This is a genomic window from Thermoflexus hugenholtzii, assembly GCF_018771565.1.
GTDB lineage: Bacteria > Chloroflexota > Anaerolineae > Thermoflexales > Thermoflexaceae > Thermoflexus > Thermoflexus hugenholtzii_A.
The window spans coordinates 1754841-1810046 of the sequence record NZ_CP076326.1 but is presented as its reverse complement, the minus strand read 5'-3'; the positions used below and the strand labels follow the sequence as shown (position 1 = coordinate 1810046).

Genomic DNA, 55206 nt, shown 5'->3' with positions numbered 1-55206 from the left:
GGATCCAGCCCTCCAGCCGGGGACACAACATGAGGATCCGATGGCCGCGCTGTGGATCCTCCAGCACCCGAACGCCATGGTTTTCCTCGATGAGCCGGGCGTTCCGGAGGTAGGAAGGCTGAGCGCTGGCCGGATCCTCATCGATGACCGTGCGGAGCTTCCGGATCGATTTGAAGCCTTCAATCTCCACCTCGCGGATCATCCCCGAGCCTCCTGACGGTCTCCAGCTCGATGATAGCCCGGCGGGATCCGGGCGGCAATCCTTCCCCCTCAGCGTCCTTCCCCTGCGCCGAAGATGAGGCTATCCTCTACCCGGAGAGACGTCCGGGAGGCGCCGATGGACAAAGCCGCGCTGATCCGCCGGATTCACGAGGAGCGGGAACGTCTGCTGCAAGCCCTTGAGGGGCTCTCCCCGGAGGAGATGACCGACGTGCCGGTGGTTGGGGAGTGGACGGTCAAGGACATCCTGGCCCATCTGGCCGTCTGGCAGGGCCGCCTGATCACGGCCCTCTTCCAGCTGGAGCAGGGTCGGCGTCCGAAAGACCTGGAACTCTCCCCGGCGGAGGTGGACGCGCTGAACGCGCGCATCTATCGGGAGCAGAAGGACCGCCCGCTGGAGCGGGTGCTGGCCGATTTCCACGGGACGTTCCAGCAGCTGTTGAGGCGCCTGGAGCGTTTCTCGGATGCGGATCTCACACAGCCCGGACGCTTCCCCGGCCTTGCGGGACCCCTGTGGGAGCTCATCGCCTCGGAGACTTACGAGCACGATGCGGAGCACCGCGTCGACATCGAGCGCTGGCGCGCCGCCCGGAGGGGCTCACCGGGCGGATGAAGACCGCCCTCCGAGCAGGAGGGAGAAGGGGCCCAGGCTCATCAGCAGGAAGAGCAAGAGCCACGGGCCCAACCCCTCCAGGACAGCGCGCCCGGGCGGTTGCGGGCGCAGCGCCGCCTCCACCTCCCGCTCCAGGCGATCCAGGGACCGCCCCAGGACGCGGCGGACGCCGCTCTCGCAGGAGAGGCCCTGGGCGTAGGCTTCCAGCAACCCCCGCAGCCCTCCGATCCCCTCGCGATCGTGGAGATAACGAACGGTGGCGCCTGCGAGGGCGTAGGCCTGCCGGGCCCGCAGGGGATCCGTGGGGAAATCCCCACACAGGCCGATCAGGGACACGCCCTCCAGGCGGGGCTCCTGGAGGGCGCGCAGGAGCGCCGGATCCGGCAGCCCCTCGCTCCAGACCGCCCATCCCTCGTCCAGCCAGGCCGGGAGGGGCTGTCCGCCCGCCAGGTCGTGGAGGACAACGTGGGTGAGCTCATGGGGGATGGCGCGGCGCAACGCCTCCAGCCCCGCGCCGTCGGGGGAGGCCATCAGGATCACGGCGCGCCAGCGGGGTCGAACCTCGCCTTCGATCTCCAGGCCGGCCAGCCGGAAAGCCGCCCGCGCCAGCTCCGGATCCGCATACCAGAAGAGATCGATGGGCTCCGGCGCGGAATACCCCAGAGGCCCCCCGATCCGCTCCAGGCTCCGGCGGGCGAGCTCCAGGACAGAGCGGGCCAGCCCGGGGTCCCCGGCGTGCCAGTGCAGCCGCAAGGGGCCGGCGCTCAGGGTCTGCCAGGCCACCCGGTTGTCCAGATACCGGAAGGTCTGGGGCTCCGTGGAGCGCCATCCCCCGGGATCCTCCCGCACCTCCCACCAGAAGGTGATGGGGACGAACGGCGGGAGGGGTTCCCGGCGCAGATCCCGCTCGTAGATCACGCGCAGGCCGTCGGAGGCCTCCAGGGTCCGGCGCACCCGGTAGGGCGTTTCCATCCCCGGCATCGTGTAGTAGAGGATGGCCTCGGAGATGGCCGGAAGGCCCTCGCCCTCCAGGACGAAGCGCATGCGCTGGCCGAAGGTGTATTCCACTGTCGCCCGTCCGGGGAACGTTCCCGCAGGGGTTGAGGTTTGGAGGGGGCGGGCGAAGATCGGGAGCAGCAGGACGAATCCGAGGAGGGCCTGCTTCATGGCCTTACCCTCGCAGCCAGGCGATCCATATGCTGAGGGTGAGCGGGCTGAGCAGGGTGGAGAGGAAGATGATGCCGGCGATGGTCCGCGGGTAGATCCCGAACTCCATGGCCATCACCACGTTGGAGATCGCCGCCGGCATCGCGCTCTCCAGGATCCCGGCCTGCCAGGCTGGGCCCTCCAGCCCCCAGAGGCGAGCCAGGGGGATCGCGATCAGAGGGATCCCGACCAGGCGCACCAGCGCCCCGAGCCCGATGAGCCGACGTCGATCCTCCAGGCGGATGCGGGCCAGCTCCAGCCCCAGCACCAGGAGGAGGACGGGGATCGCGCCGCGGCTGAGCAGGGCGATCCCGGCCTCGATGGGCTCCGGGGGATGCCAGCCGCTCCAGCGCACCAGGGCGGCGGCGAGGGCCGCGTAGAGGGTGGGGATGGAGAGCAGCCGTCTCCAGCTCCAGCCCCCTCCGCCATGCAGGGCCAGGGTGGCCCCCAACGTGTTGAGCAGGACGTTGTTGGTCATGAAATACAGCACCGCCCGGGCCAGGGCGGCATCTCCGAAGGCCCGTTGCACGACCCCCAGCCCGTAGCTGCCGGCGTTCACGAACATCGCCGTGAGCATCAGGGCGGTCCGCTCCGCGGCGGAGAGGCCCAGAGCCAGGCTGAGGAGCAGGCCGAAGCCTCCCGCGACGAAAGGCACGGAGGCGGCGAAGCCCAGGAACCGGAACAGCTCCACGCCGCTGATGTCCGAGCGGACCAGAGACATATAGACCAGGGAGGGGTTCAGGATGTAAAAGGAGAGGCGGGCCGCCGGATGGGAAGGCACATCCAGGTAGCGGCCCAGAAGCCAGCCCGCGGCGATCGCCAGAAGGACCGGGGTCAGATCGTGGAAGAGGATCTGGGGGATCAGGCGCAGGATCACCGGTGGCGCTCCGTCCTCCGCGTCAATCCCGTCGCCCCTCCTCATCGTCTTCCCCGCCTTCCTCCTCTTCCTCCTCCTCCCAGAGGGCCTGCCAGGCCTCCGCCTCGGCCGCGTCGGACTCCAGGTCCATCTCGAGCAGGGGCAGGAACGTCTCGGCCTCTTCCATCAGGTTCAGCTCCTCGAGGGCTTCCTCGGCCAGGGCGGCGAGGTCCTCGTCCTCTCCTTCGGCCAGCTCCTCCAGGATCTCCCGGGCTCGCGGGCCGCCGATCTCCCCCAGGGCCCAGATCGCGGCCTCCTGGATCTCCGCGTCCCCCTCCTCGATCAGGCGGGCCAGGAGGGGGACGGCCTCCCGGATGCCGATCTCGCCGGCGGCTACCACCGCCTCATAGCGCATGGCGGGGCTGGGGCTGCGCAGCGCCTCCATCACATAGGGCACCCAACGCTCCTCGCCGGTGCGGCCCATAGCGAAGACGGCGCTCATCCGCATCCGCTCGTCGGGATCCTCATAAGCCCGGGCGATCATCAGCGGGAGGTCCGGCTCCAGGGTGTTGCCCAGGGCCTCCAGGGCGCGCCGGCGCACCTCCAGGGGCTCCTCCGGATTGTAGAACGCCTGCCGCAACGCCTCGATGGCCGGGCGCACCGCGGAGAGGGGGATCTGTTCCATGATGCAGGCGTTGAAGAGATAGCGCCCCAGCCCGATGGCCGCCCGAGCCCGCACTTCCACGGATGGATCTTTCTCGAACAGCTCGAAGAAGCGCCGCATCAGCTGGAGGTCCTGATCCTCATACCACAACCCGTCGATGGCCAGCGCCCGCACCTCGGGATCCGGGTCGCTCAGGGCCATGCGGAAGATGCGCCCGAAGTCCACCTCCGTGTTCTCTTCGCTGATGTCCACCAGATGGCTCATGATGGCCCGCCGCCGCGCCGTCGACAGCGTCAGCCAGACCCGTGCGACCTGCTCGAGCTCCTCCTCGCTCAGGTCCGAAAGCCAGTAAAGCCGCGGGATGGAAAGCGGCGTGGCTTCATCTTTGAGATGAGCAAGCAAAGCTTCCACAGAAGGCATGAGAAAACCTCCCGAATTTGCTGAAAGCCCTCACCCGGGCGGGGGTCCATGGCCTCCCACCGCCCGGAGGTCGCCGAACGGGACTTTCCTGTGGCCGAAGCATCCGCTTCGGAAGGGATCGAAAACGCCGGATCGGCGCTTAAAATTATAGGGTTTGTCCTCCGGCTTTACGAAAAACTGCTCCGAGCCCGGGGGTGCGTGATCCGCGTTATTCCTCCCCCGGGGGATCCGCTTCCTGGAGGGCCGGGCGCAGCGCTTCGTAACCTTCCCGAGCGTGGCGGATGTGCCGATAGAGGTAATAAGCGAAGCCGGCCAGCAGGGCCAGGGCGATGGGGATGTCGAAGGGGCGCATGAGGCGGCGCAGCTCCTCCCAATGTTGCCCGAAGATGTAGCCTCCCGCAGCCAGGCCGGCGCACCAGAGGAACGATCCGGTGAAGGTGAGGAGGGTGAAGGGGAAGACGGAGACGCGGGCGACGCCGGCCGGGAAGGAGATAAAGGTGCGCACGATGGGCAGCAGACGGGAGATGAAGGTCGCCCACATCCCCCAGCGGGCGAACCAGCGATCCGCGGCCTCCAGATCCCGCGGGTGGATCAGCAGGTAGCGCCCATATCGGAACAGGAAGGGCCGCCCGCCGTAATACCCCAGGGCATAGGAGAGCAGGGAGCCCAGGGTGCATCCCAACCCACCGTAGAACCCGCCTTCCAGGACGGCCCGGAGCAACGTCCCGCCGCGGGCCTGAACCAGCATCCAGCCCGCCAGCGGCATGGTCACCTCGCTGGGGATCGGGATGTTGGCGCTCTCCAGGGCCATGATCGCCACGACGCCGCCCCAACCCATTCCCTGGAACAATCTCTCCAGGAACAGCACCAGCTGATGCTCCAGCGCTTCCATCGAGCCTCCTGTTTGCTTCCGAATCCATACAGAGGCATCCCTCTTTCGCTCCGAACTATAACCGATTTCCCGGGTCAGGCCAAGCGCTTCTCCGGATCGGGTCGGAACCGCTTCCGTTGCCATCGGTCGCTTTGCAGGCCGAAATTCATTTCGGCCATCCGCTGCGGGAATCCGTGGCCTCGGGTCATCGAAGGCAGGGGTTCGGGGCTGAAGCCCCTCCTGCAAAGGCCGATTTTTGTAGGAGCGGCTTTCGCCGCGACCTTCTCGTCTCGAAGGCGGATGGTTCGGGGCTGCGGGAGCGCTTTCCCCCGCGAACCTTCCCGTCTGGAAGACAAAGGGTGGGGGGCGAAAGCCCCTCCTGTGGAGGGAGATGCTTGGGGATGCCCTGGAGGTGTGGAGGGCCTGGCCGCCTGCACGTTGAGGATCCGAGTCCGTTCCGGATCTGCCGGCCCCTCGGGCCGGACGGCCTGGCCGTCGCCGTGAAGGCCGGAACTCCCCGATCCCGGCTTGAGCGGTTGGAGGTTTCGGTAAAATGAACAGGGAGGAACGCGCATGCCGGTTCGCTCGCTGCGACAGAGCCTGAACGATCTCGATGGGGCCCATCTCCGGGTGATCGCCCGCTTCTGGGAGGTGGATCCGGATCAGCTCTCCCGGGAGGCGCTGATCGCCCGCCTGCTGCCCGTGATGATGGACCCGGAGCGCCAGGCGGCGCACTGGGCCCGCCTGGGGGAGGAGGAACGAGCGGCATTACAGGCCTTGCTCGCGGCGGGCGGGATGATGCCCGCCGCCTCTTTCCAGCGGCGCTTCGGGGAGATCCGACGGGTCGGGGCTGCCCGCCTGGAGGGCGAGCGGCTCTGGGAACGACCGACCGGCCCGGCGGAGGCCCTCTGGTTCCGCGGGTGGATCTTTTTCGGGTTCGCCGAGCTGCCTGCCGGCTTCGAGGAGGTGGTGTTCCTCCCCGATGAGCTGCGGCTCGGACTGCCCGCCATGGAGGAGTCCCCCCCGCCCGAGCCTTCCGAGCGGATCCCCACCGCGCCGGCCCCGACGCGCATCCGGCGGACCGGCACGACGCCGGCGGATGACTTCTGCACGCTGCTGATCTTCCTCCACAACGAGGCCCCCGCGGCGTCCATGAGCGCGGAGGAAGCCTGGTCCCGTTTCCCGGCGGTGCGCCGGCAGCTGCGCTGGCCCCATCGGGAGCGCTGGTCCCTGCTCTGGCATCTGGCCCGGGTCCTGCGGATGACCCAGGTGCGCCGGGAGGCTCTGCGTCTGGACCCCGAGGTGACCACCCGCTGGCTGCAGGCCCCGCTGATGGAGCAGCTGCGGGCCCTGCTGGAGGCATGGCGGGACGATACGACGTGGAACGATCTCTTCCATGTGCCCACCCTGCGGCCGGAGCCCACCGGATCCTGGCAGAACGACCCCCGGCTGGCCCGCCGGACGCTCCTGGAGCTGCTCCGCCAGCTGGATCCGGGAAGCTGGTATGCGGTCCCGGATCTGATCCACGAGATCCGGAACCGGAACCCCACGTTCCAGCGCACCGAGGCGGAGTTCACAACCTGGTATATCCGGGACGCGGAGACCGGGGAGTATCTGCGAGGTTTCGAGCACTGGGATCGGGTGGAAGGGGCGCTCCTTCGCTATCTGCTCCTCGGCCCGCTGCACTGGCTGGGGGTCCTGGAAGTGGGGGAGCCGGATCGGATCCGCCTCTCGCCCTTCGGGGCCGCCTACCTGGGTCGGGGCGATCCGCCTCCGGAGGGGGACACCCGGTTCGTCTTGCTGGCGGATGGGACCATTGAGGTGGGGGCGGGCCGGCGGTATGAGCGCTTCCAGGTGGCCCGCATCGCCGACTGGATCTCCTCGGGGGAGGTGTATCGTTACCGGATCACCGCCCGTTCCCTGGCTCGCGCCCGATCCCAGCACATCGGCCCGGAGCGCATCCTGGATTTCTTCCGACGTTACGAGCTGACGCCTCCCGATGCCCTCCGACAGGCGCTGGCCCGCTGGGCTGCGCGGGGGACGGAAGCGCGCGTGGAGTGGGCCCTGGTGCTTCAGGTCAGCGATCCGGAGCTGCTCCGTCAGCTGCTGGCCACCGAGGCCCGCCGCTATGTGCAGGACGTGCTCTCCCCGACAGCGGTCATCCTGCAGCGGGCCGGCTGGCCTCACGTGCGAACGGCCCTGCTCCAGCTGGGGGTGGTGCCGGAGGAGCGCCTCGAAACCTCCCCGGAGCCGGAGACGGAATGAGCGGGGCCCCACGGCGCTTCCACGCTCAGGGTATAATTCGAGCCATGATCCCAGATGTTGGGAGGGTCCAATTCCAATGATGCCTCGTGGGAGAGGGTGGATCCTCGGGGGCGCCGCGTTTGTGTTCCTCTTGTGGACCGGTTGCGGCCGGGTGGTCTCGGAGCGGCCGACGCCGACCCGGGCGTCCCCGGACGTTCAAACCGGGATCCCCACGGCCACGCCGGTGGTGGTGCGGGTGCCCACCGCCACGCCGATCCCGACGCCCACCCCCAGTCCGACGCCGATCATCTACGTGGTGCAGCCCGGGGACACGCTGTATGGGATCGCCCTGAAGTATGGGGTGTCGGTGTCGGCCCTTCAGGAAGCCAACGGGATCACGGATCCGACGCTGCTGCAGGTGGGGCAGCAGCTGGTGATCCCAGCGCCCGGTGGGGGAGGAGAGGAGAGCCCCCGCCTGCCCACTCCTACGCCGATGCCGCTGCTGGTGCAAGGGTTCCGCTGCACGGCCAGCGCCCTGGGCAGCCTGAGCTGCGTGGGGGAGGTGATCAACCCCCAGCCCCATCCGATGCAGAACGTTCAGGTGCAAATCGTGCTCCGGGACGGGGAAGGTCGGGAGCTGGAAGCTGGGATCGCCGGGACGGCCCTGGAGATCCTGGCCTCAGGCGGGCGCTCCCCCTTCGCCCTGGTCTTCGCCACCGTCCCGGCTGGCTACGCCCGGGCCGAGGCTCGGGTGGTCCGCGCCGAGCCGACCCGGGAGCCCGGCCAGCGCTACGGGCCCGTGGAAGTGCTCCGCGCCCAGGGGGGCGAGGAGGGGACCGATTTCGTGGTCCGCGGCCAGGCGCGCAACGCCGACGCCGCTCCGCTGCGCCGGATCAACGTGGTCGTAGCCTTCTACGATGGCCAGGATCGCCTGCTCGGCTTCCGCCAGGTGGTCTTCTCCCAGGAGCCCACCTCGCCCGGGGCGGCGCGGGACTTTGAGGCGCGGTTCCCCGTCACGGACGTTCGTTCCTTCCGGGTGTTTGCGGAGGGACAGCGATGAGCAAGCGGGGAGTAGGGGTGCTGATGCTGCTGGGGGCTCTGGCGCTGGCCGGGTCGCAGGTGCTGATCCAGGCCATGCGGATGGGACGTTCGCCGGAATGGGGGCCGCTCCAGCAGGCGGCCCTGGCGGTGGCGGTGATCCTGGCGGTCCTCGCCCTCCCTCTGCTCGTGTGGGATGGCCGGCCGGCCTGATCCTCCGGTGTCGTTCATCCTCGGATGAGCGCAGCAACGATGACCGGTCTGCCGTCGCGTCCTCTCCGAGCCATCGCCTATGGGCTGTGGGCCGCGGTCCTGCTCGCCTACCTGGCCTATGCGCTGATCTTCGGGATCTACGCCGCAGCCCTTTTCCGCTTCCCCTTCGATTACGATCAGGGGGAGGGCTTCGAGCTCCTGGACGCCATCTACTTCGCCCGGGGGCAGTGGCCCTACCGCGACATCGAATCTTACCCCTTCTACGCCTCCAACTACCCGCCGCTTTTCCATCTGCTGGCCGTTCCGCTGGTGTGGATTTTCGGGCCGCGGCTGATCGCCGGGCGGCTGCTCTCGACGGCGGCGACCCTGGCCCTGGCGGCGGCGGTAGGCCTGGCGGTCCGGCGGTGGACCGGGCGCTGGGCCCTCGCGGGATGGGCGGGAGGGATGGTCCTGGCCTCGAATTACGTCTATCACATCGGCCCGCTCTCCCGCAGCCATATGATGATGGTGCTGTTCGAGACCCTGGCGGTGCTGGCCCTGGCCCGGGCGGACGGCTTCCCGGACCGCCGGGCGTTGATCTGGGGCTCCCTGGCGCTCATGGCGGCGGGATGGACCAAACAGCATGCGCTGATCACCGTGCTGGCGGTCCTGGCCTATCTCTTCCTGCGGGATCCGCGTCGGGCGATGGGGTGGGCACTGGGATTCGCGGGGGCCAATCTGGTCCTCTTCTTCCTGGTCAATTGGGCGACGCAGGGCTACTGGTGGTTGCACATCATCGAGGCCAACATCAACGAGTATGACTACCGCCAGGCCTTCTTCCTCTATGGCCAGTGGTTCCGGCTCCATGCGGTGGTCCTGATCCTGGCGTTATCGCTGGTCCTTTATGAGCTCTACTTCGACCGGCTCTCGCTGTTCAGCGTCTGGGCGGTCTTCGCGGCGGCCGGCGGGGCCCTGGCGGGCAAATGGGGGGCAGGGGAATCGTATTTCATCACCGCGGTGGTGGCGGGCATCCTGGCCGCAGCCCGTTTCTTGAGCCGTCTGGAGGGATGGACGGGGCGGGCCGTGACCGACCTGGCCGTCCCTCTCGCGCTGCTCCTCCAGGCGACTCTGGTCTTCCATCTGCCGACGGATCACCCGCTGACGCGGCCCGTCGCCCGGCTGCTGGGTCTGGAGGGGGTCCGCTATGTGGATCGCGTGGGCTACACCCAGCTGGGGCATCTGCCCACGGCGGAGGATCTCCGCAACGGCTGGAAGGTGGTGGCCTATGTGCGGGATGCGCCGGGTCCCGCCCTCACCGAGGAGGCCTCGTGGGCGCTGTGGGCGGATAAGGAACCGGTCACGAACCCCACCCAGTTGCTGAACCTTTACAAGAACGGCAAGCTCAACCCGGAGCCGCTGATCCGGATGATCCGGGAGCAGCAGTTCGGGGTGGTGGTGTTGCGGGCCCAGTTCTATCCCCAGCCGGTGTTAGATGCTATCGGCCAGGCCTACCGGCCCATCGACGACGTGCCGGTGAACGGCTTCCTCTACCGGATTTTGGCCCCCCGGGAGCAGAGCGCAGCTCCCTGAGTCCCCTCCGGAGAGGCTTGCCAGGCCCGGAGCTGATTTCGAATCCGGCGCACCAGCTCAGGCAGAGCCTGTCGGACGGCCGGGGTGATCTCCCCCCCGAAGGTGTAGGCGTCCGCGACTTCCACCGCGTAGATTCGAATCTCCTCGGGGAAGGGGATCCGAAGCGCCCGGGCAACAGCCAAAAGCTCGGGGAGGCCTGTGGCGTGGGGGGAGGGAGCCCGGACCGGGAGAGGCTCCCTCACCGTCCATTCCAGGATCGTCCCGGGGGGAACCTGTCCGGTCTGGATCGCGTCGATCACGATGGCCCGCTCGTAGCCGGCCATGAGATCCAGCAGGGCCAGGCCGGAGCCCTCGCTTTCCACAATCTCGATCCCTTCCTGGCCCTGCAGGAGGTCGCGCAGGGCCCGGGCGGCGAGCAACCCAATCCGGTCATCGCCGAGGAGATCGTTCCCGAGCCCCAGGATCAGGATCGCCATGTTGCATCCCCAATCGGACGCCCTCCCGTTTAATCCCGGCGGAGCTCGCGGACGAGCTCTCCGCGCGGGTTATAGATCCGGATGAGGAGAGGCATCTGGCCGGGGAGGGCGTGGGTGGCGCAGCCGTGGCACGGGTCATAGGCCCGGAAGGCCATCTCCACCAGGTTCAGGAGGCCATCGTCGACCACCCCTCCCCGGATTACGGAGCGGGCGGCCTTGTCGACAGACATCGCGATGCGGGCGGCGTTGTTCTGGGTGGCGACGATGAGATTGGCCCGGGTGATGATCCCCCGCTCGTCGGTCTCGTAATGGTGGATCAGCGTGCCGCGGGGCGCTTCCACCACCCCGATCCCTTCGCGGGGGGTAGCCGCAGGCAGGTTCCGCACGTGCGGGTCCAGGATCTCGGGATCGCGCGCCAGCTCCTGCATCCGCTCGGCGGCGTAGAGCAGCTCGATGAGGCGAGCCCAGTGGTTGGCCAGGGTGTGGTGGACCGGCTTGCCGCCCAGGGTGGCGTAGAACTGCTCATACGCCTCCTGAGCCCGCGGGGTGGCCATGCCCTCCGCGGCGTTCAGGCGCGCCAGCGGGGCCACGCTGTAAATCCCGCTTTCCGGCCCGTCGGTGAAGCCTTTCCATCCGACATCCCGGAGGTAACAGAACTTGATGTAGCTCCACGGCTCCACATGCTCGGCGATATGCCGGAGGTAGTCGCGGGCCGGGAACTTCAGGAACTCCCGCCCCTGGGGGTCCACCACCCGGAGCCATCCGTCGTAGAAGTTCACCCGGTTTCGTTCGTCCACCAGGCCCATGTAGTAGGTGCGGTGGGTGTAGGCCTCCGAGCGGATCCATTCCACATACTGCGGGTTCTTGAGGACGATGTCCTCAAACAGCTTCAGGCTGAAGAGGGCGAACTCGACGGCCCGATCGGCTCCGGCCAGGAAGGCCTCGCGGTCCTCCGGGGTAAGGGCTTTGGCGATGCCGCCGGGGAGCCCGAAGACCGGATGGATGACCTTGCCGCCCACCCGGGTGATGAGATCGCGCAGCTGTTTGCGCAGCCCGATCACCTCCCGCCCGATCTCCAGGCCGACGCGGGCCAGGACCCCCAGGATGTTCCGTTCGGCGCGGGGCGCTGTCGGGCCGACGACGAAATCGGGCCCGCCCAGGAAGTAGAAGTGCAGGGCATGGTCTTCGACCATGAAGGTGCAGTAGATCAGCTCGCGGATCTTCTTCGCCGCCGGCGGGGGCTCCACCTGATACAGGTCATCCAGGGCTTTGGTGGCCGCCATGTGATGGGCGGTGGGGCAGACCCCGCAGATCCGGGAGGTGATCTGGGGCATCTCCTCGGCGGGACGGCCGACCACGAACTTCTCGAAGCCCCGCAGCTCCGGGACCTGGAAGTAAGCCCGTTCCACATCCCCTTTTTCGTTCAGGAAGATGTGGATCTTGCCGTGCCCTTCCAGGCGGGTGATCGGGTCGATCACGATCTCACGACGGCTCATCGGGTCCTCCCTTCCTGGACGCGCCGGCCGTTCCCGGCCCGCCGGTGGAGCAGCGAGGCCGGGAGGCTGTAGCGATAAAACAGGCCGACTGGGTCAGGGATGCCTTCCAGGATGCGCTCGATCTCCGCCTCCTCGGTGGCGTCCAGCAGCGAGGCCAGGGCGGAGAGGGCCTTCGCGCCGCCGTCCAGGACGCGGCTGGTGGGCCCCAGACAGCCGGTGCAGGGCATGTTCCCCTGGATGCAGGCGGCCCCGCAGCCGCTGCGGGTCGCCGGGCCCAGGCAGATGATCCCCTGGGCCAGCAGGCAGGTCTGCGGGTCGATGAGGACCTGATGGGGACGCTTCAGGTCCTTCAGCGCCAGCCGCTCCGGCTTGGTGGGCTTGCGGGGGCACTCGGCACACAGGGCCACGTCCGGGGCCAGCACGGAGCCCCTGGGCGGCAGCCGCCCCTCCAGGAGCGCCTGGAGGGCGCTTCGGATCAGCCCCACCGGCGGGGGACAGCCCGGCAGGTAGTAATCGACCTCTACGGTCTGGTCCAGGGTGCGAACGGCTTCGTCGAAGGCGGGCAAGGTGAGCAGGCCCTCGTCCACCTCGATGCGCGTCTCCGGGCGCACCCGCTGGGGGTTGTGGACCGTGGGCGCTTCTTCATAGACGTAACGGAGGATCTCCTCCCGGTCGAAGAGGTTGGCCAGCCCGGGGACGCCGCCCATATGGGAGCAGCTGCCGAAGGCGATGAGGAGGCGGGCCTTGGCGCGCAGGAGATGCGCCATCTCAGCCTGCTCCGATGTCCGAATGGCGCCGTTGATGAAGGCGGCGGCCAGCTCCCCGTCCGCCAGCCGTTCCACGTCCTCCCGCTTGAAGTCCAGGGCCACCGGCCAGAAGGCGATCTCCACCGCCTCCACGACCTGGAGGATCTCCTCGGCCAGGTCGACGATGGCCTCCTCGCAGCCCCCGCAGGAGGCGCACCAGTAGAAAGCCACCTTCGGCTTGCTCATGGCTGCGCTCCTTCCCGGACGGCGGGCTGGGGCTCGGGCTGGGCGGGCGCCGGGAGGTGGATCCGCCCGGGCCGCGGAGCCAGGCGCAGGGGCCCCAGCCGGCGGATGGTCTCCGTGAACTCGTTCGCCACCTTCTGGACGCGGTCTCCTTCGGAGGCGGAGATCCAGACCAGCCGCAGGCGCTCCTCTTCGATGCCCAGGTCCCGCAGCAGGCGTTTCAGCAACAGGTAACGGCGCAGGGCTTTGTAGTTGCCCTCCTGGTAATGGCAATCGCCCGGGTGACATCCGCCGATGAGGACGCCGTCGGCGCCCTGGCGGAAGGCGGCCAGGACGAACTGAGGATCCATCCGCCCGGAGCACATCAGACGGATGATCCGGATGTTGGGCGCATAGGTCATGCGGGCGGTCCCTGCCAGATCGGCCGCCGTGTAGGTGCACCAGTTGCAGAAGAAAGCGACGATGCGCGGCTCGAAGGAATCGCCGTTCCCTGCCGGTCGCTCAGACATAGGCCAGCACTCCTTCGATCTCCTGGAGGATCTGGGCGTCTTCGAACAGATGCTGACGAGCTGCGCCGGACGGGCATGCGGCGACGCAGGTGCCGCACCCCTTGCAGAGGGCCTCGTTGATGACGGCCACCCCTCGGGCCTCATCGAAGGAGATGGCGTTGTAGGGGCAGAGGCCGATGCAGGTCTTGCAGCCGGAGCACAGCTCTTCGACGATGTAAGCGGTGTTGGGCTCCAGCTCCACGTAGCCCTTATCGATCAGGGCCATGGCTTCCGCCGCCGCCGCCCCTGCCTGGGCCACGCTGTCCGGGATGTCCTTGGGGCCCTGACACGCGCCGGCCAGGAAGATGCCGTCCGTGAAGGTGGAGACGGGGGCCAGCTTGGGATGGCGTTCCAGGAAGAAGCCCTCCTTGCTGCAGGAGATGTTGAACATCCGTCGCACGGCATCGGCATCTGGCTGCGGCTCCAGGCCCACGGCGAGGACCACCATGTCCACCGGGATCCGACGCACCACCCCGATCAGGGTGTCCTCCACCCGGATGATCAGCTTGCCCTCTTCCTCGGGGGTGACGGCCCAGTCGGTGACCTCCGCCACGCGCCCCCGGATGAAGTGCACTCCCTCCTGGAGGAGACGATCGTAGAACTCCTCGTAGCCCTTCCCGGGGGTCCGCATGTCGATGTAGAAGTTATAGACCTCGGCGCCGGTCCGCTCCTTGATGAGATGGGCCAGCTTGAGGGAATACATGCAGCAGACCCGGGAGCAGTAACGGTTGAAGCGCTCGTCCCGGGATCCCACACAATGGATGATCCCGACCCGCTGAGGGATGCGCCCGTCCCGCAGCCGCACCTCCCCGCCCGTCGGGCCGGCGGCGTTGACCAGGCGTTCCACCTCCAGGGCGGTGTAGACGTTGGGGTATTTCCCGTAGCCGTATTCGGGGATGCGGCGCGGATCGAAGGTCTTGAAGCCGGTGGCCAGGATGATGGCCCCCACCTCGATCTCCTCGATCCGCTCCTGCTGTTCGAAATCGATGGCCTTCCGCTCGCAGGCCTCCAGGCACGTCCGCTTGCACTTGCCGGTCTTAAACCAGATGCATGTCTCGGGGTCGATCAGGACCACCCGCGGGGTGGCCTGGGGGAAGGGGATGTAGATGGGCTTGCGTTTGCCCAGGCCCAGGTTGAACTCGTCCGGGAAACGGGCGTCTTTATAGACGCAGGCGTCGATACATTGCAGGCAGCCGACGCAGAGCTCCTCGATCACATAGCGGGGTTTCCGCCGCACCCGGACCCGGAAGTTGCCCACGAATCCCTCGACCCCGATGACCTCGGAGTAGGTCCAGAGGGTGATGTTGGGATGGGAGGCCACGGCGGACATCTTGGGGGTCAGGATGCAGGCGGCGCAGTCGAGGGTGGGGAAGGTCTTGTCGAACAGGGCCATGTGGCCGCCGATGGTCGGCTCCCGCTCCACCAGGTAAACGTGCTTCCCGGCATCGGCCAGGGTGAGGGCGGCATGGATCCCGGCGATGCCGCCGCCGACCACCAGGACTCGATCCTTCACCGGCACCCGCCGGCGCTGCAGGGGCTCGTGGAAGATCACCCGCCGGACGGCGGCCGCCACCAGGGCCTTCGCCTTCTCCGTCGCCTCGCGGGGATCCTCGGTGACCCAGCTGACGTGCTCGCGGATGTTGACCATCTGGAAGAAGAAGGGGTTCTGGCCGGCCTGCTCCAGCACACGGCGGAAGGTCGCCTCATGGAGGAGCGGAGAGCAGGAGGCCACCACCACCCGGTTCAGGTTCAGCTCGCGGATGTCCTCCCGGATCAGCTCCTGGCCGGGATCCGAGCACATGAACTTGTATTCACGGGCCACGACCACAAAAGGCAGCGTCCGCGCGAACGCCACCACTTCGTGAACATCCACCTTCCCGGCGATGTTCAGGCCGCAATGGCACACGTAAACGCCGATGCGAGGCGCCCCGTCCGGATAGACCTCATGCCCGCCCATGGACTCCTCCCTTCGCGGCAGCCCCCACGGGCTGGATCAGGGGGACCATCAGGCGCTGCATCCCGAGGGCCTGCGGCGGGAGACCCATCGCCAGCCCGATGAGCTGGGTGAAGTAGAGAACCGGCATGGCGTTCAGATCCGGATAGCGCCGCCGGATCTGATCCTGATAGGCCTCCAGGTTGAACTGGCAGAGCGGACAGACGGTGATGATGCAGTCAGCTCCCCGGCGCTGAGCCTCGCGGAGGAGCAGGTAGTTCAGGCGCAGACCCACCTCCGGCAGGGTCCCGGTCAGGCTTCCCCCGCAACAGTGCGTGCGAAGCGCCCAGTCCACCGGCTCTGCGCCCAGGGCGCGGACCAGATCGTCCAGGGTGGTGGGGCGATGCGGGTCGTCAAAGAGGGCGTAGGGCCGCACGATCTGACAGCCGTAGTAGCACGCCACCCGCATTCCCCGAAGGGGATGCTGCACGCGGCGGGAGAGCTCCTGCAGGCCGATGTCGTGGACCAGCACGTCCAGCGGGTGGCGGATGCGGACGCGGCCGCGGTAGCAGAGCCCTTCTTCCTTCAAAGCGGTGGAGATGCGCTGGCAGAGGGAGGCGTCCGTGGCCAGACACTGCTGCGTTTTCAGGAGGACCAGGTAGCACGCGCTGCACGGGGCGATGAGCTCCACCCCGTCGGCGGGGGAGGGGTTCTGCGCTTCCGCCAGGGCGAGGTTGCGAGCCGCCAGGGCGAAGGCCTGGCGCTCGTCAATGGACATATACGCGGTGGCTCCACAGCAGTTCCAGTCCTCGAGCTCCATGAGGGGAGCTCCCAGGGCTTCGAACACCGCCCGCAGGGATTCCTCGTAAGCCCGGCCGGTCCCTTTCAGCGAACACCCGGGGAAGTAGAGATAGGCCATCGCGAGCCCTCCTTATTCTTCGGCGATCCGAAGCACCTGCTGCAGCCCCGGGCGATCCCGGATGCGCTCCGGGCGGAGCGGGAAACGTCCCCGGCGCAGAAGCTTCCATCCCATCGGCGCCATCGCCGGGATGCGGAGGGGATACGCCTGCAGGTAGAGCTTCAGGACCGTCCAGCTCTCGGTGAGGCGCCCGTTGCGACGGACGGTCTCATAGAACAGGCGGGCCAGGAGGGGGATGGGGAAGCGCCGGGGATGGATTCCCTCCCGGATGGCGTAGCGCTTGAGGGCATACATGACGTCTGTGATGCGGATCCCCTTCGGGCACTCGACCGTGCACGCGTAGCACGAGGCGCATAACCAGATCGTCAGGCTGCGCAGGACCTCCTGTTTGAACCCCTCGCGGACCATGGCGATGATGCGGCGCGGGGTGTAATCCATATACAGGCTGAGGGGACAGGCGCTGCTGCAGGTCCCACACTGGATGCATTCCATCAGGGAAGGGGAGCCGCTCAGCGCGATGATCTCCCGGGCGAACGAGGGGTCCAGTTCCGCTTCGTAGCGAATGCGGCGCTCCAGGGCGGCCATGCGCCGGCTCCTTTCTCTAACGGCGCTGGGGTCCGGTCCGTCCGCATGCGTCACGCTCCTCCCGTCCCCACCTCAATCGGGAGGAGGTCCGAGATACCATCCCCAGCTCCTATTTCAGCAGACCCCCGGGAGGCAAAAAGTGAAGAATTTCACGTTATGTGGTGAAAAAGATCACAAGGAGGGGTGGGATCCGGGGAATCGTGAAAAACGCCCCGGGTAGACCCCCCGGGGCGTTTGGGGTTCCGAGAGTGGCGAGGGTGGGACTCGAACCCACAACCCGCCGATTATGAGCCGGCTGCTCTGCCACTTGAGCTACCTCGCCAGTCCGTAAATTATTTAGGGCCTACGCAGTTGCCTGCGTATTCCGGTCGTAGCCACGGACTTTTCATCCGAGGCCAGAGGACCGGCCACGGGGGTCGCCCACCGACCCCTGCCCCGGAGGCCGAAGCCTCCGAGGAGTTTCTCGGATGAAGGCATGCCTCTTGGCCATCTGCCGCTTACCGGCATGCCCGCTCTCATGATAGCGTCAAGGGGGGCACCCTGTCAACTGCGTAACATTATAACGCCGTCGAGGCGGAGGCGTCAACGCGGCCGGGTGCCTGGGTGTGTCCCAAAATCGCAGGACAACTGTGAGCAGTTGTCCTGCAAGGCGGCCAGGCCCGGCAAAACCGGGACACACCCGGGGATCGAGGCGCGGGATCCCAGGGCGGGGGATCCTGGGCCAGCCGGCTGGGGATCCGGGAGTCGTGGGTAGGTTTCTTCCAGGCCCTCAGCGCCCGAGCCGACCGGGGCCTAAGCCTGCGAATCGGCCTACAATCATGACTGAAACCCCTGCTTACGAGCTTCGATCGCTGGAAGCGGGAAGAAAGCCGGGGATCAAGCTCCACGGATCCCGGGATGGCTTCTGCGGACGCCCGGCGATCCGCAGGGATGAAAGGAGCATCTCTATAACGGAGATGGGGCGATTCCGATGCGTGACGGAAGGGGATGGGGGACAGCGATCGCGCTGGCCCTGGTCGGGCTGGGGCTTCTGAGCCTGTGGAGGGCCGGGCCGGCCCTCATGGATTGGGCTTACACGGTGACCGGGGAGGAGAACCCCCTCGCCCGCCTGCGGGGTGTCCTGCATTATCTCACCAACCCCTTGCGCCCGGCTCCCCTGCTGGCCCCCGACATACCGGTGGCCCGCACGGAGGATCCCCCCTTCGGCATCAACACCTTCCTCGAGCAGGAAGTCGAGCCAGAGAAGCGGGAACGGACCGTGCGCATGATCGCCGAGGCGGGCTTCCGCTGGATCCGGCAGGAGTTCCCCTGGGCTGACATCGAGATCCACGGCAAGGGGGATTTCGAGGACCGCCGGCATCTCCCGCATCGCTCGGCATGGGAGAAATACGACCACATTGTCGCGCTGGCGGAGCGCTACGGCCTGCGTCTGATCGTGCGGCTGACCAGCCCGCCGGCCTGGTCGCGCCATGACGGGGAGGCCCGGGGCGCCTTCGCCCCGCCGGACAATCCGGAGGATTTCGCCGATTTCGCCGAGGCCGTGGCCCGTCGCTATCGGGGACGGGTTTTCCACTATCAGATCTGGAACGAGCCCAACATCGCCCCGGAGTGGGGCTCGTGTCCGACCTGCGCCGTGGACCCGGAGGCGTATACGGACCTGTTGTGTCGGGCTTATCGCCGGCTGAAGGCCGTGGATCCCCGCATCGTGGTCATCGCCGGGGCCCTGGCCCCCACCCTCTCCCTCAACCCCTATCCGCCCAACGGGATCAACGATGTCGTCTTCCTGGAGCGGATGTATCGGGCCGGGGCAGGGTCCTGCTTCGACGCCCTCTCCGTCCAGGGCTACGGCCTGTGGTCCGGGCCCACGGACCGCCGCCTGCGGCCTTATGTCATCAACATCAACCGCGCCCTTTACATCCGGGATGTCATGGTGCGCCATGGGGATGCGCACAAGCCCATCTACATCGCGGAGATGGGCTGGAACGCGGTGCCGGACTGGGTGGGGGACAAGCGCTTCGGCCAGGTGACCGAGGAACAGAAGGCCCGCTATCTGGTGGAGGCTTTCGAGCGCATCCGGCGGGAGTGGCCATGGGTGGCGGTGGCCAGCGTGTGGTTCTTCAAGCGGGCTTCGGATCGGGAGCGGGATCAATCGTTCTATTACTTCGCCATTGTGGAGCCCGACTTCACGCCGCTGCCCGCCTACGAGGCGCTCCAGGCCTATCTGCGCCAGCCTCCCCGGATGGACCCCGGGGTCCACACGGCGGCCCACTGGGCGCTGCGTTGGGAGGGCCCGTGGGCGGAGGCGGGGGAGGGCGCCCGTCGGGGCTCTCCGGGGGCCCGGGTGACGTGGACCTTCTACGGCGGACGGCTGCGCCTGGAAGGGACCAGCGAGGGGGACGCGCGCCTTCGGGTGGAGCTCGATGGCGGGCCGCCTCGGGCGTTCCGTTTGCCGGCAGGAAGCTGGGCGGTGGAGCTTCCGAGCGGGGTGGGCCTGCATGCGGCAGAGGTCACCGTGGAAGCAGGGACCGTGGTTCTGGCCCGCATCCGGGTGGGGCGGGAGGGGGAGGCCATCTCGCCGGCCCTCAGCCTGGGATGGCTGGCCGGGCTGATCGGAGGGCTTCTCTACCGAAGCGTCCGATGGCGTCCTCAGGACCACGGGGACGCGCCTTCCGATGACCGGCCTCCGCTCCCGTGAGAAGCGGTGTGTCTACCGGCGCGGATCCCCCGGGCCGAAAGCTCGCGCTTAAAATCGACGGACCAGTCATGTTTTGGGTCATCCTCGGAGTATGAAGAGGCTCACTGGTCTTGGCGTCCGTCTTGTGTTAGTTATCAAGTTGAAATAACACTTGGGGCTTCGCCGCCCAGGAGGACACCCCTCGGGGAGGATGCGGATGCGGACGACCGTCTACTGGGCGATCGGAGGGGTGATCGGTGTGCTCATCGTCGCCGGGCTGGGCGCGCTGTTCCTCGCCCCTCAGGGCCTCGGCGCCTATCTGTCCGATAACCCGGAAGCCTGCAACAACTGCCACGTGATGAACGCCTCCTATGAAGGCTGGTTCCACGCTGCCCATCGCCGGGTCGCGGTGTGCAACGATTGCCATACCCCCCACGAGTTCCCCCTCAAATGGGCGACGAAGGTCACGAAGGGGATGCAGCACGTTTACTTCTACACTACCTATCAGATCCCGGCCCAGATCCGCGCGGACCCGTTGACCCGACAGATCGTTCAGGCGAACTGCGTGCGCTGCCATTTCAATACGGTCTCCGGTCAGAGCGGGTTGCTTCAGGGTGAGCGCTTCTGCTTCGATTGCCATCGCACGGTGGCCCATGGGGAACGGCGTTCCATCGCCTTCGGCACCCTCTTAGAAAGGAGGTGAGGATGTTCCAGCGGATGCCGCCGCTCTGGTTGCGGATTGCGGGTCTGGTGGTGTTGGTGATCGTGCTGGGCCTGGCCCTGGCGCTGGTGATCGTCCAGCTGCGCGGGCCGCGCCTGGAGGTGGTGCGGCCGGTGGCCATTCCCGAGGGCGAGACGAACCCCGCGGTATGGGGCCTGGCCTTCCCCCGGGAGTATGAGAGCTGGCTCCGCACCAAGGAGGGCCGCAAGACCCTCTACGCGGGCTCGGTCCCCTTCGACAAGCTCGAGGAAGATCCCCGTCTGAAGGTCTTGTGGGAGGGCCACCTCTTCGCCGTCGAATGGGGCGAGGACCGCGGGCATGCTTACTCGGTGGAGGACACGCTCAAGAGCAAGCGGCGCCAGGCCCTGGCCCAGCGGCGCGGCGGGGTGACCCCGGGGACCTGCTGGAGCTGCAAGTCGGCCGATGCCCCCCGCCTAATGGAGGAGATGGGCCCGGCGAACTTCTACGCGGCTTCCTTCGAAAAGCTCTATGAGGAAGGGAAAGTGAAGCATCCGGTCTCCTGCGCCAACTGCCACGACCCCAAGACCATGGCGCCTACGATCAAGCAGGTGGCCCTGAAGGAGGCCCTCCAGAAGCTGGGCAAGGACATCAATCAGCTCACCCGCCAGGAGCTGCGCTCCCTGACCTGCGCCCAGTGTCACGTGGAGTATTACTTCGCCAAGGAGCCCAAGGATTACCTGGTGTTCCCGTGGGAGAAGGGGATCCGCTTCGAGGACATCGAGGCCTACTACAACGAGCGGAAATTCGCTGACTGGACCCATCCTTCCACCGGCGTGCCGCTGGTGAAGTTCCAGCACCCGGAGTATGAGCTATACGCCGCTAACTCCACTCACTACCTGGCCGGGGTCGCCTGTGCCGATTGCCATATGCCCTTCGTGATCGAGGGCGGGATCAAATACACTTCCCATCAGGCGGCCAGCCCCTGGCATCGCATGGAGCAGGCCTGCGGCACGTGCCATCTGGACATCCCCTTCATCCGCAAACGGGTGGAGATCATCCAGACGACCACTAAGGCCCTTCAGGACGCGGCGGAGATGGCCCTGGTGGAGGCCATCGAGGCCCTGAAGGCGATCAAGGACAACCCCAACGCGGATCCCAAGCTGGCGGAGGAAGCCCGGACGCTGTTCCGCAAGGCCCACATGCGTTGGGATTTCGTGGCCGTGGAGAACTCCCTCGGCTTCCACAACCCCCAGGAGGCCATGCGGTTGCTGGCGGAATCCATCAACTACGCCCGCCAGGCCCAGCTGAAAGCCGTGCAGGCCCTCCAGCGGCCGCAGGTCCAGGCCGTCACCCCGTAACCTCGTCGCGGCCGCCCGATCCTTCGCGGGGCTGGGTCCATCAGGGCCCAGCCCCATTCGTTTATGCCTTGCCATCCGCGATCCGCGAGCCTTCCGGCGTGCGATAGAATGGAGAACATCCGAAGACCGGGTAGGATGGCTGCCCGGTGGGGGCACGCATGACGCGGGTTCTGGTGATCGATTACGGGATCGGCAACCTGGGGAACGTGGTGCGGGCGCTCCAGCGCCTGGGCGCCGAGGTGCGGCTGAGCGAGGATCCGGCGGACCTGGAGTGGGCGGACCGCCTGATCCTGCCCGGCGTGGGAGCCTTCGGGGACGGCATGGCCGGCCTGCAGGCCCGAGGCTGGGTGGCGCCCTTGCGGGCCGCCGTCGCCGCCGGCAAGCCTCTCCTGGGCATCTGTCTCGGGATGCAGCTCCTCTTCGAGGAGAGCGAGGAGATGGGTCGCTATGTCGGCCTCGGGTTGCTGCGGGGCCGCGTCCGCCGTTTCCCGCCTGAGGCCGGGAAGATCCCGCAGATCGGATGGAACCAGCTGGAGCGCCGGGGCGACCATCCCCTGCTGCAGGGGGTCCCGGACGGCGCCTATGCCTATTTCGTGCATGGGTATTATTGCGAACCGGAGGATCCGGCGGTGGTCATCGCCACCACAGTTTACGGGATCCGCTACGCCTCGGCCGTGGCCCGCGGGCCGGTGATGGGGGTCCAGTTCCACCCCGAAAAAAGCCACCGCGTGGGCCAGCGGATCCTGGAGAACTTCCTGCGCCTGTGAGGGCTCGGGAATGGCGCTGGAATTGATCCCCTCCCTGGACCTGCTCGAAGGCCAGGTCGTCCGCCTGATCCAGGGGGACCCCCGTCGTCGGATCGTGTATCCGGTGGACCCCCTGGAGCAGGCGGCGCGCTGGGCGGAAGAGGGCGCCCGCTGGCTGCACGTCGTCCACCTGGACGGCGCCTTCGGGGCCTCGGGGGCCAGCGCGGCGGTGATCGCCCGCCTGGTCCGGGAGGCCCCGCTTCAGGTCCAGCTGGGCGGCGGCTTGCGCACCCTGGCGGACCTGGAGCGGGCGTTCTCCTGGGGGGTTGCGCGCGCGGTGGTGGGCACGATGGCCATTCGGGATCCCGCATCGTTGGAGGCGGCCCTGGCCCGCTTCGGCCCGGAACGTCTGGTGCTGGCGGTGGAGGTCCGGGGAGGGCAGCTGACCTGGGCGGGCTGGCAGGAGGCGGCGGGGGACCCTGAGGCCTTCGCCCGGGCGTGGGCCGCGCGGGGGGTGTGTCGGATCCTTTATACGGACACCTTGCGGGATGGGACCCTCGCCGGGCCGGACGTGGAAGGGGCCCTCCGGATCGCCTGGGCCAGCGGCGTGCGGGTGTTGCTCTCCGGGGGGGTGGGGACCCTCGAACACGTGGAGGCGGTGGCCCGGGCAGCGGCCCACGGCCTGGAGGCGCTGATCCTCGGCCGGGCCCTGCACGAGGGGCGGTTCACCCTGCGCGAGGCGATGGCGCGCCTGCGCCCGGCCGAACCCGGAGGCCCTGGATGATGCGGCCGCGGTTCTTTCTCCCGATGGCGGAGCGGGAGCGCCTGCTGGACCGGCTGCGGGCGCAGGTGGAGAGGGAGGCGGAGGTCGAGTTCGCCACCGTCTTCGGCTCCTTCCTGGATCCCGAGCTGCCCTTCGCGGACATCGACGTCGGCCTGGGGCTGGCCCCGGGGGCGGACCCCGAGCGCTACGAGCTCGATCGCGCCGCTAACTGGACTGTCGCCCTGGGTTATCCTGTGGATGTGGTGGTCTTCGCCCGCGCGCCGCTGGGATTGCAGGTTCAGATCCTGAACGGCCATCCCCTGCTCATCCGCGATATGGAGCGCTTCGTGGATCTCCTGGAGCGGACGGGCTGGGAGTGGATGCACTGGGAGCCTTATGTCCGTCAGTTCCTGAGGGAGCTGCTGCCGTGAGGGTCGATCCGGAGCGCGTCGCTCGGCTCAGCGCGGAGATCCTGGAGCGGGTGGAGTGGCTCGCGGTTTACACCACCCTCGACCTCCCGGCCTTCCTGGAGGATGAGCGCAACGTCCTGTCGGCCAAAATGCTCCTCGTGGAGGCGGTGGAGGGAGCCGCCGCCCTCTGCAACCATGTCATGGCGCGCAAGTTCCGCCGAGCCCCGGGAGGATTTGTCCTGTGCCTGGACGAGCTGGCCGCGCGCCTGGGGTGGGAGGATCCCTTCCGACAGCGGTTGCGGCGGATCGCGCGCTTTCAGAACGAAATGAGCCATGAATACCGGGAGGTGACCCCCGAGCCGGTCTACCGGATGGCCCGGGAAGAGGCGGGGGTGCTCTGGGAGCTCGTGGCGCGGGTTCGGGACTGGCTGCGAGCGGAAGGGGATCTTTCGCGGGGGATCCGAAGCGAAGGCGAGGCGAGGTGAAGATGGCGCTGGCCAGGCGCATCATCCCGTGTCTGGATATCCGGGCCGGGCGGGTGGTCAAGGGGGTGCGGTTCGTTGACCTGCGCGACGCCGGGGACCCGGTGGCGCACGCCCGCTTTTATGAGGAGGAAGGGGCCGACGAGCTGGTCTTCCTGGATATCACCGCCTCCGTCGAGGACCGCGGGATCCTGCTGGAGGTGGTGCGTCGCGTGGCGGAGGTCCTCTCCATCCCCTTCACCGTCGGCGGGGGGGTCCGGGATGTGGAGGATTTCCGGGCCCTGCTGCGGGCCGGGGCGGACAAGGTGAGCATCAACACGGCGGCGGTGCAACACCCCGAGCGGATCACGGAGGCAGCGCGGCGCTTCGGCTCCCAGTGCGTGGTGGTGGCCATCGACGCCAAACGGGTCGGCCCGGACCGGTGGGAGGTTTACATCCACGGCGGGCGCACGCCCACCGGGCTCGACGCGGTGGCGTGGGCCCGGGAGGCCGAGCGCCGGGGGGCCGGGGAGATCCTGCTCACCAGCATCGACGCGGACGGCACCCGGGAGGGTTATGATCTGGCCCTCACCCGCGCGGTGGCCGAGGCGGTGGGGATCCCCGTCATCGCCTCCGGGGGGGCGGGGGCGCCGGAGCATTTCTACCGGGTTTTCACCGAGGGGAAAGCCGACGCGGCCCTGGCCGCCTCCCTCTTCCATTTCCGCGAGCTCCGCATCGCCGATCTCAAGCGCTATCTCGCGGAGCGCGGGATCCCTGTCCGCCTGGTCTGACCGGGTGAAGCGGATCGCCATCCCGTTCTCGAGGAGGGAATCCGCATGCCCACTCGCCCGTATCGCTTCTTCGATCTGGTGATGGCCCTTTTCGTCACCGTGCTCATCGTGAGCAACATCGCCTCCTCGGCCAAGATCGTCGATTGGGGGGTGAGCCTCTTCGGCGTGCGCCTGGCCTTCGACGCCGGCACGATCCTCTTCCCGGTGAGCTACATCTTCGGGGACATCCTCACTGAGGTTTACGGCTACCGCCGCTCCCGCCGGGTGATCTGGACCGGTTTCGCGTGTCTCGCGTTGAGCGCCTTTATCCTGTGGCTGGTGCGGATCCTCCCGGGGGATCCCGAGTGGGAGCGATACGCCGGCCAGCGCGCGTATGAGGCGATCCTGGGAGGAATGAGCACCGGCGGCATCGTCCTGGCCAGCCTCCTGGGCTACTGGTCGGGCGAGTTCGCCAACTCCTTCACCCTGGCTCAAATGAAGATCCTCACCCGCGGGCGCTACCTGTGGTCCCGCACCATCGGCAGCACGCTGGTTGGAGAGCTGGTGGACACCGGGGTCTTCGTCACCGTGGCCTCCCTGTTCGGGGTGTTTCCCTGGAGCCTCTTCACGACCCTGGTGCTCACCAACTATCTGTTCAAGGTCGGCGTCGAGGCGGTGATGACCCCGGTGACGTATCTGGTCGTGGGTGCCCTCAAGCAGCTGGAACAGGAGGATTATTACGACTATGACACCGATTTCAACCCCTTCCGGCTGGAGCTCGGGATCTGAGGAGGCGCTGCGCCCGGCGGTGGTGCAGGACGCGGTCACCGGCCGGGTGCTGATGCTGGGCTGGATGAACGAGGAAGCCCTCCGGCGCACCCGGGAGACGGGGGAGGTGCACTTCTGGAGCCGATCCCGGGGCCGCCTCTGGCGGAAAGGCGAGACCTCCGGGAACGTCCTCCGGGTGGTGGAGATCCGGCTGGATTGCGACGCGGACGCGGTCCTGGTGCAGGCCCTCCCGGCCGGCCCGACCTGTCACACCGGCCGGCCCAGCTGCTTCCACCGCGCGCTGGAGGGATCCGAGACCCCGCCGCCGTCCGGCTCCATCCTCCACCGCCTGGAGCAGGTGGTGGGATCCCGGCGGGATCATCCGGAGGCGGGGTCCTACACTGCGCAGCTGTTCGCCGCCGGCCCCGATGAGATCGCCAAGAAGATCGGGGAGGAGGCCGTCGAGGTGCTCCTGGCCCTCCGGCATCAGTCCGACCGCCGGGTCCTGGAGGAGGCGGCGGATCTTCTTTACATGTTGACGGTGGGCCTGAGCCTGCGCGGCTTAAGCTGGGATGCGGTGCTCCAGGTCCTGGCGGAGCGTCGAGGGCTTCGCTGATCCTCAGGGAGGAGAAGGCGATGGAGATCTACCGGTGGGAGGCGCTGGATCCACAGACGCGTCGGCGCCTGTTGCTGCGGGCCCGGGCGGATCTCACGGAAGTGCTCCCCGAAGTGAAGGCCATCCTGGAGGACGTGCGCCGACGGGGCGACGCGGCGGTGCAGGACTACATGCGTCGCTTCGATGGGGTGGATCGGCCGCCGTCGCAGTGGCGGGTGAGCCGGGAGGCCATGGCCGCGGCCTGGGAGGAGCTCTCCCCGGAGGTTCGGGAGGCGCTGCGCCGGGAGGCCGAGGCCGTCCGTCGCTTTCATGAGGCGCAGCGGGAGCGGCCGATCTGGCTGATGGAGATGGCCCCCGGGGTGCTGGCCGGTCAGATCATCCGGCCCCTCGATTCCGCCGGGCTTTACATCCCGGGCGGTCGCGCCGTGTATCCCACCATCGTCCACGCCCTGGGGATCCCCGCCGCCGTCGCGGGCGTCCCCCGCATCGTGGCCTGCACCCCGCCGGCCGGGCGTCATCCGGCCGTGCTGGCGGCTGCGGACGCGGCCGGGGTCACGGATTTCTTCCTGGTGGGTGGGGTGGCCGCCATCGCGGCGATGGCCTACGGCACCGAGACCATCCCGCGGGTGGATAAGATCGTCGGCCCCGGCAACATTTACGTTCTGGCGGCCAAGATGCTGGTGATGGGGGAGACGGCCATCGACATGCTGGCGGGCCCGACGGAGGTGGTGGTGCTGGCCGATGAGACCGCCCGCCCGGATTGGGTGGCGGCGGAGCTCCTGGCTCAGGCGGAGCACGATCCCCAGACCTCGTGTCTCCTGGTCACCCCTGTCGAGGAGCTGGCCCGGGCGGTGCGTCGGGAGATCGAGCGTCAGGGCCCGGCGCTGCCCCGCTGGCCCATCGCCCGCCAGGCCCTGGAGACCTACGGCGGGCTGATCGTCACCGCGGACCTGGAGACGGCCATCGCGGTGTGCAACGCCTACGCGCCGGAGCATCTCGCGATCTACACCCGCGATCCCTGGGCCGTCCTCCCCCGCATCCGCCACGCCGGGTCGGTCTTCCTGGGGCCGTGGTCGGCGGTGGCGGCGGGGGATTACGCCACCGGGACCAACAACACCCTGCCGACGGGGGGCTGGGCCCGGGCGGCCTCCTCGGTTTCGGTGGACACCTTCATCCGGCGGATCGAGGTGGAGGCCCTCACGGAGGAAGGGCTGCGCCGCCTGGCCCCGGTGATCACCATCCTGGCGGAGGTGGAGGGGCTCCATGGCCACGCGGCCTCCGTCCGCATCCGGCTTTCTGAGGGTGGGGAGAAGTTTGGGCAGAACGCGAATGTTCTCTAAAGGGAGACCTGCTCGTCTCCGGCATACGGCCGGACACTGCGCCTTTGCGGACCATCGGCGCTGGAGATCCTCTTGAAGCCTGGCTTAGGAGAAGTCTGCTTGAACCTACCCGCTCGCCGGTGGGAACGGTTCGATCGCCTTGAACAGGTTTGACAACCCATTTGGGAGTCATCCACAATGAAATGGCCACACCCTGTTTCGTGAGGTGGGCAATGGTGCGGTGGCGCTCCCTGGTGACGGTGATCGGGGTGATGAGCCTGGTGGGGCAGCCCCTGGCGTTCCCCCCGAGATCCTCCGCCTCCGCCCCGGGGCGGATCGCATCCTGGCCTCCGGCCTCGCCATCCTTCCAGAGCCCGCTGCCTCCGCCTTCCCCCACTCCGCCGTCCGCGCCCCCGCCTCTGCCCCTGCCTCCACCGGAGGAACGGCCCGTCGTCCCTGGCGCCCCGGTGGCCTTCCTCAACGGCCGGATCACCGTGGAGGTCCCCGACCGGGTCCCCCTCGCCCGCCTGCGTCTGGCCGTGCGGGAGCAGCGCCGCCTGGGGGCCGGCCAGGCCGGCCTGGCCCTGGCCTTCGATCTGACCGCCGTGGATGCCCGGGGGGCGCCCCTTGCCCGCTTCGCCGCCCCCCTCACGGTGACCCTGCGGCTGGGGGACCTGGTGAACTGGGCCGCCCGCCCGGATTGGCTGCGGCCCTGGGTGGGGCACTGGGACGAGAAGCGGCAGGGGTGGCAGACCCTCACCCCCACCCTCCTGGACGAGGCGGCGGGGGTGGTGGCCTTCCCCACCGACCACCTGTCGGTGTTCGGGGCCGGCACCCAGGGGGTGAAGGAGAGCGGCTGGGTGCTGAATTTCCACGACACCCGGGTGGATCGCTTCTCGGGGGCCCTGGTGTGGGCATATCCCCTCGACCTCCCGCCGGGCCCGGGGGGCATCCGGCCGGATCTGCGCCTTGCCTATAACAGCCGCCGGCTGGACGGGGTGCTGACCTGGGCGCAGTCGGACGGGGTGGGCTGGGGCTGGAGCCTGGAGGTGGCCGAGGTGCTGTGGCGCAACGTGCGGCGGTGCTTCGACGGCGCGAACTTCTACCTGTGCTGGGACGCCGTGCCGCTGCTGGTGATGAACGGGGAGGCGGTGAAGCTGGTGCCGGAGGCCCCGCTGCCCGATCGCGTCCAGTATCTCGGGCCGGGGAGCGCGACCTATCGCTTCCGCACCGAGGACGAGCGGTTCTGGCGGATCGAATGGCAGCCGGGGCCGGAGAACGGCTCCTGGGAAATCACCCTCAAGGATGGCACCCGCTACCGCCTGGGGACCACCCCTGACAGCCGCCAGACCCTGCGGGGGTCCATCGGGCCGTGGACCGGCAGCGGCTGGACGACGGGGGCGGCCACCGTCCGCTGGCGGGTGAAGGAGATCGTGCATCCTACCGGGGTCACGGTGACCTTCTCCTACGCCGAGCAGACCCTGGCCCAGCAGTGCGACCTCTTCCGGGCGGCGGGCTTCCTCGGCCCGAACGAAGGCTGCCACGGGGACGACCCGAACTCCGAGCGGGCGAGCTATTTCACCCAGATGGAATATCCGGGAACCCGGGTGCGGGTCCTCTGGGACCGGCGCTGGAATGGCAACGGACCCCACGACGGCTTCGGGGCCCCGGCCTACCGATGGGACTTCGCCGCGGCGGGGATGGCGGCCATTTTCTGGCAGACGGACGCCGTGCAGAAGGTCGTGCTGGAGCGGCGGCGGGGGGATGGGACGTGGGCTGTGGTGCGGGAGATCCGCTTCACCTACGGGACCTTCATCCCCGAGGATGAGACGAACAAGCGCCTGCGGATCCTGACGGCGATCCAGGAATGGGCCCCCGAGGGCAATGCCTGGAAAGCCCTGCCGCCCTTCACCTTCGGCTACACCGGGTATCCCAATAAGGACTGGTGCAACGTCTTCGCCCAGCCCTGCAGCGAGTGGGACCAGGCCCGCTTTTTCTACCCCCGTCTGACCCGGATCGACAACGGCTACGGGGGCGTTATCGAGGTGGGCTACGAGACGCCGGATGGGGGCCACTGGCAGGCCAAGAACTACCGGGTGGCGTGGCGGCAGGTCACCGACGGCCTGGGCGGGGGCTGGCAGGAGGCCTACGCCTACAGCGGCGACAGCCGGGGGCGGTGCTATCTCTTCTGGGGCGAGGACCAGACCGGCTGCACCTGGCCGGATGGCTTCACCGGCTCCCACCGGCGGCCCCTTCCTGGGCTACCGGGAAGTGACCGTGACCTTTCAGGACCGGAATGGGAATCCCCAGCGGGTGGAGTGGACCCGCTTCGCGCTCCCTGAAGGCCCCACGAACGACCCCTGGCCGGTTCGGGGGCGACCGCGGGAGCATCAGATCCGAAGCCCCAATGGGCAGGTCCTTCAGGCCATTGCCTCCACTTACGGTATTTCCCCCACCCTGGGCGGGGCGCATTTCGTCTTCCTCCAGCGCCAGGACGCCACGACCGATGGCCGCACTACACGCACCGAATGGCGCTACGACGGCTACGGGAACGTCACGGCGGTCTTCGAGCACGGCTTCCTGGATGTGGCCGGGGACGAGCGCACCACGCACCGGGGATATGCCTACAACACCTCGGCCTGGATCCTGGACAAAGTCGCCTGGGAGCGGGTCTACGAGGGGATCTCCGAGGATACCGGCGGGGCGGCCCTGCAGACCGAAACCCGCTTCTTCTACGACGGCGCCGCCTCCTTCACCACCCCACCCACGAAAGGCCTCCTCACCCGGGTGGATCGGGGCAAGGAAGGCTGGGGCTGGGTGAGAGAGCAGGCCGCCTACGACGTCTATGGCAACCCCACCGTCCTCACCGACGCCCGGGGCTTTACCACGACGTTCGGCTATGATCCGAGCGGCGTCTACCGGGTGTGGGAGCGCAACCCCCTGGGGCACATCACCCGCTATGAACACTACGGGGTGAACGAGAGCGACCCGGGCGCCGGGCGGGGGCCGGTGGGGGCTTTGAAGCGGATCGTCGACCCCAACGGAGCGGCCACGGCTTACACCTACGACCCCTTCGGGCGGCTGCGGACGGTGGTGCGGCCGGGGGACACCTGGGATTCCCCTACCGAGGAATGGCGCTACTACGACGGGGTGGACTTCCCCTTCACCGACCGCGGGCCCCTGATGGTCGTGCGCCTGGTCCGGGGAACGCCAGGGCTGGCCTGGTGTTCTGGGGGGCTGGCCTTCTGGGAGCGGCTCTATTACGACGGCCTGGGCCGGCGGGTGGAACGCCAGACCCCTGGTCCGGGATGGACCTGCTCGGGAGGGGGCCAGGAGATCGTCCAGTATACCCGCTACGACGCCCTGGGCCGGGCCGCCGAGGAGAGCCTGCCGTATTTCGTGCCCCAGTATACTTACGCCACCACCCCGGACGGGAAAGTGGTCACCCCTTATCGGGATCCAGACCCCAACGCCCCCCGGGTGCGCACCACGTATGACGCGTTGGGCCGTCCCCTCACGGTCACCGCCCCCGACGGCGCGGTCACCCGCTACGCCTACGCCGATGGCGGGGTGCTGGCCCTGGATCCCAACGGCCATCAGGCCCTGCGGTGCGCCGACGGCCTGGGCCGCCTGGCCGAAGTCTACGCCTTCAAAGGAACCTTCTCCTCCCCCACCTTTTCGGCGGAGCCCCTGGCGGTGGCCCGCTATCGCTACAATGCCCTGGACCGCCTCACCGATGTCCGGGATCCCCTGGGCAACCGGATCCGCATCGCCTACGACCCGTTGGGCCGCAAGGTGCGGATGGACGACCCCGCCATGGGCACCTGGTTCTACCGCTACGATGCGGCCGGCAACCTCATCGCCCAGGTGGATGCCCGGGGCTGGGCGGTGAACGCCTACTACGACCCCCTCGGTCGGCTGAAAGGGAAAACCTACACCCCGAACGTCCCGGATGGCGCCGCTTACGTTCCCCCGCCGGACCCGGGGCCTTCGGGGTATGCCGTGGGCTTCGCTTACGATGAGCCCGGGTATGGGGCCTCCCTCGGGCGCAAGACCCGGGCCTGGACCGCCGAGGGGATCCAGCGGACCTGGGCCTACGACGCCCGGGGCCGCGTCCTCACCGCCACCCTCACCGTGGACGGCCAGACCTACCTCCAGCGCTTCGCCTACGACGCAATGGACCGCCTGGCGCAGCGGGTGGACCCCGACGGCGAGGTCCTCACGGTGGCCTATGGTCCGCACGGCTGGCCCACGGCCCTCACTGGATGGAGCCTCTATGCCGGGAACGCCGCCTACAATGCCGCGGGCCAGCTCACGAACCTCACCCTGTTCGGGGGCGGCCTCCTCCAGCGCGCCTACGACCCCCGCACCTTGCGGGTGGTCTGGATCCAGGGGCCGGGGCTGGACCTGGGCTACGCCTACGACCCGGCCGGCAACGTTTGGCGGATCACGGACACGGTGTGGTCGGAGGTTTGGGCCTTTGCCTATGATGAGCTGGACCGCCTCACCGGGATGAGCGGGCCGGTGAGCGGGACCTGGACCCTGGATGAAGGGGGGCGGTGGTTGCGGCGGACGGAGGGGGCCCAGGCCTGGGTTTACGACTATGGGGATCCCGCCCCGCCGACTGTCCCGCCGGGGCCTTACCGGGTCTACCTCCCCCTGGTGGCGAAAAGCCGCACCGTCCGCTGCCTGGACGAGGCCTGGCATGCGGCCTGGGCCGGAAGCGACCGCGGGCGTTCGTGGAAGCTGGTCTCGGTGAGCGATGGGACGACGCTGGGGTATGATGGGAACGGGAACGTGGTGACCCGCACCGTGGGCGGGGTGGAATGGCGCTACGTCTACGACCCCGAGAACCGCTTGAAGGAGGTCTGGCGGGGCGCCGAGCGGGTGGCTTCCTTCCGGTATGACCCCGAAGGGAACCGGGTCGTGCGGGAGGTGGGGGGCCTCCGCACGGTGGTGGTGGACGACGGCTACGAGGTCCGGGGCGGGGTAGTGCGGAAGGTCTACTGGTTGGGCGGCGAGACGGTGGCGGTGCGGGAGGGGAGCACAGTCGATGCGGCTGTGGGGGACCATCTGGGCAGCGTCACTGTGCTGGCGCAGGGCGGGAGCGTCGCAGGGGCCACGCGCTATCTCCCGTATGGCGCCATCCGGTGGGAGAGCGGCCTCTGGCCCACCGACCGCCGCTTCACCGGCCAGCGGTGGGAGGCGTCCCTCGGGCTGTATGACTACTGGGCGCGCTTTTATGATCCCACGTTGGGCCGTTTCCTGCAGCCGGACCCCATCGTGCCGGAGCCCGGGAACCCGCAGGCGCTCAACCGGTATGCGTATGTTTACAACAATCCCTTGCGCTATGTGGATGGAAGCGGGCATCTCCCAGTGGCGCCGCTTTTAGTAGCCGGGGCGATCGTGTTGCTGAAGGCCATCGATTATGGATGGACCGCCTGGGATGTGTATCAATCGGGGCGGACGCTGGCCAACCCGCTGGCAACGGATGAGGAGAAGCTGGTTGCGGGAGTCAACCTGGCCCTGGCCGTGGGGCTGGAGGCGGCGGAGCCGGAGGACTGGCTCCCGGTCTCGTTGCCGCTGGATGATCTGGGGCGACGTGCCCTGGTGGCGGGGCTGCGGGAACGGATGCAGCAGGGTGGGCTGCGGGCGGGAGTGGCCTTCTTGCGGGAGGCGGTGGGCGAGGCCGCTCCCCAGGTGATCCGGCGGATGTATGACCTGGGGGTGTTCGGGGGCATCCGGAGCGCGGGGGAATGGGAAGCGATCTTGCAGGGGGTGCGCAAAGAAGCGGGCCTGGAGGTCCACCACCTTATCGAAAGACGGTTCGCCGAGCGCGTGTTTGGTCTCGATCCAGACGATGTCCCCGCCGTGGTGCTGGATCGGACCTTCCACCAGCAAGAGGTCACCGCACGATTGTTCAGGGAGCTACCGACCGGACGCTCCTACAACGCTCAGCAAATATGGGAAGCCTATAAGAGGGTATATGGTTCCGGCCCTGGAGGATTGAATCGACCGGAATGGCTGGAGGCCATCTGGTCCTATTTTGAGCGATTAGGGGTGAAGCGATGAAACGAGTCGCGGTGTTCAGCCTGGGATGGAGTTTAGCTGGTCCTCCGGACAAGCAAGCTCAGGAAAAAGCCCAGGTTGCAACTTTGCTTCGAGAAATAGGCCGAGAGAAGCTGTATAACCCTGAAAAGCATTGGTATCCTGTGGATGTGGACGTTCGTTCCAGGGCCTTTGAAATACTCATTAAGGCAGCCCAGGAATCGGATCTCGTTCGTCTGATCCGTATAGAGCGAGTATATTCATCTGAAGAGCTCCAGGCGGCTCCCCTCCTGGAATGGCGACTGACCAACCAGGCCATCGAGGATGATTACTACACGCTGCACTTTAAGGAAGGCCAAGCCAAAGGAATCGCCCCTTATGCCCGGGATTGCCCGAGTTGTCGAGCCCATCTGGAGCAGGTGCGGGACATCTGGGTGGACACTCGCTTGATGGGCCAGCGGGACCTTTCGCTCACGTATAGCTTTGAGATCATCCTCTCCGCCCGCCTTGCCCGGATGCTCCAGGAAGCCGGCTTCACCGGCTTCGCCCTCCGCCCCGTCTGGGATTACCGCAAGCCCTACCAGGGGGAGCCCAAACTCTACCAGCTGGTGGTCACGAACGTCTTGCCTCCGATGGCCTCGCCACCCACCGAGTTTGAACAGGAGCAGCGCTGCGAGGTGTGCGGGACAGAGTCCAGGTTCCTCAAGCACACCCACTTCTGGGGGCGGATCCAGTATTATGAGGAAACCGACATCTACTATGCCCGCGAGGTTCTGGAGCAAGCCACCGATTTCAACATCACCTCGGAGCGATTTGGGGTGCTTTCGGCTTCCCATCCTCTGGTCATCATTTCCCAGCGGGTGTATCGATGGCTGAAAGAACAGGGGATCAAAGGCTGGTCGGCTCGTCCGGTGTATCTGGTGGGATCGAGCACCTTGACAAGTGAATAAAGGGAAATCCTTCCCCGCGCCGGTAGTCACTCCTTTTGGTATTGATAATGCTTGAAGGTCAAGAACTCTTCCCAGGTCCAGATATGATCGGTCAACCCGATGGCCATCGCCGGCGTCCGCGGCCGATACCGCCGCCCCTCCGGCAGGCCCTCCCCCGCTTCCCGCAAGGCCCGATGGGGCCGCAGCCAGTTGTGCTCAAACAAACAGAGGATCACCAGCGCATCCCAGGTCCCTGTCGTCTTCGCAAAGGCATGGGTCTTACGCGTCAGCGCATTCAACCGATCGCGCAACATGCCATTCAACCGTTCCTCATGCACCGGATAGGGGCAATCCACCGCCTCCCCAGAACCTGACGCACCTCCACGCGCACCATCCGGCCCTGATGACGACGCTTGACCGCTTGCGTCAACCCCACCCCAGGCGTGAGCACCAGGGGCGGACGCCCCCGCTTTCCCGTCGGTTGCGCGTCCCGATAGACCTGACGAACCGCCCGTCGGTAGACCGGCCGTCCATCGCTGATCCAGATCACGCCCCTCCTGCCAGATGTGCGCTGGCGGGTCTGCGCCACCACCTTCGGCGCGACCTCATCCTCCGAAGACCCAAAGCCCCACGCCACCACAAAACGAGTCGCCCGGTCCTGGCTCAAACATCCCCAACGCGGGCCCACCCCGCCCGCCGAGGCGTCTGGATCTCCAGCCTCTGGACACTTTTTTTGACAAACGACCAGAAAGCATCCACCTCGACCTCGCTCAAATGCAGGTCGTGGACCAGGACCTCGGTGAGGGCCTCAGCGTGTTGGGCGGCCATCCGGAGCCATCGGCCAATGGTTTCATATTTGTGGCCGGTGATCTCCTCAGCGGCGCTCAGGCTCCCCCGACGCATCACCACCAGCAGGGTGCGCGCCACTTCCGCAGGGGTCACACGCAAGCGATACATCGCCGTGCCCAGGGTAGGCCCAAACGAGCGCCCGCAGTTCCGACAGACCCAACGGGGCCGCCCACCCTTACTGCCGTTCTTTACCACATGGGTGGCCCCACAGCGAGGGCAGGGGGGGTTCTGGGAATTGGGCTTTCGATTCATCGGGCCCACCTCCGTCGGAATCTGGCCCCGATTATACCACCGAGCACTACTCAGGGGGGTGATTACCCCCCGCGCCGTGGGCGGGGTGGAATGGGGCTACGTCTACGACCCCGAGAACCGGCTGAAGGAAGCGTGGCGGGGCGCCGAGCGGGTGGCTTCCTTCCGGTATGACCCTGAGGGGAACCGGGTCGTGCGGGAGGTGGGGGGAGTCCGCACGGTGGTCGTGGATGAGGGCAATGAGGTCCGGGGCGGGGTGGTGCGGAAGGTCTATCGGCTGGGCGGCGAGACGGTGGCGGTGCGGGAGGGGAGCACAGTCGATGCGGCCGTGGGGGACCATCTGGGCAGCGTCACGGTGCTGGCGCAGGGCGGAAGCCCGGCGGGGGTCACGCGGTATCTTCCATATGGGGCGATTCGGGTAGAGAGCGGGGTTTGGGTCACCGACAAGAGGTTCACCGGCCAGCGGTGGGAGGCTTCTCTTGGCTTGTATGACTACAAGGCCCGCTTCTACGACCCCGCCCTGGGCCGCTTCCTGCAGCCGGATCCGCTGGTGCCCGAGCCGGGGAACCCGCAAGCGCTCCATCGGTATGCCTATGTTTACAACAACCCTTTGCGCTACGTCGATGGGGGTGGGCATCTCCCGGTCGTTCCCCTCCTGGTGGCCGGGGCAATCATCGCCCTCAAGATCATCGACTACGGCTGGACGGCATGGGATGCCTACCAGAGCCTGCGGGTGCTGAACGATCCCAACGCCCCGGAGGCGGCCAGGGCCGAAGCCGCCGCCAACCTGGCCCTCATCGCCGTCACCGAGGCCGCCGAGCCCGATGACCTGCTCCCGGTCACCCTGCCCCTCGATGATCTGGCCCGGAAAGGGATCTTGAAGGCAGGCCGGGAGATCGGAGAACAAGCCACACGACAGGCTGTGGAGGAAGTCGCGTCTGCAGCCATCCGGAAGCCGCCCATCGTCATCGGAGAGAATATGGAGCGCGTGCGAAGGTATGCCCAGAAGATCGGAGGAGAGACCATCGATGACTGGTTGGGTGGACGCAAGTGGACTCCGGAACTCAACGATGAATTTATAAATACAGTCAAGAGAGAGGGACGGGAGGTAGTAGACATTGGCCCTGATTTCAATCGTCGCTTAAGGTATCGACTGGATCCTACGGATCCTTTGGGACGGCCTCCGAGTATAGTCTACGGGCGAGAGCGTCGTCAACTATCAGGCTATCCAAATTACCGACGTGTATACGAGCGTTTCTGGAAATATGGTGGTGGCGTTCCAGGGCTAGATTATTAAGGAGGGAGATTATGAGCATATCTTCCAGCGAGTGCCAGGAATTCGCAAGGCTTGTCCAGAAATACTTCGCTTTCCTGGCAGATTACGGGTTTAAGCGTGCTCATCAATATGAAATCAGCTCAAGCACATTTTGCAAGGTGGTGTATCTTGGAAAGCATGTAGCCATTGAGATATATCTGGATATTCGGGATAACTATGTGGGAATAACAATCGTTAAAGTAATTAATGGATTACCAAAAGATAAGCTACATGGAGGGTTTCATGCAGATTTAGGAGATTATCTAAAAAAGCGCGGCCGCTTTCGAAAGATCCCTATTCAACCGTTTGAATCATCTATTGAGACAGCCCTTGCGATATGGGCAAAACATTTGTATCTGGAAGGAGGAGAAATATTAGAGGATACCCCTCATTCGCTTCCTATTACAGACATGGGATGAAATCCTCATGTCTCTTCCATAGAAGCTTGCCAGGTAGACCGGCCTCTTCCCCACCGACCGCCGCTTCACCGGCCAGCGGTGGGAGGCGGGGCTGGGCCTGTATGATTACCGGGCTCGGTTCTACGATCCGGCCCTGGGTCGCTTCCTCCAGCCCGACCCGCTGGTGCCCGAGCCGGGGAATCCCCAGGCGCTGAACCGGTATGCGTATGTCTACAACAACCCGCTGCGCTACACCGATCCCAGCGGGCACTGCGCATTGCTGGAGGAGAACGCAAGCGGACTCTGTGTTCGGTTCACCCCGGGAGGCACCCTGCACATCGTGCGGGGCGGCTCGGTCTTCGTCAACTGGGTGGAGGTGGCCCTCGCCAATGCCCTGCTCTCCGGGAATCCCCGTTACATGGATGCCCTCCCTGATGGTGCCGGATGGGCCATCGCCCCATCCCTTTCCCGGGTGAGGACCGAGCTGGAAGAAGCAAGTGGGGAAGGATCCACTGGAGGGCTGGGGCTGGATCCCCTATGGCTGGTTGGGCTGGCGATGGCGGCGATTGGGAAAGCGGGGGAGGAGCCCTCCGGTCCGCCCCCGGCGTGGTTGGAGCTGGTCCCCCCGAAATACCGGGAAGTCGTGGCGCGGGCCTTTGAAGGCACACCTCAAGTCGTGACTTTGCAGGAAGATTTAATTGTTTATCGACATTGGGGAGGTGAGGCGCGTGAGAAAGGATCCCCTTGGTTTTCTCCTAAGCCTTACATTCGACCGGGGAACGCTCGACGCTATCTGGCTCTCCCACCATGGAATACGGCGGAGAAGATCTCTGTGTTCCGGATCCCAGCTGGCACTACAGTTATCATTGGAAGAGTAGCTTCACAGGTTGAAAGTTACGGATCTTATGCAATTGGAGGTGGCATTCAGGTTTATCTTCCTCAACCTGAAGCAGCCATATTAATTGGACCTCTGGATAAAACTAAACGCTAAGGAGGCGCCATGAAGGAAGAAATCAAACTAAAGATAGAAAATGCGATTCGCGAAATTGATAGGTTGAGTGTCGAATCGAGGACGCCTAAATTCTTGAAATATATGCGAAATTGGCTGGAAGAAATATTAGACGAGCTTGAGAAACCTATTCCCGATCCTCAAAGGTTGCTTGGATTAGCCAGTGGGTTAGGGCGGGGGATCACAGATGATTATGAGTTTTCATCAGGACCATTAGGAACCCGATTGCTTGAAATTGCTTCGGAAATTATTCGGGCTTATGATCCTCGATTTCGAGGTTAGCGCTCGAAATTGAATTGCGACCCGGCCGGCAACCTCATCGCCCAGGTGGATGCCCGGGGCTGGGCGGTGAACGCCTACTACGACCCCCTCAACCGGCTGAAAGGGAAAACCTACACCCCGAACGTCCCGGATGGCGCCGCTTACGTTCCCCCGCCGGACCCGGGGCCTTCGGGGTATGCCGTGGGCTTCGCTTACGATGAGCCCGGGTATGGGGCCTCCCTCGGGCGCAAGACCCGGGCCTGGACCGCCGAGGGGATCCAGCGGACCTGGGCCTACGACGCCCGGGGCCGCGTCCTCACCGCCACCCTCACCGTGGACGGCCAGACCTACCTCCAGCGCTTCGCCTACGACGCAATGGACCGCCTGGCGCAGCGGGTGGACCCCGACGGCGAGGTCCTCACGGTGGCCTATGGTCCGCACGGCTGGCCCACGGCCCTCACCGGGTGGGGTGCCTATGCCGGGAACGCGGCTTACAACGCGGCGGGCCAGCTCACGACCCTCACCCTGTTCGGGGGCGGCCTCCTCCAGCGCGCCTACGACCCCCGCACCCTGCGGGTGGTCCGGATCCAGGGGCCGGGGCTGGACCTGGGCTACGCCTACGACCCGGCCGGCAACGTTTGGCGGATCACGGACACGGTGCGGTCGGAGGTCTGGGCCTTTGACTACGATGAGCTGGACCGCCTGATTGGGATGAGCGGGCCGGTGAGCGGGACCTGGACCCTGGACGAAGGGGGGCGGTGGCTTCAGCGGACGGAAGGGGAAGACCACTGGGTCTATGACTACGGGGATCCTGTTCCTCCTGCTTCCCCGCCGGGGCCGCATCGGGCCTATCTGCCCCTGGTGTTGCGGGGTTCCGGCGTGCGCTGCCTGGGTGAAGCCTGGCACGCGGCCTGGGGTGGGGGAGACCGGGGCCGCTCCTGGCGGCTGGTTGCAGTGAGCGATGGGACCTCTCTGGGGTATGATGGGAACGGGAACGTGGTGACCCGCGCCGTGGGCGGGGTGGAATGGCGCTACGTCTACGACCCCGAGAACCGGCTGAAGGAAGTGTGGCGGGGCGCCGAGCGGGTGGCTTCCTTCCGGTATGACCCCGAAGGGAACCGGGTCGTGCGGGAGGTGGGGGGAGTCCGCACGGTGGTCGTGGATGAGGGCAATGAGGTCCGGGGCGGGGTGGTGCGGAAGGTCTATCGGCTGGGCGGCGAGACGGTGGCGGTGCGGGAGGGGAGCACAGTCGATGCGGCCGTGGGGGACCATCTGGGCAGCGTCACGGTGCTGGCGCAGGGCGGAAGCCCGGCGGGGGTCACGCGGTATCTTCCATATGGGGCGATTCGGGTAGAGAGCGGGGTTTGGGTCACCGACAAGAGGTTCACCGGCCAGCGGTGGGAGGCTTCTCTTGGCTTGTATGACTACAAGGCCCGCTTCTATGACCCGGCCCTGGGCCGCTTCCTGCAGCCGGATCCCATCGTGCCCGAGCCGGGGAACCCGCAAGCGCTCCATCGGTATGCCTATGTCTACAACAACCCGCTGCGCTACACCGATCCCAGCGGGCACTGCGCATTGCTGGAGGAGAACGCAAGCGGACTCTGTGTTCGGTTCACCCCGGGAGGCACCCTGCACATCGTGCGGGGCGGCTCGGTCTTCGTCAACTGGGTGGAGGTGGCCCTCGCCAATGCCCTGCTCTCCGGGAATCCCCGTTCCATGGATGCCCTCCCTGATGGTGCCGGATGGGCCATCGCCCCATCCCTTTCCCGGGTGAGGACCGAGCTGGAAGAAGCAAGTGGGGAAGGAGCCACTGGAGGGCTGGGGCTGGATCCCCTATGGCTGGTTGGGCTGGCAATGGCAACGGGGAAAGCAAGGGAAGAGCCCTCGGGTCCGCCCCCGGCATGGCTTGAGCTGGTCCCCCCGAAGTACCGGGAGACCGTAGCCCGAGCCTTCCAGGGCACCCCCCAGGTCATCACTCTCCAGGAAGACCTGATCGTCTATCGGCATTGGGGAGGAGGTGCACAGGAAGAGGGTTCTCCCTGGTTTTCTCCTAAGCCTTACATTCGACCAGGGAACGCACGGCGCTATCTGGCATTGCCACCTGGAAATACCGCAGAGCGGATTTCAGTTTTTAAGATCCCCGCAGGCACGATTATCATCCATGGTAAGGTTGCTCCTCAAGTCGAATATTTCGGACCCTATGCCGTTGGGGGTGGAGAGCAAATCTACCTGCCAGATCCGAGCAAAGCCATCCTAATCGGCCCGCTGGATGTCAACAACCAGTAGGGAGGAACGAGGAATGGACATTGAAACAACGAAGAAGAGGATCAACGAACTCCTTCATGAGGCTCGAGAGGCTGCGAAGAGCCCTGAAGCATATGGGCTTCTCCCTGATGTGATCAGGATCTTGGAGATGCTTCAAAGCAGGCTTGAAAGCGAGAATCCAGATTGGGAATCGATTGTTCGGGGAGCGGGGGCTCTGGGTCGCGTGGTGACCGATAGTTATTCCTTCTCCGAAAGTTCGTTAGGCAACAAGCTGCTTGAGTTTGTCAATGAAATTATTGTTCAATATGGACATTGATTTTCACGGATTGGTTAATGTATAGAATAACGGTGGGGTAGGATATGGAGCAAGTCACCGCCTTTGAGGTATGATGCCGAAGGGAATTGGGCCGTGCGGGAGGTGGGGGGCCTCCGCACGGGGGTCGTGGACGAGGGCGATGAGGTCCGGGGCGGGGTGGCGCGGAAGGAGTATCGGTTGGGTGGGGATGTGGTGGCGGTGCGGGAGGGGGATGCGGTCGATGCGGCCGTGGGGGACCATCTGGGCAGCGTCACCGTGCTGGCGCAGGGCGGGAGCCCGACGGGCGTGACCCGGTATCTCCCGTATGGCGCCATCCGTTGGGAGAGCGGCCTCTGGTCCACAGACCGGCGTTTCACCGGCCAGCGGTGGGAGCAAGGCCTGGGCTTGTATGACTACCGGGCGCGCTTCTATGACCCCATCCTGGGCCGCTTCCTGCAGCCGGATCCCATCGTGCCCGAGCCCGGGAACCCGCAGGCGCTGAACCGGTATGCTTACGTTTACAACAACCCGCTGAAATACACCGATCCCAGCGGGCATTGCCCCTGGTGCGTGGTCATCGCCAAAACGCTCCTCCAGACGGCCGTGGATGTCGGCATAGACTACCTCATCGCCCGGGCCACCGGCACTGAGTTTCGCCTGGTCCACTCCCTGGCGGTCAACGCGGCGGTGAATGTCACCACCCTGGGAGTGGGAAGCACGGTTGCCAAGCTGCGCCACCTGGGGAAGCTTGCTCTACTCGCCCGCCACGCGGATGAGGCCACAGAGGCGGCCCAGGCATTGACCCAGGCGGCTCGCCACGCCGATGAGGCCGCCGAGGCGCTGCGAGCAGCCGAACGCCTATCCCAGGCGGGGATTAGCCTGGAGCGGTTCCGCAGTATTGGACGGGAAAGCATCCCCCATGTCCTGGAGGCGTTCGGCGATGCGATCCGACCGATGGGTGACATCCCGGAAGCCTTCCGAGGGCGGCGGATAACAACCCTGGGGCGGACGTGGGATATCGAGGCGGCAAAAGAGCTGGGCGGCTTTCGGGTGCTGGATGATCCCAACTGGACGATCGAGCGCAACTTCGAATGGCTGAAAGAGGCAATTGAAAATGGGGATGTGTTCTACCTGGCCTCTCCTGTAACCGAAGCTACCTTGACAGGAGAAGCCAAGTGGGGCGGTGTTTCCGTCTATATGCGTGAACTTTACATGCTCTTGCAGGCAGGTTACCGTCGTGTAGGGGATTACTTGATTCCACCGAACTGAGGGAATGATCCAAATGATGAACATAGATGATTCGATTTCAAGTCCTGAGCAAGATCGTGACATGAGGGGGATAGGGGTGCAAGAAGCAGCGTTCTTTATCAATCAGCTTTCGGACGCTGAATATTGGGCTGCTCCCTTACCTTGTGCCGAGGACGAGAAAATCACGCAAATCTGTGCCTTTTATCAACAACTCTCCTCAAGGGAACGCATAGCTTTCAAAAAGATGATAACACAGAATGGGTATTTTGTATTAAGCGTATACTCAACACGTATGGCAATGTTAGGGGTAAGGAAAAGGCAAGAAAGCTGGTTGATATATGGCATTGTTGCATTGACGATTGGCTGGACAACTCCCTATGTTGACCAGAGGGAAATCCTCATGAATCTCGCTCCTCTATACCACAGCGCCCAGATAGTAGGAGATCCCCGTCATATTTTTGAAGCCGGTGTGCAGCATGTGGAAGACGAGCGCCTCCGACAGTTGATTCTGGGCTTTCTCGACCGCGATCCTCGAGATCAACGTCCGGAAGCAATGGGATGGGAAATCATTCAAGGACCGAGCGGCCTCATCTACCGGTTTGACGATCAGCCTATCCCGGAAGGGCATCTCTGATTCATAGATCCTGGCACCTTCACAACTCAAGCGCGCTGTTGCAGGCCATAGACCACCGCTTCACCGGGCAGCGGTGGGAGCAAGGCCTGGGCCTGTATGACTACCGGGCGCGCTTTTATGACCCCACGCTGGGCCGCTTCCTGCAGCCGGATCCCATCGTGCCCGAGCCGGGGAACCCGCAGGCGCTCAACCGCTACGCCTACGTTTACAACAACCCGCTGAGGTACACCGACCCCAGTGGCCACGTTCCGGTCATCCTGGTGATGATGGGGATTGGCGCAGCCACCGGAGCGCTGATCAACTACGGGGTGCAGGTGGCGGCCAACATCAGCCAGAACGGCCTTCAGGTGCAGGCCTTTACGAACGTCAATTGGGCTGCTGTCGGGGCCAGCGCCGTCGCCGGGGCGGTCGGTGGAGCCACCTTCTATGGAGCCAGCGCGGTGTTGGGGACAGGCTTATGGGGGATGGTGGGCGCAGGGGCGTTCAGTGGCGCAGTCTCTGGGCAAGCGGCTCGGGCCACCGAGAACGTGCTGACCGGGAAGGCTATCGGGGAAGGGTTAGGCGATCCGGTTGAACTGGGGCGGGATGCGATCATCGGTGGGCTCAGCGGCGGGATCTTCCACGGTGTGGATCGGATGGTGATGCGAGCGGCATTTCGGGGAACCTATGTGTATATCTCGGAAGGGAGAACTCCGGGCCATCCAGGAAACCGGGCTGCTGCGTGGAGGACGAACGGACAATCCGACTTATTTCACGACCGATATTTTCCAAACAAGTCAAGAGGCTGTAAGTCGTTTGGCTCTTCTTCGGACTCCTGCGTATCGAATCGAGTTTGAGATTTTGAATCAGCCCTGTATCCAAGGTCCTGCACGCGTGCGGCCGTGGTTCCGCCCCCGAGATCCTGGATTCCGGGCCGGCTGGGGGATCGAATATTACACCCGGGATCCGGTGCAAGTTCGTCTATTGCGATGGGAGAGACTACCATGAAATGGCGAGCAAAATTGATTATTTTTGAGCCATTTGAGTCCGAAGAAGAAATTATTGGCGATTTAACAAATTTCTTCTGGTTTAAATCTGAAGATGGACGCGTGTTTAGGATATCTCCACGTGGTAGTCTGTTTGAATTTATCCCTTTTTTAAAGGGAAAGGAAATCGTTATCATCTTGTGGGATAAATGTTCTATATATTTAGGAACAATAAAACGCTTATAATTAAGAGCAGATTGTATAGGATAGTAAATCGTAGGGTGATTGCAGCTCACTTCTCCGAGCTATCGAGCTATTATACACGGCATGTCGGAAAAGAGGAGATTGCGGCCATTGAGCAAACCGGCCTCCTGCGGGGCGGAAGGCCCGGAGAAACTTACTTCACTATTGATCGCTATTTGTCAAAGAATTCCGCTACGCAAAGATTAGCTCTTAAGCACAGGCCTGAATACCGCGTGGAGTTTGAGATCATTAATCAACCTTCTATTGTTGGTCCTGAGCGCGTAGCTCCCTCTTTAAAGCCATTCCGATGGGGTTGGGGAATTCAATACTGGACCCGTGACTCCGTTCAAGTCCGAATTTTAAGTTACTATCGAATGGAGTAAAGATATGCGCATTGAATTTGTTGTGAGCGAGCCTTTCGAGGACTTTGAGATCATCAAAGGATATATTCCAGAGCCTTTATGGAGGGCATGGTCTGGGCTTTTTTCGGTTCTTTTTATCAGTGAAGATGGGCGCCGATTCAGGCTTCCTGCCGGAGTCTATTTTAAGTTAAAATTTTGTGGAGAAGCAAGCATTCGGATATTTAGTCCTCATCACGGAGGGCTTATAATTGCGGATTTAAAGGTGATCCCGGAAGAGGGAAATCAAAGCAAGGCAACTGGGAAGAAGTAGGTGATGTCACAATGCTGGCGCAGGGCGGAAGCCCGGCGGGCGTGACCCGGTATCTCCCGTATGGCGCCATCCGGCTGGAGACCGGGCGCTTCCCCACCGACCATCGCTTCACTGGCCAGCGGTGGAAGGCATCCCTCGGGCTGTATGACTACCGGGCGCGCTTTTATGATCCCACCCTGGGCCGCTTCCTGCAGCCGGATTCGCTGGTGCCGAAGCATAGAGATCAGTGGGTGTGTAGCTGGCATGCCGATGCCTTTACCTGTCTGATGAGATGTTGTGGAGCGCAAATAGCGCAACCTGGAAGCGGGCCTTCCCCTATCGTCGCTCCGGGTAGCCGGGAGTGTGACACTTCGAAACCGGAAGCGGGATTCAGATCATCTGCAAGGGAGCCCTCCGGAAGTCAGCACCCTCGCCGCGTATCATGGCCCCGGGAGTCCCTTCCGGGTTCACCCACCGACGGACCCCGGAACGGTCAGCGCCGGATGCGGGTTGCCGGGTTTGACAGGCCCTCTGAAGAAGGTTAGAATTGGGCATGGATGGGGCGGTAGCTCAACCGGCAGAGCAGCGGCCTTTTAAGCCGACGGTTGTGGGTTCGAGTCCCACCCGCCTCACTGCCTGCCCGAAAGCCTTCTGCGATGTCCCCATCGCGGAAGGCTTTTCGCTTTTTCGAGCGGGCCGTAACCGCTTATCCCTTTCATCCAGAGGAGGACCGATGGCTCAGGGAGCGCTGGCAGAGGAGCCCTTCGAGGGCATGACCTTGACCTTCGCCGAGGAGAGCACCATCACCGCCGTCTACCAGGTCCGCCGGGTCCTGGCCCACGAGCGCAGCCCGCTGCAGGAGATCGCCATCCTGGAGCTGGAGAACTGGGGCAAGGCCCTGGTCCTGGACGGCGTGATCCAGTTCACCCAGCGGGACGAGTTTTTCTACCACGAGTCCCTGGTCCACCCGGCGATGATGGCCCATCCCAACCCCCGCCGCGTGCTGGTCATCGGGGGCGGGGACGGCGGGGTGGCCCGGGAGGCCCTGCGCTATCCGACGGTGGAGGAGGTGACGGTGGTGGAGGTCGACGGCCGGGTGGTGGAGCTGTGCCGGCAGCATATGCCCGAGTTCGCCTCCTCTTTCGACGATCCCCGGGTCCGCTTGATCATCGGCAACGGCCGCTCGTTCCTCGAGGAGCAGGCCGGATCCTATGATGTCATCCTTCTGGACTCCAACGATCCTCTGGCGGAGCTGGCCCGCAGTCTCTTCGATCCCGTCTTCTTCCGGCTGTGCGCGGAACACCTCACCGATGAAGGGATGCTGGCCCTCCATCTTTCGGAATCCCTGTTCCGGGAAGGCTACCTGGGCTACGAGGCGCCGACGGTGCGGGGCGCGCTGAGCCGGCTGTTCCGATACGTAGAGACCATCCCCATGCCCTATTCCACCTACCCCTGCAACTGGTGGAGCTTCATCGTCTGCTCAAAGGGGCTGGACCCCCGGGTGGTCCGCAACCCGCATCCCTTCCGGGGGCGCTACTACGACCCCGCTTACCACGCCTGGCTCTTCGCCCCAGCCGCCTTCATCGAGCGCCTGGAGACGCTAAAGGGAACGTTTTAGCCAGCCGCCCCCGCCCGGAAGGGAGGGCCTGAAGGAAGCAGGCCCTCCCTTTTTGACAACAAATAAAATTTGTGAGATGATTAAATTGCTGAAGCTTTAAACGAATTTTCGTGCAAAATGTCGGATAACGGGGGGAACAACGGATGTTTCTGGATGCCCAGGACTGGGTGCACTGGTATGGGCAGGAGCATCGGGTGGCGGGGGAGCGGGAGCGGTTGTGCCGGCTGGCGGAGCAGGGGAATCCGGATGAGGGGCTTGCGTTCCGGGTGGGAGGATGGCTGATCGGGCTGGGGCGGTGGCTGCGGGGCGAGGCTTCGCCGCTCCGGTGAATGAGGAAGGCTCATGGGGTGAGGGCCGTTAGATGCTCCCGAGCGGCCTGGAAGTTCGGGTTGAACTGTAGTGCCCGTTGGAACATGGCGCGGGCGCCTTCCCGATCCCCCAAGGCCAGCAGAGCCTGCCCTTTGTAGTCATACCACTCTTCCACATAGGGCGTGACCCGGAGGTTGGCGTCGGCCAGGGCGATCACGTCGGCGTAGCGGCCGACGGCCAGGTAGGCCTCAAAGGGCTCAAAGCGATACCAGAGGATCCGCCAGGGCAGCCCCAGGGTCCGGGCCTGATCGAAGGCCGTCGCCGCCTCCTCCGCCCGCCCCAGATGGAGGAACGCCGCGCCGGCGTTGAACCAGGCGAAGGCGTCCCGGGGATCGGCGACGAGCTCCTCCTGGGCCCGGGCGAGGGCTTCCGCCCACATCCGTCCATCGTCGTCCCAGACCGGCCCGATCAGCGCCCGCACCCGCTCCTCATCCTCCGGACGATAGATCACGATATAAGCGCGCTGGAAGTGGCGCCAGTAGCGGTCCACCTCGGCGTAAGGGATCCCCTGGTTCGGCCCCATGTAAGAATCCATCACGATGAACTGGCCCCGCCGCTCGCTGAACCCGATGAGCAGGCGGTAGTGCCCCATCCACCCCTGCCGGGGGTCCGGCTCGAAGCCGGTCTCGATGATCACCGGGAACCCGTTTCGGAGCAGCTGCTGCAAGAGGGGGAGGGTTCCGTTCACCCGCACCCGGGCCCCCAGCCCCAGGCTCCGGACGAAGGCCGCCATCTCCTCGGGGGAAACGTTCTTGTCCTCGGGGTCCGGCTTGAGGACGGCAGCGGCCTCTTTCTGAGTGCCCCGCCAGCCGTAGAAACTCAACGCCATGGCCAAGGTGGCCGGGCCGCAATTGTTCCAGGTCTGGAACGTGTGGCGCACGCCATACAGCAGGACGTCGGCCTCGTTCAGGGCTGCCGGGGTGTTGCGCGCGGCCTGGGTGGGCCCGGGGAAAACCGGCGGGGTCACCGTCGGCGTCGGCAAGGGGCGAGGAGTGGGCGAGGGCGATGGACGAGGAGAAGGAGAGGGGACCGGGGTCCGGGAAGGGGTGGGGCCTGGGGAGGGTCGCAGCGCAGGCGTGAGGGGCGTCAGGAGAACGGCCAGTCGCTCCGGGGGCACCGGCGTCGAGGGAGTGGGGACGGCGGCGGGATGGGCGGGCCAGATCCAGGCCTGAAGGGGCTCCGGGACCAGGCGGGCGACATACCGCGGGGGAAGCAGGTGGAGCCCTTCCCACAACGCTCCCAGTCCCATAAGGAGGATCAGCGCTCCCCCCATCCGCCAGCCCCAGCGGCCCATCGCCCCCTCCGGCTCCACAGGTCGCCCCCCATTTTACTTCGGATCAGCCCACCGGGGAGCACAGCGACACGACACCCGATTACAAGGGAAGGCGGGGGATCCCCAGGGCGCTTTCCAGCAGCGCCACCAGGCCGGCGGAGACCAGGGTGTGGCCGCCCAGCAACACCGGGAGGGGCGCCCCAGCGGCTGCCTCCACCCACTCCCGCAGGAGCGGATCGCGGATGGTTTCCCACGCGAACAGATCGGCCGCATAGCGATCGACGGGTTCCGGCCAGCGCCCGGCCGCGGCCATCCAGACCCGGATGTCCAGGAGGGCTCCATCCGCCAGCTCCCCTAAGGTCTGGAAGAACGCGCGGGGCCCGACGGCCTGCAGGTAGGCATACACCAGGGAGCGGACCTCCCCGCGCTGCATCCGGGCGCTGGCCTGCATGCCGCGCTCCTCGCTGAACACCCGCGTCCAGACCTGGGCATGGCGTTCCAGGGCCGCCCAGGCCCAGGAGGGAACCCGGCCGGCCAGGATCAGGCGGCTCCCCGGCGTCCGCAGCAGGGCCTCTATCCGCGCGACCCGGCGGTCGTCCCATCCGGTTTCCACCACCGCCGCGCGCAGGGCAGGCGGGGCCAGAGGATGACGGGCGACGATCAACGCATCCACCGGCGTATCCAGGTCCAGGAGGGAGGCGGTGGAGCGCGGCCAGGCGCGCGCCGGGAGCCCCCCTTCCCGGTGAAGGACCCAGGCCATGGCGTTGTCGGTGGGGAGCCGGTGGGGACGTGCCCGAACGGCCTCCGCCGGGGCCAGGGCGATCCAGTCGCTGGAGTGCAGGTTGTTGGTCAGCAGCCCCTCCTCCATCTCCTGGAAAGCCTCCAGGGCCGCGTCCCAGTCTTCGGATGTCATGAGCGGGGAAGCGCCTGCGCCGACATACAGAAGGCGCGAGATCCGGTAACGCGCGATCAGATCCGCCAGGCGGGAGCCGAAATCAAAGGGTTGCGAGGCGGGATCCAGATCGATCTCGAGGGGGAAGGGCGCGTGGCCCAGGGACTCCAGTCCCTCCAGATCCGGGGCCGCCAGGACGGCCCGGGTCACCCGACCGGTGCCCATGATCCGGCTGAGGGTCTCCCGCGCAGCCATCCGCAGGAGGAACCCCATGGTGCGCTCGAGGGGATGAGCTCCCAAAGGGCCCACCATCATCACCAGGGTGAGGTCCTTCATGGATGCGGTTCCGTTCCTCGATTGGTCTCACAGCCGTGATCCCGGCCTGCCGCGCTCATGATAAGACGGGTCCCCCGGCGATGGATGAGCCGCGCTCCTCCCGGCGATCCGCTCGTGGGCATATCTCCGCCTGGGGCGGGAAGCCGTAAAATGGAGGTGCGCAGCTTCCCGCCCTGTGTGGCGGTCGGAGCAACACCTTCGGGATCTCTGGAGGCCTCGATGATTGCCACCCCGCGCGGCGCCGCGACGACGTGGCCACAGTGGATCGCCCTGAGCCTCTATGGGCTCGCCCTGACCATGACTTCGAACATCGTGGACCCGCCGTGGCTGAGCCAGAAGGCCAGCCAGCTGGCCGGCCCGGGCTGGCAGAACACGTTGCTGGGGAGCGTCGCCTTCATCGGCCTGGTGTGGGCCGCGCTGGTCCAGCCGATCTTCGGTGCCTGGAGCGATCAGCTCCGGAGCCCCTGGGGCCGCCGGAAGCCTTTCCTCTGGCTGGGAAGCCTGCTCCTTGCCCTGGCCCTCGCCCTCCTGGTGGCCGCCCCCTCGGTGCCCATGCTGATCCTGGCCCTGCTGCTGGTGCAGACGTTCTCGAACATGGTGCAGGCGGCCTATCAGGGGTTGATCCCCGATCACGTGCCCGAGGATCGGCGAGGGCGGGCCTCCGGGATCAAGGGGTTCATGGAGATCCCAGCGGTGGTGATCGGCCCCCTGGTCGCCGGATATTTCCTGGGGCGCGGCCAGATCTGGGGGCCGTATCCGGTGCTGCTGGGGGTTTATCTGGCGGTGGGCCTGATCACGGCCGCCGCGGTGCCCTCCCAGGCCCTGGCGGAGCCGCCCTCCCGTCGCCCCACCTGGATCTATCAGGTGGACTGGAGCCGGGCGCCCACTTTCGCCTTCTGGCTGGCCCATCGCCTGGTCTTCTGGTGGGCGCTGCTGACGCTGCGCACCTTCCTGATCTTTTTCCTCCGCGACACCATGGGTCTAACGATGGAGCAGGCCCAATCCCTGAACGGGACCCTCTCGGCCATCCTGGGGGCGATGATCCTGCTCCTGATGGTGCCGGCGGGGGCCCTGGCGGACCGCTGGGGGACGCGGCCGCTGTTGCGCGGGGCAGGGGTCCTGGCAGGCCTGGGCACCTTTGGGTTCCTGGCGGTCTCCCGACTGGTCGGGCGGCCGGAGCTGCCCGCCCTGGTGGCGGCCTCCCTGGTGATCGGGATCGGGGTCGCGCTGTTCGTGGCCGCCAGCTGGACCTGGATCACCCGCATCGTTCCCCCCGAGGAATCCGCGCGCTACCTCGGGCTGGGGAACATGGCCACTGCCCTCGGCAGCGCCATCGCCCGCTTGAGCGGCCCGGCCATCGACGCCATCAACCGGAGCACCGGAGGGCTGATGGGCTATGATGTGGTCTACGGCCTCGCCGGCCTGCTCTTCCTGGGAAGCCTGCTCCTGGCTCGCCCCCCGGCCGGGGCGGTTCGAACCCGTTCGCATTGACAGCCCGCTATCGGCTGTGTAAAATAACCTGCGTCTGTTCGGCTCGAGATCCGATCGGAAACACAAGGGGGATCCGGGAGCATGCCGACATTCAATCAGCTGGTGCGCAAGGGGCGAAAGCCTAAGGTTCGGAAAAGCAAGTCGCCGGCGCTCCACTGGGTGTATAACTCCCTCACCGGGGAGCGCTACTGGGACCCCAAAGGGGCGCCCCAGCGGCGGGGGGTGTGCGTGGTGGTGCGCACCATGACCCCCAAGAAGCCCAACTCGGCCCTGCGGAAGATCGCCCGGGTGCGCCTGACCAGCGGCGTGGAGGTCACGGCGTATATCCCGGGCGAGGGCCACAACCTGCAGGAGCACTCGGTGGTCCTGGTGCGAGGCGGCCGTGTGAAGGACCTGCCCGGGGTGCGCTACCACATCATCCGCGGCGCCCTGGACGCAGCGGGAGTGGAGAAGCGGCGCCAGGGCCGATCCAAATACGGCGCCAAGCGTCCGAAGGAGCAGAAGGCCCAGAAGAAGTGAAGAGAGGAGCGGAACGACCCTATACCGGACCGCTTCGTGACTACTTCTCTCGCCTGTCGGGGAAATCCTGAGGCTGGGGACGCGGCCTGAGATGTCCCCAGCCTCGAATTCCCGCCTGTGTGATGCCCCCTGGTGATCCCCTCTATGAAGCCGAAGGTTCTCGATCTCCGGGTCACGGATGAGCTCCTAATTGTGGATCTGGAGGACGGCCGCACCCTCATGGTGCCTCTGAGCAGGTATCCACGCCTGGTTCATGGGACGCCGGAGGAGCGGCAGAGGTTTGAGATCGCTGGGGCCGGCTATGGCATCCACTGGCCGGATCTGGATGAGGATGTGAGCGTAGAGGGCTTGCTTCTGGGAAAGCCCTCCGCCGAAAGCCCGGCGTCCCTGGCCCGGTGGCTGGCCTCCCGAGGGAGGAAGCGGGCCTGAGCTCTTCGATGCAGGGGCTTATCCCTTTTGGGCCGCAGACCGCTGCCCTGCCCGGCGCGGGCGGGAACGAGGGGATTTCTCGGCCTTCAGAGATCGGAGCTGTCGGAGCTCCTGTTCGGTGAGCGGACGCCACTGGCCGGGCTTCAGCCGCCCCAGGGTCACCGGCCCGATGCGGATGCGGATGAGGCGGCGCACCGGATGGCCCAGGCGGGCGGCGATGCGCCGGATCTGGCGTTTCTTCCCCTCCCGCATCTCCACCTCCAGCCAGGTGTGCGCCCCCTCATAACGGATCACCCGCACCTTCGCCGGCCGGGTCCGTCGGCCGTCCAGGAAGATCCCGCGCCGCCAGCGCTCCAGGGTTTCCGCCTCCGGTCGTCCTTCCACGAGCACGTGGTAAACCTTGGGATGCTCATTGCGCGGGTGCGTCAGGCGATGGGCAAGCTCCCCATCGTTGATCAGGAGGATAAGCCCTTCGCTGCGCGCGTCCAGCCGCCCCACCACATAAAGGGGCCTCACCGGGGGAACCAGATCATAGACGGTGGGTGAAGAGGAGCCCGGCATGGGATCCGAGAGCACCCCTCGCGGCTTGTAGAGGACGAATCCCATCAGAGGCGGGATCTTCACCGGCCGTCCGTCCACCCGGATGTCATCCCGTTCCGGATCGGCGCGCATCCCCAGGTGGGCGGGGACCCCGTTCACGGTCACCCGTCCCTGTCGGATCATCTCCTCGCATTCCCTGCGGGAGCCCAGGCCGGCCCGCGCCAGGATCTTCTGCAGGCGCTCTAAGGCCATCGAGGCCCCCCTCATGGGCGGGGGATTTGGCGGAGCTTCTCGGCCAGCCGTTGCACATCGTCGGTGCCCCGTATGCGGATCCGCGGCCACAGGAAGCGGTTCTCCAGACGCTCGTCGGCCCCGTAGGCGGTGGTCACCGCTCCCCAGAACCGATAGCCCTCCAGGAACCGGATCAACGTCTCATCGTAAACGGAGGACGGATAGGCGAAGAAGCGCACCGGCCGGCCAGTGTGGGCTTCGATGGATTGCTTGCCGCCGATGATGTGATAGAACAGGAAGGCCTCATCCCGCCCGTTGAGCGGGATGTGCTCCCGGCCATGGAGCTGGATCTCCATCCCGGCCTCGCTCATCCGGCGGATCTGCTCCCAGGAGAGATAGCGCGGATCCCCTTCATCGGCGCGCCCTGTGAGCACGAAGAAGGTGCCTCGGAAGCCGTAGCGTTGCAGCAAAGGGAAGGCTTCCTCATAGGCATCCCGGTAGCCGTCATCGAAGGTCAGCACGACGGGGCGCGGCGGCAGGGGCTTCCCCTGGGTCAGATGGAAGATGAGGTCGCTCAGGGAAACTGTCTCGTAACCGGCCTGACGCAGATATTGCAGATGCGCTTCGAATTGAGAAGGCCGAACGGAGAGATCCATGCGCAGGCGGTCCGCCTCCGGAGGCGGGTCGGAGATGTAGTGATACATCAGGATGGGAACCCGAAGGGCGCGCGGGGTCCCGTCGGAAGGCGGCAGCGGCTCCTGGAAAAACGGATAGGGGGTCGGCGTCGGCGTCCCGGTCGGGGTTGGAATCCGGGTGGGAAGGGGCGTTGCAGTCGGCGGAGGGAGGGTCGGCGTCGAGGAGGGGACGCGCTCCGGGGTCGGGGTCCCGGTGGGGGTTGGAGAGGTCTGAAGGGGCCTTCCCCAGGAGGGCAGGGCCAGGGTCTGCTGGACGCTTAGGAGGATGAGCACGATCAGCCCGCCCGGGAGGGCGATCCCGGCGATCGGAGGCCGCGGGCGCCGCCGGCGCATGGAGCGGATCCGTTTCGGGAACATCGGAATCAGTGCTCCGGGCTCTGCCTCGGGGATCCGGGATCAAGCCGTTCCGCCGGGACATAAATCCCCGCATCCCCGGTGAGGGAATGCGGGGCCAGGTGCCCCCGAGGGGATTCGAACCCCTGACCTCCGCCTTGAAAGGGCGGCGTCCTAGGCCACTAGACGACGGGGGCGCGTTCCGCAACCAATTATACCACGATTTTGGACCACCTCTCCGGGAAGGTGTTCTCCCTCACCGTCGGCGGTGGGCCTCGCGGACGTTGGGGATCTGTTCGATCCGCGCCAGGGCGCGATGCAGCTGGGCCGCCGAGCGGACCTCCAGGGTGGCCTGGAAGACCGCGAAGCCGTTGCGGGTGTCCACGCTGATGCGAGCGATGTTGATCTGCTCGTCCTTCAGGACGCCGCTGATCTCGTGGAGCAGGCCGACGCGGTCGATGGCGATGATCTCCACCTCCACCGGGTAGCCCTTCTCCCCGGCGGGGAACTGCACCTCGATCAAACGCTCCGGCGTGCGCACGTTCAGGATGTTGGGGCAGCTGCGGCGGTGGATGGTGATGCCGCGGTTGCGGGTGATGTAGCCGATCACCTCATCCCCGGGCACCGGGTTGCAACAGCGGGCCAGCTGCATCAGAAGACCCTGGGGGTTGTTCTCCACCAGCACTGGGCGGGAGGCGTCGTAACGCTCCGAGGGAGCCTGGGGCTCCGGGGCGGCCCGCTGCTCCTCCCGACGCCGTTCCTCCTCCATCCGGATCAGGCGCGGGGCCAGCTGCTCCGGGGAGACGTCGCCCCAGCCGATGGCCGCCAGCAGGTCCTCCGGCTCCTTGTAGCCGAACTCGGCGTAAAGCCGGCGCGCCGCCTCATCCACCGAGAAGGGCACCCCCAGGCGCCGGATCTCCTGGGCCAGGATCTCCCGCCCGTGGACGATGTTCTCCGCCCGGCCCTGCTGTTTGAACCACTGGCGGATCTTCTGACGGGCCCGCGAGGTCTTCACGTAGCCCTTGGCCGGATCCAGCCAGTCGCGGCTGGGGCCGCCCTGCTTGGCCGGGATGATCTCCACCTGATCGCCCATCTGGAGGACGTAATTGAGGGGGACCCACCGGCCGTTCACCCGGGCGCCGCGGCAGCGGTGCCCCAGCTCGGTGTGGATGTGATAGGCGAAGTCGATGGGCGTGCTCCCCCGGGGCAGGTCGATGACGTCCCCCTTCGGGGTGAAGACGTAAATGCGATCCTCGAAGACGTCGGTCTTAAGGGATTCGACGAACTCCTTCGCCGAGGTGACCTCGTTCCGCCACTCCAGGAGGGAGCGGAGCCATGCCACCTTCTTCTCGAAGGCCAGGTCCCGTTTGGAGACCTGCTCTTTGTAGAGCCAGTGGGCGGCGATGCCGTATTCCGCCTCCCAGTGCATCTCCCAGGTGCGGATCTGCACCTCGAGGGTCTTGCCGTCCTCCAACATCACCGCCGTGTGCAGGCTGCGGTAGGAGTTGTCTTTGGGGTTGGCGATGTAATCATCGAACTCCTTGGGGATGGGACGCCACATGGAGTGGATGATGCCGAGGACCTGATAGCACTCCGGGACGGTGTTCACGATGATGCGCACGGCCCGCACGTCATAGACCTGATCGAAGGAGACGCCCTTGCGGAGCATCTTGCGGTAGATGCTGTAGATGTGTT

General features: G+C 66.1%; 55 protein-coding genes, 3 tRNA genes and 1 pseudogene (2 of these 59 running past the window's edge). 37 read left to right on the top strand and 22 right to left on the bottom strand.

Annotated elements, in window-relative coordinates; all coding sequences use genetic code 11:
* On the bottom strand, positions 1-202 hold the beginning of the coding sequence (locus KNN16_RS08310) for a hypothetical protein (protein WP_303896322.1). It extends 209 nt beyond the left edge of the window; the window shows 202 of its 411 coding nt (coding positions 1-202); its start codon is at positions 200-202; the stop codon falls past the left edge of the window.
* Positions 203-337: 135 nt separating this feature from the next.
* On the opposite strand from KNN16_RS08310, the gene KNN16_RS08305 reads away from it, so the two are divergent.
* Complete coding sequence (locus KNN16_RS08305; RefSeq protein WP_303896321.1) at positions 338-832, top strand: DinB family protein; 495 nt, start codon at positions 338-340, stop codon at positions 830-832.
* On the opposite strand, the gene KNN16_RS08300 is transcribed toward KNN16_RS08305, so the two are convergent.
* From KNN16_RS08300 to KNN16_RS08285, 4 genes are all read right to left on the bottom strand, one after another.
* Positions 818-1999, bottom strand: a complete 1182-nt coding sequence (locus tag KNN16_RS08300) for a peptidase MA family metallohydrolase (protein ID WP_303896320.1) — start codon at positions 1997-1999, stop codon at positions 818-820. The genes KNN16_RS08305 and KNN16_RS08300 overlap by 15 nt on opposite strands.
* Positions 2000-2003: 4 nt before the next feature.
* The gene (locus KNN16_RS08295; RefSeq protein ID WP_299284984.1) at positions 2004-2915 is read right to left on the bottom strand and encodes an AEC family transporter; all 912 of its coding nucleotides are present in this window, start codon (positions 2913-2915) and stop codon (positions 2004-2006) included.
* A gap of 22 nt (positions 2916-2937) precedes the next feature.
* Positions 2938-3978: a HEAT repeat domain-containing protein gene (locus tag KNN16_RS08290; RefSeq protein WP_299284987.1), complete on the bottom strand. Its 1041-nt coding sequence runs from the start codon at positions 3976-3978 to the stop codon at positions 2938-2940.
* Between the two features lie 208 nt (positions 3979-4186).
* Complete coding sequence (locus tag KNN16_RS08285) at positions 4187-4870, bottom strand: DedA family protein (protein WP_299284990.1); 684 nt, start codon at positions 4868-4870, stop codon at positions 4187-4189.
* A gap of 552 nt (positions 4871-5422) precedes the next feature.
* On the opposite strand from KNN16_RS08285, the gene KNN16_RS08280 reads away from it, so the two are divergent.
* From KNN16_RS08280 to KNN16_RS08265, 4 genes are all read left to right on the top strand, one after another.
* On the top strand, positions 5423-7114 hold the full coding sequence (locus tag KNN16_RS08280; RefSeq protein WP_303896319.1) for a helicase-associated domain-containing protein: 1692 nt from the start codon (positions 5423-5425) through the stop codon (positions 7112-7114).
* A gap of 121 nt (positions 7115-7235) precedes the next feature.
* Entirely contained in the window at positions 7236-8153 is a 918-nt protein-coding gene (locus KNN16_RS08275) for a LysM peptidoglycan-binding domain-containing protein (RefSeq protein ID WP_303896318.1), read from the top strand.
* The gene (locus tag KNN16_RS08270; RefSeq protein WP_088570582.1) at positions 8150-8344 is read left to right on the top strand and encodes a hypothetical protein; all 195 of its coding nucleotides are present in this window, start codon (positions 8150-8152) and stop codon (positions 8342-8344) included. Before KNN16_RS08275 ends, KNN16_RS08270 begins: the two co-directional genes overlap by 4 nt.
* A 39-nt stretch (positions 8345-8383) precedes the next feature.
* A complete protein-coding gene (locus KNN16_RS08265; protein WP_303896317.1) occupies positions 8384-9913 on the top strand; it encodes a glycosyltransferase family 39 protein in 1530 nt (509 codons plus the stop codon).
* On the opposite strand, the gene KNN16_RS08260 is transcribed toward KNN16_RS08265, so the two are convergent.
* The 8 genes from KNN16_RS08260 to KNN16_RS08225 form a co-directional block, all read right to left on the bottom strand.
* Entirely contained in the window at positions 9871-10389 is a 519-nt protein-coding gene (locus KNN16_RS08260) for a hydrogenase maturation protease (protein ID WP_303896316.1), read from the bottom strand. The genes KNN16_RS08265 and KNN16_RS08260 overlap by 43 nt on opposite strands.
* A gap of 29 nt (positions 10390-10418) precedes the next feature.
* Positions 10419-11885 (bottom strand): Ni/Fe hydrogenase subunit alpha, encoded by a 1467-nt coding sequence (locus tag KNN16_RS08255; RefSeq protein WP_303896315.1) that lies wholly within the window; start codon positions 11883-11885, stop codon positions 10419-10421.
* Complete coding sequence (locus tag KNN16_RS08250; RefSeq protein ID WP_303896314.1) at positions 11882-12877, bottom strand: hypothetical protein; 996 nt, start codon at positions 12875-12877, stop codon at positions 11882-11884. The genes KNN16_RS08255 and KNN16_RS08250 overlap by 4 nt, the downstream gene beginning before the upstream one ends.
* Complete coding sequence (locus KNN16_RS08245) at positions 12874-13383, bottom strand: hydrogenase iron-sulfur subunit (protein ID WP_299285012.1); 510 nt, start codon at positions 13381-13383, stop codon at positions 12874-12876. Before KNN16_RS08245 ends, KNN16_RS08250 begins: the two co-directional genes overlap by 4 nt.
* Complete coding sequence (locus KNN16_RS08240) at positions 13376-15379, bottom strand: CoB--CoM heterodisulfide reductase iron-sulfur subunit A family protein (RefSeq protein WP_088570588.1); 2004 nt, start codon at positions 15377-15379, stop codon at positions 13376-13378. Before KNN16_RS08240 ends, KNN16_RS08245 begins: the two co-directional genes overlap by 8 nt.
* Positions 15366-16274 (bottom strand): CoB--CoM heterodisulfide reductase iron-sulfur subunit B family protein, encoded by a 909-nt coding sequence (locus tag KNN16_RS08235; protein ID WP_303896312.1) that lies wholly within the window; start codon positions 16272-16274, stop codon positions 15366-15368. The genes KNN16_RS08240 and KNN16_RS08235 overlap by 14 nt, the downstream gene beginning before the upstream one ends.
* Before the next feature lie 12 nt (positions 16275-16286).
* A complete protein-coding gene (locus KNN16_RS08230) occupies positions 16287-16859 on the bottom strand; it encodes a 4Fe-4S dicluster domain-containing protein (protein ID WP_303896310.1) in 573 nt (190 codons plus the stop codon).
* A gap of 249 nt (positions 16860-17108) precedes the next feature.
* A tRNA-Met gene (locus tag KNN16_RS08225) sits at positions 17109-17181 on the bottom strand.
* 648 nt (positions 17182-17829) lie between these two features.
* On the opposite strand from KNN16_RS08225, the gene KNN16_RS08220 reads away from it, so the two are divergent.
* The 14 genes from KNN16_RS08220 to KNN16_RS08155 all read left to right on the top strand — a co-directional run bounded on the left by KNN16_RS08220 (position 17830) and on the right by KNN16_RS08155 (position 34424).
* Positions 17830-19554 (top strand): cellulase family glycosylhydrolase, encoded by a 1725-nt coding sequence (locus KNN16_RS08220; RefSeq protein WP_303896308.1) that lies wholly within the window; start codon positions 17830-17832, stop codon positions 19552-19554.
* 196 nt (positions 19555-19750) lie between these two features.
* The gene (nrfH, locus tag KNN16_RS08215) at positions 19751-20236 is read left to right on the top strand and encodes a cytochrome c nitrite reductase small subunit (RefSeq protein ID WP_299287798.1); all 486 of its coding nucleotides are present in this window, start codon (positions 19751-19753) and stop codon (positions 20234-20236) included.
* Between the two features lie 2 nt (positions 20237-20238).
* Complete coding sequence (locus KNN16_RS08210; protein WP_303896305.1) at positions 20239-21573, top strand: ammonia-forming cytochrome c nitrite reductase subunit c552; 1335 nt, start codon at positions 20239-20241, stop codon at positions 21571-21573.
* Positions 21574-21719: 146 nt separating this feature from the next.
* Complete coding sequence (gene hisH / locus KNN16_RS08205) at positions 21720-22340, top strand: imidazole glycerol phosphate synthase subunit HisH (protein ID WP_303896303.1); 621 nt, start codon at positions 21720-21722, stop codon at positions 22338-22340.
* A 10-nt stretch (positions 22341-22350) separates the two neighbouring features.
* Entirely contained in the window at positions 22351-23103 is a 753-nt protein-coding gene (locus tag KNN16_RS08200; protein ID WP_303896301.1) for a 1-(5-phosphoribosyl)-5-[(5-phosphoribosylamino)methylideneamino] imidazole-4-carboxamide isomerase, read from the top strand.
* Entirely contained in the window at positions 23100-23513 is a 414-nt protein-coding gene (locus tag KNN16_RS08195; RefSeq protein WP_303896299.1) for a nucleotidyltransferase domain-containing protein, read from the top strand. The genes KNN16_RS08200 and KNN16_RS08195 overlap by 4 nt, the downstream gene beginning before the upstream one ends.
* Entirely contained in the window at positions 23510-23977 is a 468-nt protein-coding gene (locus KNN16_RS08190; protein WP_303896297.1) for a DUF86 domain-containing protein, read from the top strand. Before KNN16_RS08195 ends, KNN16_RS08190 begins: the two co-directional genes overlap by 4 nt.
* Positions 23978-23979: 2 nt before the next feature.
* Positions 23980-24744, top strand: a complete 765-nt coding sequence (gene hisF, locus KNN16_RS08185) for an imidazole glycerol phosphate synthase subunit HisF (RefSeq protein WP_088570596.1) — start codon at positions 23980-23982, stop codon at positions 24742-24744.
* 45 nt (positions 24745-24789) lie between these two features.
* Positions 24790-25512 (top strand): queuosine precursor transporter, encoded by a 723-nt coding sequence (locus KNN16_RS08180; RefSeq protein WP_303896294.1) that lies wholly within the window; start codon positions 24790-24792, stop codon positions 25510-25512.
* The gene (gene hisIE / locus KNN16_RS08175) at positions 25469-26107 is read left to right on the top strand and encodes a bifunctional phosphoribosyl-AMP cyclohydrolase/phosphoribosyl-ATP diphosphatase HisIE (protein ID WP_299288287.1); all 639 of its coding nucleotides are present in this window, start codon (positions 25469-25471) and stop codon (positions 26105-26107) included. Before KNN16_RS08180 ends, hisIE begins: the two co-directional genes overlap by 44 nt.
* Before the next feature lie 20 nt (positions 26108-26127).
* Positions 26128-27447, top strand: a complete 1320-nt coding sequence (gene hisD, locus KNN16_RS08170; protein WP_303896292.1) for a histidinol dehydrogenase — start codon at positions 26128-26130, stop codon at positions 27445-27447.
* Between the two features lie 212 nt (positions 27448-27659).
* Entirely contained in the window at positions 27660-29768 is a 2109-nt protein-coding gene (locus tag KNN16_RS08165; RefSeq protein WP_303896291.1) for a hypothetical protein, read from the top strand.
* The gene (locus KNN16_RS08160; RefSeq protein ID WP_303896289.1) at positions 29650-33498 is read left to right on the top strand and encodes an RHS repeat-associated core domain-containing protein; all 3849 of its coding nucleotides are present in this window, start codon (positions 29650-29652) and stop codon (positions 33496-33498) included. The genes KNN16_RS08165 and KNN16_RS08160 overlap by 119 nt, the downstream gene beginning before the upstream one ends.
* Entirely contained in the window at positions 33495-34424 is a 930-nt protein-coding gene (locus KNN16_RS08155) for a hypothetical protein (protein ID WP_303896287.1), read from the top strand. The genes KNN16_RS08160 and KNN16_RS08155 overlap by 4 nt, the downstream gene beginning before the upstream one ends.
* Before the next feature lie 26 nt (positions 34425-34450).
* On the opposite strand, the gene KNN16_RS08150 is transcribed toward KNN16_RS08155, so the two are convergent.
* From KNN16_RS08150 to KNN16_RS08140, 3 genes are read right to left on the bottom strand one after another with little or no spacing between them, the layout of a single operon-like run.
* Positions 34451-34726, bottom strand: a complete 276-nt coding sequence (locus KNN16_RS08150) for a hypothetical protein (RefSeq protein ID WP_303896286.1) — start codon at positions 34724-34726, stop codon at positions 34451-34453.
* On the bottom strand, positions 34723-35091 hold the full coding sequence (locus tag KNN16_RS08145) for a hypothetical protein (RefSeq protein WP_303896284.1): 369 nt from the start codon (positions 35089-35091) through the stop codon (positions 34723-34725). Before KNN16_RS08145 ends, KNN16_RS08150 begins: the two co-directional genes overlap by 4 nt.
* The gene (locus tag KNN16_RS08140) at positions 35067-35360 is read right to left on the bottom strand and encodes a hypothetical protein (RefSeq protein WP_303896281.1); all 294 of its coding nucleotides are present in this window, start codon (positions 35358-35360) and stop codon (positions 35067-35069) included. The genes KNN16_RS08145 and KNN16_RS08140 overlap by 25 nt, the downstream gene beginning before the upstream one ends.
* A gap of 202 nt (positions 35361-35562) precedes the next feature.
* Between KNN16_RS08140 and KNN16_RS08135 the strand changes: the two genes are divergently transcribed.
* From KNN16_RS08135 to KNN16_RS08075, 15 genes and pseudogenes are all read left to right on the top strand, one after another.
* Entirely contained in the window at positions 35563-36798 is a 1236-nt protein-coding gene (locus KNN16_RS08135) for an RHS repeat domain-containing protein (protein WP_303896278.1), read from the top strand.
* Positions 36799-36809: 11 nt separating this feature from the next.
* The gene (locus tag KNN16_RS08130; protein ID WP_303896276.1) at positions 36810-37235 is read left to right on the top strand and encodes a hypothetical protein; all 426 of its coding nucleotides are present in this window, start codon (positions 36810-36812) and stop codon (positions 37233-37235) included.
* Positions 37236-37299: 64 nt separating this feature from the next.
* A pseudogene (locus KNN16_RS15175) lies at positions 37300-38205 on the top strand (RHS repeat-associated core domain-containing protein); the annotation flags it as partial.
* Between the two features lie 9 nt (positions 38206-38214).
* Positions 38215-38505, top strand: a complete 291-nt coding sequence (locus KNN16_RS08125) for a hypothetical protein (RefSeq protein WP_303896275.1) — start codon at positions 38215-38217, stop codon at positions 38503-38505.
* 9 nt (positions 38506-38514) lie between these two features.
* On the top strand, positions 38515-40770 hold the full coding sequence (locus KNN16_RS08120) for an RHS repeat-associated core domain-containing protein (protein WP_303896273.1): 2256 nt from the start codon (positions 38515-38517) through the stop codon (positions 40768-40770).
* A gap of 13 nt (positions 40771-40783) precedes the next feature.
* Positions 40784-41065 (top strand): hypothetical protein, encoded by a 282-nt coding sequence (locus tag KNN16_RS08115; RefSeq protein ID WP_303896271.1) that lies wholly within the window; start codon positions 40784-40786, stop codon positions 41063-41065.
* A gap of 93 nt (positions 41066-41158) precedes the next feature.
* A complete protein-coding gene (locus tag KNN16_RS08110; RefSeq protein ID WP_303896269.1) occupies positions 41159-42313 on the top strand; it encodes an RHS repeat-associated core domain-containing protein in 1155 nt (384 codons plus the stop codon).
* A 76-nt stretch (positions 42314-42389) separates the two neighbouring features.
* On the top strand, positions 42390-42926 hold the full coding sequence (locus KNN16_RS08105) for a hypothetical protein (protein WP_303896267.1): 537 nt from the start codon (positions 42390-42392) through the stop codon (positions 42924-42926).
* A gap of 38 nt (positions 42927-42964) precedes the next feature.
* Positions 42965-43762 (top strand): RHS repeat-associated core domain-containing protein, encoded by a 798-nt coding sequence (locus KNN16_RS08100; RefSeq protein ID WP_303896265.1) that lies wholly within the window; start codon positions 42965-42967, stop codon positions 43760-43762.
* 147 nt (positions 43763-43909) lie between these two features.
* The gene (locus KNN16_RS08095) at positions 43910-44137 is read left to right on the top strand and encodes a hypothetical protein (RefSeq protein WP_303896263.1); all 228 of its coding nucleotides are present in this window, start codon (positions 43910-43912) and stop codon (positions 44135-44137) included.
* Between the two features lie 384 nt (positions 44138-44521).
* Positions 44522-44806: a hypothetical protein gene (locus KNN16_RS08090; RefSeq protein WP_303896261.1), complete on the top strand. Its 285-nt coding sequence runs from the start codon at positions 44522-44524 to the stop codon at positions 44804-44806.
* An 11-nt stretch (positions 44807-44817) separates the two neighbouring features.
* Positions 44818-45330: an RHS repeat-associated core domain-containing protein gene (locus tag KNN16_RS15170; protein ID WP_369685856.1), complete on the top strand. Its 513-nt coding sequence runs from the start codon at positions 44818-44820 to the stop codon at positions 45328-45330.
* A gap of 14 nt (positions 45331-45344) precedes the next feature.
* Positions 45345-45417, top strand: a tRNA-Lys gene (locus KNN16_RS08085).
* A 101-nt stretch (positions 45418-45518) separates the two neighbouring features.
* Positions 45519-46403 carry a polyamine aminopropyltransferase gene (gene speE, locus KNN16_RS08080; RefSeq protein WP_303896260.1) on the top strand — a complete coding sequence of 295 codons (885 nt, stop codon included), beginning with the start codon at positions 45519-45521 and terminating at the stop codon, positions 46401-46403.
* 143 nt (positions 46404-46546) lie between these two features.
* Positions 46547-46732, top strand: a complete 186-nt coding sequence (locus tag KNN16_RS08075; RefSeq protein WP_303896259.1) for a hypothetical protein — start codon at positions 46547-46549, stop codon at positions 46730-46732.
* A gap of 11 nt (positions 46733-46743) precedes the next feature.
* On the opposite strand, the gene KNN16_RS08070 is transcribed toward KNN16_RS08075, so the two are convergent.
* Positions 46744-48066 (bottom strand): C39 family peptidase, encoded by a 1323-nt coding sequence (locus tag KNN16_RS08070; protein WP_303896257.1) that lies wholly within the window; start codon positions 48064-48066, stop codon positions 46744-46746.
* 79 nt (positions 48067-48145) lie between these two features.
* Complete coding sequence (locus tag KNN16_RS08065; protein WP_303896255.1) at positions 48146-49273, bottom strand: hypothetical protein; 1128 nt, start codon at positions 49271-49273, stop codon at positions 48146-48148.
* A gap of 219 nt (positions 49274-49492) precedes the next feature.
* On the opposite strand from KNN16_RS08065, the gene KNN16_RS08060 reads away from it, so the two are divergent.
* The 3 genes from KNN16_RS08060 to KNN16_RS08050 all read left to right on the top strand — a co-directional run bounded on the left by KNN16_RS08060 (position 49493) and on the right by KNN16_RS08050 (position 51712).
* Positions 49493-50764, top strand: coding sequence for an MFS transporter (locus KNN16_RS08060; protein WP_303896253.1), 1272 nt, complete (start codon positions 49493-49495; stop codon positions 50762-50764).
* 81 nt (positions 50765-50845) lie between these two features.
* Positions 50846-51283: a 30S ribosomal protein S12 gene (gene rpsL / locus KNN16_RS08055; RefSeq protein ID WP_088570604.1), complete on the top strand. Its 438-nt coding sequence runs from the start codon at positions 50846-50848 to the stop codon at positions 51281-51283.
* Positions 51284-51427: 144 nt separating this feature from the next.
* Positions 51428-51712, top strand: coding sequence for a DUF2442 domain-containing protein (locus tag KNN16_RS08050; protein WP_303896250.1), 285 nt, complete (start codon positions 51428-51430; stop codon positions 51710-51712).
* Positions 51713-51730: 18 nt separating this feature from the next.
* Here KNN16_RS08050 and KNN16_RS08045 read toward each other — a convergent pair whose 3' ends face one another.
* The 4 genes from KNN16_RS08045 to KNN16_RS08030 all read right to left on the bottom strand — a co-directional run.
* A complete protein-coding gene (locus tag KNN16_RS08045; RefSeq protein ID WP_303896249.1) occupies positions 51731-52504 on the bottom strand; it encodes a pseudouridine synthase in 774 nt (257 codons plus the stop codon).
* Positions 52505-52515: 11 nt separating this feature from the next.
* Entirely contained in the window at positions 52516-53535 is a 1020-nt protein-coding gene (locus KNN16_RS08040; RefSeq protein WP_303896247.1) for a polysaccharide deacetylase family protein, read from the bottom strand.
* A gap of 99 nt (positions 53536-53634) precedes the next feature.
* Positions 53635-53708 (bottom strand) — tRNA-Glu (locus KNN16_RS08035).
* A 59-nt stretch (positions 53709-53767) separates the two neighbouring features.
* Positions 53768-55206, bottom strand: partial view of a bifunctional (p)ppGpp synthetase/guanosine-3',5'-bis(diphosphate) 3'-pyrophosphohydrolase gene (locus tag KNN16_RS08030; protein WP_299287227.1) — the 3' portion only. The gene runs 766 nt beyond the window's last position; 1439 of the gene's 2205 nt are visible here — the last part of the coding sequence; the start codon falls outside the window, past its right edge; it ends in the stop codon at positions 53768-53770.

Excerpts from the sequence above, each read along its gene's own strand:
- KNN16_RS08305 (WP_303896321.1), top strand. The coding sequence starts at position 338 with ATGGACAAAGCCGCGCTGATCCGCCGGATTCACGAGGAGCGGGAACGT.
- KNN16_RS08300 (WP_303896320.1), bottom strand. The coding sequence starts at position 1,999 with ATGAAGCAGGCCCTCCTCGGATTCGTCCTGCTGCTCCCGATCTTCGCC.
- KNN16_RS08290 (WP_299284987.1), bottom strand. The coding sequence starts at position 3,978 with ATGCCTTCTGTGGAAGCTTTGCTTGCTCATCTCAAAGATGAAGCCACG.
- KNN16_RS08285 (WP_299284990.1), bottom strand. The coding sequence starts at position 4,870 with ATGGAAGCGCTGGAGCATCAGCTGGTGCTGTTCCTGGAGAGATTGTTC.
- KNN16_RS08280 (WP_303896319.1), top strand. The coding sequence starts at position 5,423 with ATGCCGGTTCGCTCGCTGCGACAGAGCCTGAACGATCTCGATGGGGCC.
- KNN16_RS08270 (WP_088570582.1), top strand. The coding sequence starts at position 8,150 with ATGAGCAAGCGGGGAGTAGGGGTGCTGATGCTGCTGGGGGCTCTGGCG.
- KNN16_RS08265 (WP_303896317.1), top strand. The coding sequence starts at position 8,384 with ATGACCGGTCTGCCGTCGCGTCCTCTCCGAGCCATCGCCTATGGGCTG.
- KNN16_RS08260 (WP_303896316.1), bottom strand. The coding sequence starts at position 10,389 with ATGGCGATCCTGATCCTGGGGCTCGGGAACGATCTCCTCGGCGATGAC.
- KNN16_RS08255 (WP_303896315.1), bottom strand. The coding sequence starts at position 11,885 with ATGAGCCGTCGTGAGATCGTGATCGACCCGATCACCCGCCTGGAAGGG.
- KNN16_RS08250 (WP_303896314.1), bottom strand. The coding sequence starts at position 12,877 with ATGAGCAAGCCGAAGGTGGCTTTCTACTGGTGCGCCTCCTGCGGGGGC.
- KNN16_RS08245 (WP_299285012.1), bottom strand. The coding sequence starts at position 13,383 with ATGTCTGAGCGACCGGCAGGGAACGGCGATTCCTTCGAGCCGCGCATC.
- KNN16_RS08240 (WP_088570588.1), bottom strand. The coding sequence starts at position 15,379 with ATGGGCGGGCATGAGGTCTATCCGGACGGGGCGCCTCGCATCGGCGTT.
- KNN16_RS08235 (WP_303896312.1), bottom strand. The coding sequence starts at position 16,274 with ATGGCCTATCTCTACTTCCCCGGGTGTTCGCTGAAAGGGACCGGCCGG.
- KNN16_RS08230 (WP_303896310.1), bottom strand. The coding sequence starts at position 16,859 with ATGGCCGCCCTGGAGCGCCGCATTCGCTACGAAGCGGAACTGGACCCC.
- KNN16_RS08220 (WP_303896308.1), top strand. The coding sequence starts at position 17,830 with ATGCGTGACGGAAGGGGATGGGGGACAGCGATCGCGCTGGCCCTGGTC.
- nrfH (WP_299287798.1), top strand. The coding sequence starts at position 19,751 with ATGCGGACGACCGTCTACTGGGCGATCGGAGGGGTGATCGGTGTGCTC.
- KNN16_RS08210 (WP_303896305.1), top strand. The coding sequence starts at position 20,239 with ATGTTCCAGCGGATGCCGCCGCTCTGGTTGCGGATTGCGGGTCTGGTG.
- KNN16_RS08200 (WP_303896301.1), top strand. The coding sequence starts at position 22,351 with ATGGCGCTGGAATTGATCCCCTCCCTGGACCTGCTCGAAGGCCAGGTC.
- KNN16_RS08195 (WP_303896299.1), top strand. The coding sequence starts at position 23,100 with ATGATGCGGCCGCGGTTCTTTCTCCCGATGGCGGAGCGGGAGCGCCTG.
- hisF (WP_088570596.1), top strand. The coding sequence starts at position 23,980 with ATGGCGCTGGCCAGGCGCATCATCCCGTGTCTGGATATCCGGGCCGGG.
- KNN16_RS08180 (WP_303896294.1), top strand. The coding sequence starts at position 24,790 with ATGCCCACTCGCCCGTATCGCTTCTTCGATCTGGTGATGGCCCTTTTC.
- hisIE (WP_299288287.1), top strand. The coding sequence starts at position 25,469 with ATGACACCGATTTCAACCCCTTCCGGCTGGAGCTCGGGATCTGAGGAG.
- hisD (WP_303896292.1), top strand. The coding sequence starts at position 26,128 with ATGGAGATCTACCGGTGGGAGGCGCTGGATCCACAGACGCGTCGGCGC.
- KNN16_RS08165 (WP_303896291.1), top strand. The coding sequence starts at position 27,660 with ATGGTGCGGTGGCGCTCCCTGGTGACGGTGATCGGGGTGATGAGCCTG.
- KNN16_RS08160 (WP_303896289.1), top strand. The coding sequence starts at position 29,650 with ATGGCTTCACCGGCTCCCACCGGCGGCCCCTTCCTGGGCTACCGGGAA.
- KNN16_RS08155 (WP_303896287.1), top strand. The coding sequence starts at position 33,495 with ATGAAACGAGTCGCGGTGTTCAGCCTGGGATGGAGTTTAGCTGGTCCT.
- KNN16_RS08140 (WP_303896281.1), bottom strand. The coding sequence starts at position 35,360 with ATGTATCGCTTGCGTGTGACCCCTGCGGAAGTGGCGCGCACCCTGCTG.
- KNN16_RS08130 (WP_303896276.1), top strand. The coding sequence starts at position 36,810 with ATGAGCATATCTTCCAGCGAGTGCCAGGAATTCGCAAGGCTTGTCCAG.
- KNN16_RS08125 (WP_303896275.1), top strand. The coding sequence starts at position 38,215 with ATGAAGGAAGAAATCAAACTAAAGATAGAAAATGCGATTCGCGAAATT.
- KNN16_RS08115 (WP_303896271.1), top strand. The coding sequence starts at position 40,784 with ATGGACATTGAAACAACGAAGAAGAGGATCAACGAACTCCTTCATGAG.
- KNN16_RS08095 (WP_303896263.1), top strand. The coding sequence starts at position 43,910 with ATGAAATGGCGAGCAAAATTGATTATTTTTGAGCCATTTGAGTCCGAA.
- KNN16_RS08090 (WP_303896261.1), top strand. The coding sequence starts at position 44,522 with ATGCGCATTGAATTTGTTGTGAGCGAGCCTTTCGAGGACTTTGAGATC.
- KNN16_RS15170 (WP_369685856.1), top strand. The coding sequence starts at position 44,818 with ATGCTGGCGCAGGGCGGAAGCCCGGCGGGCGTGACCCGGTATCTCCCG.
- speE (WP_303896260.1), top strand. The coding sequence starts at position 45,519 with ATGGCTCAGGGAGCGCTGGCAGAGGAGCCCTTCGAGGGCATGACCTTG.
- KNN16_RS08075 (WP_303896259.1), top strand. The coding sequence starts at position 46,547 with ATGTTTCTGGATGCCCAGGACTGGGTGCACTGGTATGGGCAGGAGCAT.
- KNN16_RS08070 (WP_303896257.1), bottom strand. The coding sequence starts at position 48,066 with ATGGGCCGCTGGGGCTGGCGGATGGGGGGAGCGCTGATCCTCCTTATG.
- KNN16_RS08065 (WP_303896255.1), bottom strand. The coding sequence starts at position 49,273 with ATGAAGGACCTCACCCTGGTGATGATGGTGGGCCCTTTGGGAGCTCAT.
- KNN16_RS08060 (WP_303896253.1), top strand. The coding sequence starts at position 49,493 with ATGATTGCCACCCCGCGCGGCGCCGCGACGACGTGGCCACAGTGGATC.
- rpsL (WP_088570604.1), top strand. The coding sequence starts at position 50,846 with ATGCCGACATTCAATCAGCTGGTGCGCAAGGGGCGAAAGCCTAAGGTT.
- KNN16_RS08050 (WP_303896250.1), top strand. The coding sequence starts at position 51,428 with ATGAAGCCGAAGGTTCTCGATCTCCGGGTCACGGATGAGCTCCTAATT.
- KNN16_RS08045 (WP_303896249.1), bottom strand. The coding sequence starts at position 52,504 with ATGGCCTTAGAGCGCCTGCAGAAGATCCTGGCGCGGGCCGGCCTGGGC.
- KNN16_RS08040 (WP_303896247.1), bottom strand. The coding sequence starts at position 53,535 with ATGTTCCCGAAACGGATCCGCTCCATGCGCCGGCGGCGCCCGCGGCCT.